The following is a 57,671-nucleotide window of genomic DNA, read 5'->3' on the forward strand; positions in this document are numbered from 1 at the left end:
TGGGGAATATTTGACGCAATATCGAATGGATATGGCTAAAAAGTGGTTAAAAGAGACCGACATGAAGATTTCGGAAATTGCAGAACGATTGCAGTACAACAACTCCGCCAACTTCATCCGTTCTTTTCGGAAAATTGTAGGGATGACACCTGGAAAGTTCAGGGGAGAGAGCTAGTGTGATCATCGTTGCCAGTAGAGTAGAAGAAAAAGCCCCATGGAATCGGCAATCTCCGATTGATGGGGCAGTTGCGTTTGTCTGGGATCTCGGTTTCCAATGATCTATTTGGTGGATTTGGCGTACTCCGCATTGATTTCTTCAATAATTTTGCTGCCACCGCCTTGCAGCCACTGATCGACTGCTTTTGACCAATCGGCCTCGCTGGCCGTGCCCATGATGAATTTGACGGTCGCGTCCTGAATGATTTTATTCAGTTCATTGCCGAGTTCGATGGCCGTATTCGAGATGAACGGTGCAGCAGGATTGGGTATGGCAAACGTCGCATTGTCCTTGAACAATTCCACGCTGCGCTTATCCAGCTCGGTGCCGTAGTTTTCAACCTCGTTCTGCAAAATCATGAACTGGCTGCTGTCCGTCATTTCGGCCCGCAATTTCGGGTCGGGGTTCTGTACGTATTCCCCGTTTTCAATCGTAAACTGTTTGCCTTCGATCCCATATTTCAACAGGTTCTGAATGTCTTTTTCAGACACGCTGTCAAAGTAGGCAAGAATTTGTTTGAGTTCTTCCTCCGTTTTCACGCTTGTTTTCGGAATCATGTACATGCCCAAATAACCTGTTCCCGCTCGTGTAGCATCCCCATTTGGTCCGGCGATCCGGTTGATCAGCTGTATTTTAGCCTCGGGAGTCACTTTCTTGATATTGTCTTCAATGTTTTTGCCGTCAACCATGTTGTCGATCCATAGCCCGGCTTTGCCTTTATACATCACGGATCGCCCGTCTTGAACAAGCGCGAAATCCTGATTGATGAGTTTTTCATCATACAGTTTCTTATAGAACTTCAATGTTTCCAAATAGGCTTCGGTCATATGAGCGGGAATCAATTGGCCGTCTTTCAACTCCCATTCGTTGGGACCTCCGAGAAATACAAGCACATCCTTGAAGCCTGCGATATTGTTTCCCTGCATACCGACGGCAAGCCCGACCGTATCCTGGCGGCCGTTTTGATCGGGGTCCTCCGTGGCAAACGCTTTCAATACGTCGTAAAGTTCATCTACGTTTGTCGGAGCATCCAATCCTAGGTGCTCCAGCCAATCTTGGCGAATCATTAACCCGAAGCGGGCGATATCCCGCTCACGGTAGAGGCCGTAAATTTTGTTGTCGATGGATGAATTGCTCAGTACGGTTTCGGACATCTTGCTCAAATTCGGGTAATCTTTCAAATAAGGTCCAAGCTCCCAGAACATGCCCGACCTGGCGGCGTTCACGATAAAGGAGGCTTTGGGCTCCAAAGCTACGAAAGTTTTCGGAAGCTCGCCCGATGCCACGGTAGCGCTCAGTTTGTCCGTGTAGGACGAAGAGGGCACCCAAGATACGGTTAAATCGGTATTCGTTTTTTCCTCCAGTGTGGTGAGAATGGAACTGTTTGTGCTCATTTGCTCTGCGCTATACGTAGGCAGCATCATCGTTAAGGCAAGTGGACCTGGGCTGCTTGAGCCCTGTTCTCCTTGGGTAGAAGCGGGTTCGTTTCCGCCGCAAGCGGTCACGGTCATAAGGATTGTTGCGATCAGAGCAGACGTAGCGAGCCGTGATTTCCGATATCGTTTGTTCATCTTATTTCCCCCTACAACATAGTGGTTGAATGAGCTGAATTCATTCGGGTGCGGTTAGCCTTTCACGGAGCCCAGCAAGACCCCTTTGGCAAAATGCTTTTGCAAAAACGGATACACCAGCAAAATCGGCAGCGTGGATACGACAATGACCGCCATCTTGATGGATTGTTCCGGCGGCGATACGTAATCCGACTCCATGGCCGCGGAATCCCCGATTCCGCCCGAAGCCAAAATGACGAACTGCCGCAACAAAACCTGTATGGGCCATTTGGCATTATCGTTGATATAGAGTACGGCGCTGAAATACGTGTTCCAGTGACCTACGGCGTAGAACAACGAGAAGGTCGCAATGGCAGGCATGGAGAGCGGGATCACGATCCGAAAGAACACGCCGAGATCGTTACATCCATCGATTTTGGCCGATTCCTCCAGGCTTTCGGGGAGCTGCTGGAAAAAGTTGCGGATAATGATCAGGTTAAATGCACTGATTGCTCCCGGAATGAGCAAAGACCAATACGTATCGATCATGCCCAGTTGTTTAACTACGAGGAACGTGGGAATCATGCCGCCGCTGAACAGCATCGTGAATACGACCAGCATCAGAATCGGTTTGCGAAAATCCATGTCTTTGCGCGCCAACGGATAGGCCATCAAGCAGGTAAAGAAGATGTTAATCAACGTGCCGAATGCCGTAATGTAAATGGTCACGAACAGGCTTTTGACAAGGGTAGGGGTAGAGAAGATGTACCTGTATGCATCCAGTGTAAACTCTGTTGGGAACAAAATGAAGCCGCGAAGCAGCAATTCCTTCTGTGTGGCGAAAGAACCGGCAACCACGTAAATGAAAGGAAGCACGGTTAACAAAGCAAATGCGGCCAATAACGCGATATTCAAACTGTCAAAAATGCGGCTTCCCAAGCTGGGTTTGATCATCATTCTTTCCATGCTCCTTTCCTTAGTAAATGCCTTCTTCACCGAATTTTTTGGCCATATGGTTGGCGGTCACGACCAAAATCAGTCCAATCAGCGACTTGAATAGCCCAACGGCTGTGCTGAAGCTATACTGTCCCTGGCTAATTCCGACGGAATAAACATAGGTATCAAACACTTCGCCAACCTCGCGGTTCATGGCATTGAGCATGAGGAAAATTTGCTCGAACCCCGTATCCAGGAAATTACCCAAACGAAGAATAAGCAAAATGATGATGGTGCTGCGGATGGCCGGCAGCGTAATATGCCACAGCTGACGGAGCCGGTTAGCGCCATCCATGCGCGCGGCCTCATACAATTGGGGATCAACGCCCGATAATGCAGCCAGAAAAATAATCGTCCCCCATCCGGTCTCTTTCCATATCACTTCTGCGGTAACGATCGTGCGAAACCACTCATTGCTTGCAAGAAAATTGATTTTCTCCTGACCGAAATAGGCGAGAATATCATTCACGATTCCGCCTTCCGTCGTCAGAAAAATATAAGCGATGCCGACAACGACCACCCAGGACATGAAATGGGGGATATATACCAAGGTTTGAACCGTTCGTTTGAATAGTTGGTGCCGCAGTTCGTTCAACATCAGCGCAATGATAATCGGCAGCGGAAAGAAAAATAGAATATTCAAAGCAGCAAGCACCAACGTGTTCCGAAACAGGACGATGAAGTTCGGATCGTTAAAAAAACGTTCGAAATGTTTGAAACCGACAAACGGGCTATCCCAAAATCCGAGGAACGGCTGATAGTCTTTAAATGCGATGAGCACGCCATACATCGGCCAGTATTTGAACAGCAGGAAATACAAGAGGCCGGGAAAAAGCATGAAATACAGCCATCGGTTCTTCACGATTCTGCCTAACCGGGTCGGTGCTCTGGATACCGGGACCATGAGCGTCGATTTTTTTGCGTGATGGATCATGTCATTTTCATTCCTTTCTGAGGCGGTGTCTTTGGGAGGAGCATAGCTGCATCATAGCGGGAGAGAACAATTGCCGTCGATAGTCCCTGATTGTCTAGTTGGCCGGGGAAGTGCGATGCAAAGGGATATTTCATGCTGTAGTCATTCGTTGCGCCAGCAGTCAATTGTTGCGCTATGGGGTCATAACCTCCATTTTTTCTGGGGAATGCATGTGGGCAGCGAACGATGCTTCCAATACCCTGTCTTTGCCAAAGACGCGGAATAATTTCTGCCCATACTGTTTAAAATAAAGACGTTTTTCCAGATTCCAACAGAGAGGAGAAGGATGATGAAAGACAAGTTCCTGCCGGAAGAAAGGCGGCCGTATACAGATGTCTCAACGGTGGAGTCCCAGCGAAACGACCTGACGTTTGAGGAATTCCCGGAAGGGCCGTACGGGTCTTCGCTCTTGTCCGAATCTTTGGGGAAAAGCTCGCCTTGGCGCGCCGATCAGCGTACGGCCCACCGGTTCGATTACGAGTATCACGAGCTGCATGAAGGTGAGGACCGGGATTATCCCGGACAGGATGTGTTTGACGAATCTGTTCCGGACGATATGCATAAACCGCAATATCCTGTGGAATAGCCCGGGGATATGGAAACATCGCCAGCATGCATGGACCATGCAAAGAGGCATATTTTATAAGCGCAAAAACCCATTGCCATGGATCTTCTGCTGGCGATGGGTTTTGTGTTGTTGGTGTACCATGTCTTATAATTTAAAAATGATGGACGTACCTTATCTTCCAAAGAAACCCAAAGATACATATGAAGGAGAGAATGAATGAAATATTTGACCAAGGAATGGTATGAGCTTTGTCAAAAGACCGGATTACACTTCGGTAAAAGAGTACACCGTGGGGCTGAGAAACGGGACGAAGCATTATATAAACGGCTTTACAAAAGAAAAGAGAATGAATTCATAAAAATGCAGCGTGAAATCTATGATGTGGATCCCCGCTTCATGCTCGAACAGGAAGGAACATTGATGATCCCCCTTGAAAAGTTCGTTACAGGTGAGGAGGTTTCTTCTGAGGAAACGAAGATTTACGAGATGACTCCCGAAGAAAGACAAAGAATACAGACATATATTGATGAGTATGATGCACGACCACCCTTTGATGAGGTGAACTCCAAACAGCAATTCAGTGACAATCATGAGTGGAGCTGCCGAGAAGAAATACGAAGGCTGCCCCCTGCGCTTTCCAGTCAAATCGCAGATGAACGGGTATTCGCATTGGGCTACTGCACAAAGGAAGTTATGCGGCAGCTAAAGTTATTGAGCAAAGAGAACGAAAAGAAAATGATGCATACCCTGGATGAATATCGGAAAGTAAGGCAAAATGAACAAATTCCTGAAGATATCCAACGTAAATTCAGTTTTCACGATTGCAGAGTGATCCGCGTAGATTCTGGCGAAGCCGTGGTTATTCGACTTGATACAGAGGGAGGATTTACAAACCTCAATCACATTACGTTTGTTGGGGCTGAAATTATAAAGCAGGATGAAATTGTAGGAAGCTGCTGGCTCTATGAGGAGCTTTATCGTATAGACCATGGGTATGAAGCGCACATGCTTTTTGAGGATGGAAGTGAACTCATTATTCGTTGTAATGACATCATCATTGTACAGGACCCCGTCGGAACGGACTAACTTTTTACCCCATTTTAAAATTAAAATACGTTGTTGCTGAAGCCTGCCCAAAAGGACAGGCTTTTTCGTTTGGATCTACCTCATCAGCGGCAGCAGTATCTTGAACGCAGTCCCCGATCCCGGTTTACTGGTTACCATGATGCTGCCGCCGTGCATCTCGACGATCGAACCCGTGATGGCAAGCCCTAGCCCGGCACCGCCCTGTTTACGGGAGCGCGAAGAGCTGGTGCGGTAGAATCGTTCGAAAATATGGGGAAGATGCTCCTGATCAATCCCGATTCCGTTATCTGCGATGCTCAGCTCCGCATACCCTTCTACGGCATACAGGTTCAGGGCAATTCGACCGGACGTCGGGTCCGTATGCTGAACAGCATTCTGGAACAGGTTGAGCACCACTTGCTTCAGCTTGTGGGGATCGGCGGACACATGCAGGCCGGCGGTCAGATCAAAATGCACGGTGCGTTCGCCGGCCATGATCAGAAGCTGCGGCTCCATGTCCCGGAGCAGACCGTCAAGCCGGACATCGGCATGTTCAAGCCGGGGAGCCTGATCCAGTTTGGTGAGCATCAGCAGGTCTTCCACAAGTTTGTTAATGCGCACCGATTCGCCGTGCATGCTGTTCAGCGCGAGATGCAGCTGTTCTTCATTATTGGCTGCACCCCGCTGCAGCACTTCGATGAAACCGTGGATGGACGTGAGCGGCGTGCGCAGTTCGTGGGAAGCATCCGACAAAAAACGCTGCATGCGTTCTTTGGAAGCACGTTCGGCTTCAAATGAGCGTTCCAGCCGTTCCAGCATGCCATTGAACGACTGGGCAAGCTGATCAATTTCCCGCTGTCCCTGCACGGCAGGCACACGCTCGGCCAGACTGCCCGCATCAATGCGCTGCACCGTATCGACCATGTTGGACAGCGGAACCAGCGTTCTGCGCATCGCTTTGGCGTATAAAGCAAGACCGGCAACCAAAGCCAGCAGCGAAAGCGCGATGAAAATCATCAGCTGTTTCAGGATCAAATCCTTGAACGGCTTCGTTTCGGTCCCCATTTGCACGAGCGGAAAGCCGTGGTTGCGTGGTCCCGGCGTGGAAAAGACGATCAGCTGTTCCTTGCCGGATGCATCTGTAACGATGCGGTAGGTGACGTGCTGTTGGTCGTTCAATTGATCCAGAATGGCGGAATAGTCCGATTCCTGCAGCCGTGGAGCGGCCAGCCCGTCCGAACCGAATACGTCCTGAAATTGGCCTGATCCTTCAATGATCGCGAGCGAGCGATCGGGAATGAACAGGAAACGGCCTCCATTGCCCCTGTCATCGGGACTGCCCTGGCCGGAAGGGAATGCTCGGAACGTCTCGTTCCGGGAAGATATGCCCAGCCAGACGGGGGGCATGGATCGCAGCTGCTGCTCCATCGTTTTGGCCTGGCTGCGGTAGAGGAAACTTTCCATGATCCAAAACTGAACAATGCCGATCAGGAGCAGCAGCACGGCCAGAATGATCAGGGAGCGGGCCAGAAGTTGGGAGCGAAGGGAGCGAAGACCGGACCATTGCCGCAGCCGATCCATCCACTTCAATTTATGGGTAAGCATACGCTTCATCATGTTATAAGTCCACCCGGTATCCGACGCCGCGCAGCGTGCGAATTAACCGATGTTCCTTATCGCCAAGCTTGTCCCGCAGCGAACGAATGTACACTTCGACGATATTTTCTTCCCCGCCAAAATCATATCCCCATACCCTGCTTAGTATGGTGGCTTTACTTAGTACAATGCCGTGGTTGTGCACGATGAATTTGAGCAGTTCGTATTCGGTTGGCGATAGCTCCAGGACTTGTCCCTGATAGGTAAACTCCTTCCGCAGATCATCGATGCGGAACGGGCCGTACGTGACGGCTCCCATTAAGAGCGGAAACTGGTTGCGAAGTCTGGCCTGAATTCGTGCGAGCAGTTCGTCAAAAGCAAACGGTTTGATCATGTAGTCATCGGCACCGAGCCATAACCCTCTGACCCGGTGTTCCACTTCATCCTTGGCAGTAAGCATAATGACCCCGACCGGATGCCCTGCGCTGCGCAATCGTTCCACGACCTCAAAACCGTCCATTTCAGGCATCATTACATCAAGAATGACCATATGCGGCTGGAATTCGGATGCGACTTCAAGCGCCGTGGCGCCATCGGGAGCGGTGCGTACGTCGAAGCCTTCATTGCTCAAACCCAGCTCCAGAAATTGCAGGATATGCGGCTCATCGTCAGCCAGCAATATTTTCACAGCAGTATTCAGCTTCATTCGTGGATAGTCCTCCTGTGTTATGCATGCCCAATAGGCAGAATTATGATCTATTATTGCGCTCCAACCTGAAAATTAGCTGAAAGATCAACCATTGATCCTCAGTTAACATTCAGCGGGCGCTCATCCTGATTTTATTTTGGCGTGCAACAATATGAGCATGAAGAACTTGGAGGAGTGATGCTTTTTGAATCAAGCGAAACGAAGGATCGATCCGGTTCTGGTGCCGATCCTGCTGCTGGCGGCCATATTGAACGGATACGGCATCTGGAACGATCAATACGCCAATTCCTATTACACTACGGCCGTAGGAAGCATGCTGCGAAATTTCCACAATTTTTTCTTTGCTTCGCTGGATTCCGCCGGATCGGTTACCGTTGACAAACCTCCGGTGGTCTTCTGGATTCAGACGGCATTTGCTTATGTATTCGGATTGCACGGTTGGAGCGTCATTTTGCCGCAGGCGTTGGCGGGCATCGGCTCGGTGCTTCTGATTTATTTCATGGTCAAACCGTCATTCGGACTTGCAGCTGCGCGCATCTCGGCGATGGCGATGGCAACGGTGCCTGTGGTGGCGGCTGTCAGCCGGACCAACAATATCGACAGCATGCTGGTATTTACTTTGCTGCTCGGATCATGGTTCCTGTTCAAAGGTGCGGGTAAGGGCAGCATTTGGCGGCTTCTCGCTGCGTTTGGGCTGATCGGACTGGCCTTCAACATGAAAATGCTGCAAGCATACATGATTTTGCCTGCATTTTATCTGTTTTACCTATTGGCATTCCGCGCCCCGTGGAGAAAAAAGCTGTTGGCCTTGGTGGGCGGCACGGCCGTGCTGGCAGCCGTTTCGCTATCTTGGGCGGTGACCGTGGATTCGATTCCGGCAGACGAACGTCCATATATCGGCAGCAGCGAAACGAACTCCGTGCTGGAACTGGCCTTTGGTTATAACGGCCTTTCGCGGCTTACAGGCCAGCAAAACACGGGCAATCGCGGAATGTCCAATGCAATGGGAGCCGGAAATGAGCGCGGCGACAGATCGGGGGAGACTGCGGCGCAGGAAACTAACGGTGGCGCTGGCAGAGCAGACCGTTCCGGCATGGAAATATCGCCGGGCACACCCGATGATGCTTCGAATGCGGGCGGGGATGGCGACGGCCGGAGCAATGGCATGAACGGCACGGGGTTCCCGCAAGGACAGATGCCGAATGGATTCGAAATGCCGACAGGCATGGATTTCGCCGGTTTTAACGGCGGCGGAGGCATGGCCGGCATGTTTGGCACAGGTCAGAAAGGGCCGCTGCGGCTCTTCCAGACCGAATTGTCCGGACAGGCCAGCTGGCTGCTCCCTACAGCCTTACTTGGAGCGGTTGTGCTTCTGGCCGGAATTCGGGGCAGGAATGTCACAGAGCAGCATAAACAGACGCTGTTCTGGTTAGCTTGGTTGTTCCCGGTCGCTGCATTTTTCAGCGTCGCCGGCTTCTTCCACCAATATTACCTGATTATGCTGGCGCCGCCCGTTGCGGCTCTTACAGGTGCCGGATTCGTAGCCATGTGGAAGGCGTATCGGGAACGCCAAGGATGGATGGCGTGGATGCTGCCGTTGTCCGTGCTGCTGACGACGGTATTCGGCTGGTACATCATGCAGGCATACAATGACACCATTGGCGCAGGCTGGTCCATCGGCGAGCTGGCGGCTGGCGTCCTGATCTCGCTAGTTCTGGTCGTGATGCTGCAGCGTGCGCATTCGCTGAAGCAGCCGCTGGCGATTGCCGGGTTCATGGTGATGCTGATCGGTCCTGTCTACTGGGCGTTCACGCCGATTACGTATGGCGGCAACAGCATGATTCCGGCTGCAGGACCGACAGGTTCGAACGGCATGTTCGGCGGCGGAGGTATGGGCGGCCGAAACACTGGCATGGCACCTCCAAACGGAGGAGGCAACATGAACGGATGGCAGCCTTCCATGGGCGGCAATAATGAGGATGCTTCCGTTCCGACAGGCGATTCCTCTGCGGATGCTTCAGGCATGAGCAACGGTGCTGAAGATCGGAACAGGTCTTCCATGAGAGGCAGCGGAGGGCCGGGTAACCGGAACGAACAGGTGGACGAAACGACGTTGAACTATCTCAGGGAACATAACACCGGAGAAACTTATTTGTTTGCAACGACCGACTACAATCAGGCTGCACCGTACATCATTGACGAGAATGAAGCGGTCATTACGTTGGGCGGTTTCTCCGGTTCGGATCCGGTATATACCACGGAGAAGCTGGAACAACTCGTGGAGAGCGGACAGGTGAAATATTTCATGGTCGGCGGCATGGGCGGCCGCGGCGGCAATTCGGAAATCACGAACTGGATCAAGGAACATGGAACCGAGGTTCCGGCTTCGGAGTGGACTTCGAACGCGGAAGGCGGAGATTCGGGTTTTGGCGGACAGACGACCCTATATGAGGTGAAATGACAGAACCATTACAAAGGAGGGAGCGGACATGGCTCAAACTTGCCGTTACAGCATTATTATCCCGATGTATAACGAAGAAGCAGTCATAGGCGAGACCTATCGGCGCCTGAAAAAAGTGATGGGCGACACGGGAGAAAGCTATGAATTGTTATTTGTCAACGATGGCAGCGTCGATCAATGCGCGCAAATGATTCGTGATTATGCGCGCTGGGACGACAGCGTCAAGCTGATTGATTTTGCCCGCAATTTCGGGCATCAGATTGCGATCACGGCGGGCATGGATTATGCCGCAGGCGATGCGGTGGTCATCATCGATGCCGACCTGCAGGATCCGCCGGAGCTCATTTTGGACATGATTTCCAAATGGAGAGAAGGCTACGAGGTCGTATATGCCAAACGGACGAGCCGAAGTGGGGAAACCCGCTTCAAAAAGTGGTCCGCCAGCCTGTTCTATCGCGTGCTTCGCGCTTCTACCGATACGGATATTCCCGTCGATACCGGAGATTTCCGTCTTATGGATCGCAAAGTGGTCGACGAGATGAAACGCTTGCCCGAGAAAAACCGCTTCGTGCGCGGTTTGGTCAGCTGGGTCGGTTTTCGCCAGACGGCCATTGAATACGAGCGCGACGAGCGGTTGGCCGGTGAAACGAAGTACCCGTTAAAACGCATGCTGAAGCTCAGTCTGGACGGAATCACCTCTTTTTCGCACAAACCGCTCAAGCTGGCCGGTTATGTTGGTGCAATTTTGTCTGCGGCAGGATTCATCTACATGCTGTCGGTGTTCGTTTCGGCCATTTTCACGGATTCAACGATCAAAGGCTGGCCGTCCATTGTGAGCATTATGCTGATGTTTAACGGGTTTACGCTGCTTATGCTGGGTATTCTCGGGGAATATGTCGGGCGGATCTATGATGAAACGAAAGCACGCCCGCTCTATATCGTGAGAGACGTCTATCCGGTGGAGAGCCAGTCCGGGCCTGTTCGTTTGACGAGCAGAGCTGTGCGACATGATTAAGCGCCTGGCTACGATCCTGAAGTTTGGCGTGGTGGGATTGATGAATACGGTCGTGGATGCGGCGGTATTCCTGATATTGACGGCGGCTGGCGTGCCGGCACTGGCCGCTCAAGCCGTATCTTATGGATGCGGAGTGTTGAACAGTTATTGGTGGAACGGCCGCTGGACTTTTCGGGATGCCGATCGGCGCGGAGGCGGATCGGAGCTGGTTCGTTTTATCATCATCAATGTGCTGGTGCTTGCGGGCTCGACGTTCCTGCTGTACTTGCTGAACAGCGTTCTTGACTGGAACCTGTGGACCAGCAAAGCGGCAACGACGGTTGCGGGCATGCTTTTCAATTACATGGCGAGTCGGTATTGGGTGTTTGGTACAGGGGCCGAAAAGAACGCTCGCAGAACACCCGATACCCATGAAAGGAGGGCCTGACATATGCACATTAAAAAAGCAGTTATTCCGGCAGCGGGTCTGGGCACCCGCTTCCTTCCGGCAACGAAGGCGCAGCCCAAGGAGATGCTGCCCATCGTGGATAAACCCGCGATTCAGTATATTGTAGAAGAAGCGGTGCAGGCAGGCATCGAAAGCATCATCATTGTAACCGGACGCAACAAAAAATCGATCGAGGATCATTTCGACAAGTCGGTCGAGCTGGAATATTCCTTGTTTGCGAAGGGGAAAAAGGCCCTGCTCGAAGAGGTGAAGGCGATCAGCGAGTTGGCTGACATTCACTTTATCCGTCAAAAGGAACCGCTCGGGCTGGGACACGCCATCGGGTGTGCACGGCAGTTTGTAGGCGATGAACCTTTCGCCGTCCTGCTTGGGGACGATATAATGGTATCCGACCCGCCGGCGCTCGCCCAAATGATTCATCTGTACGAGCGGACTGGCAAGCAGATTGTCGGCGTTGGTGAAGTGAGAGCGGAAGACGTGAGCAAATACGGCATCATCGCATCGGACGGTGCCGCGGATCGCGTGCATCAAGTGAACGATCTGGTCGAAAAACCTTCCATTGCCGAAGCGCCTTCGCGCACGGCGGTTATGGGCAGGTACATTTTGAAACCTTCGATCTTTCCGATCCTGGATCAGCTTGAACGGGGTGCAGGCGGCGAATATCAATTAACCGATGCGTTAAAAAAAGTCAGCTACAATGGAGACTTGCTCGCGCTGGAGCTCGAAGGGCGTCGTTATGATATTGGAGACCAATTCGGCTACATCCAGGCCATTCTGGAGATTGGCTTGATGCGCCGAGATTTGCAGCCGATGCTGAAGCCGTATTTGCAGCAGCTCGCCATGCAGGCGGTGACCTGTTCTTGACAGCTGCCAATAACTTTATTCGGCAAAATTTTAAAAATGTATTTACTTCACGCCCCAAGGTTTGATATTATAGTCGCAATATCAAATGCGATGAAGAGACGAGTAAATAAAAGCGTTCTTTCACAGAGAGCTCCGGCAGGCTGAAAAGGGGCAAAGAATTTTTATTGAACAAAGACTCAGAGCAGCGCATCGGAACTGGCGGCAAGCAAGGGATGGTGCGACAGGAGCTCCTGTTACAGAGCTGGAGTAAGGAAGAGGATGAGGCTTTAATGCAAGCTGCACGTATCCCCTTACTCGACGAGGCAGATATGGCGACATATCGGCGAATCCGGGTGGTACCACGAGTATATATCTCGTCCCTGAGACTTCTGTCTTGGGGGACGGGATTTTTTGGTTTTTCCATATGGTGCATACACGATTTGGAATGGCCTGAATAGTGTTTAATAAGGGAAGAAAACGCGATTTCCCGGCACTGATTACACAAACCAAATATATTAGTCGCAATGAACGGATACCTGGGTACTGCAATTGAGCGGTGTCGTGCGTATTACCAATTCGGCTTATATAAGACCAAGCATTCAACCTACATCGAAAGGAAATGATGATTCATGTCAGCAAGATTGAAAGTGGGTATTGTCGGAGGAACGGGCATGGTGGGTCAACGCTTCGTGGAGCTGCTGGACGGACATCCATGGTTCCAGGTGACTGCGATTTCCGCAAGCGCCAAATCCGCAGGCAAAACGTATGAGGAATCCGTGCAAGGACGCTGGAAACTCGCGACTCCGATTCCTGAAGAGGTGAAAGGCATCCTTGTACAGGATGCTTCGCAGGTTGAGGCATTTGCAAGCCAGGTAGACTTCATTTTCTGTGCCGTGGATATGAAAAAGGACGAAATCCAAGCGCTGGAAGAAGCGTATGCGAAAACCGGAACGCCGGTGGTGTCGAACAACTCCGCGCATCGCTGGACGGCAGACGTGCCGATGGTCATCCCTGAAATTAATCCGGGGCACCTTGAGGTGATCGAAGCTCAGCGCAAACGTCTCGGTACCAAAACAGGCTTCATCGCGGTGAAACCGAACTGCTCCATTCAAAGTTATGTGCCGCCGCTGCATGCGCTCCGCGATTTCAAGCCGACGCAAGTCGTGGCATCGACATATCAAGCCATTTCGGGCGCAGGCAAAAACTTCACCGACTGGCCGGAAATGCTGGACAATGTCATTCCGTACATCGGCGGGGAAGAAGAGAAAAGCGAGCAGGAGCCTCTTCGCATCTGGGGAAGCGTCGACAACGGCCAAATCGTCAAAGCGGCATCGCCTCTCATCACGACGCAGTGCATTCGCGTTCCTGTAACGGATGGCCATCTGGCAACCGTGTTCGTCAACTTTGAGAACAAACCGTCCAAAGACGAAATTTTGGAACGTTGGCTGCAATTCCAAGGCCGTCCGCAGCAATTGGAGTTGCCGAGCGCGCCGAAGCAGTTCATTACGTATTTCGAAGAAGAGAACAGACCGCAAACGAAACTGGATCGGGACATCGAGCGCGGTATGGGCATCTCGGTAGGCCGTTTGCGCGAAGATTCGTTGTACGATTACAAATTCGTGGGTCTTTCCCACAATACGCTGCGCGGTGCGGCGGGCGGCGCGGTTCTGATCGCAGAACTGCTCAAGGCGGAAGGATACATCCAGCCGAAGTAATGATCTCGTTTGCACGAAGCGAAATCTGTTTGCAGAATAAAAGCGAACGTTTATATGTATTGTGCCAAAAACGCCGACAATTCATGTTGTCGGCTTTTTATATTGTTTTTTCATAAAAGCATATCTATGCTGCGGTCGTTTTATCCGTTTTTTGCAAAATTTGAAAGCGCCGGTTCAGCAAATATCCCGTGAGGGAGGCAAGCATCTGCTGGAAAACCATGCCCAGCACCACCGGAACGGCAACGGGCGGCGGAAAATACGATACGGCAAGCACGGCTCCGGCACTGATGTTCCGCATGCCGCCGTTAAATACAAGCGCCACCTGGTCCGCTTCGTTCCAGCCAAGCAGCCGGGCAATCAAATAGCTTAACGCATAACCGAGTCCCGCGAGCGTAATGATCACTACGGCGAGGCCAACCAGCCTCCAGTTCAAGTTAGCCAGATAAGGGGCAACGACCGAACCGTTGATGGCAACGACGGCGGCCATAAACAATTTGGTGAACGGATTGAGCCGCGGCCCCCAAGTTTTCACGACTTTACCCTTGGTCCACTCATTCAGCAGCATGCCAAGCAATGACGGAACGACGATCATCCAGAAGAGGCTGCTCATCATGGCCCATATATCCAACTGAACGCTTGCGCCGACGAGCAAAGACAGAACGCCTGGTACGATAAATGGTGCAAGCACCGTATCCACCAAAATGATGGACAGTGTCAACGCGATGTTACCTTTGTAAATGCTGACCCAGATAAAACTGCTCACGCCGGTCGGAATGACTGCAGCAAGCACCAGGCCCGTGATGGTGTATGCATCGGTTGGGAAGGTCATATAACCCATGCCGAGCGCGATCAAAGGCATGAGGAGGTGCAGAATGAACAAACAAATGAATAACGGAAACGGCTTCTTGAGCACATTCAGAAAATCACGAAATCCGAGGCTGATGCTTCCTGCAAACGTCATAAACGCGAACAGCCAGGGGGAAAGAAACGTATAGGACGAGAGTACGCTTCCGCATAACACGCCGATTATGATGCTAGTCGGAGTAATCAGAGGCATGAAACGATTCAAACGGGCATTTAGAGTATGAAGCATATGAATGACATCCCTTTACCATGTGATTCCTATATTATACATCAAATATGGAAGCATGCAGGCACATTTGCAATATGGGGGCCCGAGCGGCTATCATAAATTTGAAATATACCAATTTCAACGATGTGAGGAGAGGGTGACATGTACAAAACAAAACGCAGGCATACCGTGATGTTGGCAAGTTTGGCTTTGTCGGGTGCATTAATCTTGTCGGCATGTTCGCTGGTGGACCAAGCCAATGAAAGTTTGAATTACGTCAGCGGAGCGAGCGAATATATAAACGGAATCACAAGCGCAGGTGCAGAACTGCAGGAGCTTGCATCAGGCGCGATGAACAATCCGGAGACGACTGCGCAAATTCAGGAGAAAATCGATCAAATTCAGGCACATGCGAGCGAGTTCTCCCAGCTTTCGGTGCCGGCCATCGGGGAAAGCATTCACGAAAACCTGGTGAGTTACAATGACCAGCTGACGGCGGTCGTGAACGAGTGGGAGAACAACATTGCGGAGCAAGGATTTACGGTCGAACAATGGGAGCAGAGCGGGATTCCTGAATTGATCTCCAACATCAACCAATTGCAAGGCGCCATAGAGGGATTGAGCGGGAGTTAGATTGGGAAATACGGGCAGAGCCGGAATAGCAAGCAGGATTGAATAAGGTCAGGACAATATCCGCTGTCACTGTTCAGTCGGGCATATTGTCCTTTTTTTGTTGTTTTGTCCGAAACGGCACATATACATAGAAAGACAAATTCGTAACCAAATGCAACGAGTGCCGTATAACATGTTTAACATTATGAGAAGTTGAGGTCATGCATCCGATGAATAACGAACTGGCAGCAGTACAATTGAGTTTCAGACATGAAGATCGCGCGAATCAAGCCTATGTTCAAGCCGAACAGAAGGCAGCCGGATATTTTGCTTCACTGCAAGAGCAGCTGGCTGCCGGCTCGCATGTCCCTTTACTTGCCCAGGATTTTCAAATTTGGCAAAAGCATCACGTTCAACCTTTTTCATGGCTCTCCTTGCTGGTTCGCAACCAAAGAAAACCGGATTCCAAGGATGTTCATAGATATCTTCAATGGTTAGACGCAGCTGGCAAACTGGATTCTTATCTGGATCGCAGCATCTCCTATATTTTCATGCGTGATTTGGGAAAAGCCCTTCATTCTCCCGATACAAGGCAGCGTATCGACCGTGTCATACAGGATACAAAGAAATACTTCCTGAGCACCAATGACACCCGGCGGAAGCCCGGTTTGGTTAGTCCGGCGCTATTCTACCGCTGGGGAAAAAAAGAAAAGGTGGAACCGGCGGTCATCTGGGTCATGAACAAGCTGAAACGCGTCGCCGCCAATCTCCCCAAGGAGCTCGATGCGGAGCAAGCGCAGCGGAAGCTGCTCAAAATCATTCTCGGCGTGATTCTTCACGTCGATGACGAAATGAACGAAATGACGCCTGCGGATGAGCGGGCGAAACGGTTTGATGCAGCGATCAGGCTCGGCTACTCCTACGGTTTGACCTATCCGTTCATCGACGATCTTTTGGATTCCCAAGCGTTGAATGCGCAAGAGAAGCGCCAGTATTCCGAGTTGATCCGTGAAGCGTTGTTAACCGGCCAAGTGCCCGAGATCGGGCAGTGGAAAGGGACGAACGTTTCCATGATCCGGTATGTTCATGCAGAGCTTCGCGAAGCGTTTGAGTATATAAGTCATTACCAAAAAAACGAAATGCAGCAGACGTTTTTTGATCAGGCTTATGTTTTCTTTCAATCCCAGGAGACGGACCGGGCCAAAACCTTATCCAATGCGCATTATACGAATGAAGAATTGTATATTCCGATCATTATCAAGTCTTCATCCTCCAGGTTGATCGTTCGTTCGGTGTTAAGCTCGCCGCTTGATGAAGGCTTCGATCTGCGAACGTTCTATTACGGGATTTATAACCAGTTGGCAGACGATTTTGCCGATATGAACGAGGACATGCAGGCAGGAGCGGTCACGCCTTATACGTATTATTTGAAATACCGCGACCTGCGGCCGGACCTTATTAATCCCTATGAATTATATTGGGCGGTGATCGCCTATTTGATCCATGAAGTGTACCAGTCCGATCCCAAAACGCGCGAGGTCATTCTCGCCAGGGCCGTGAACGGTCTGAAACGTTGCAAAGAACGCTTGGGGCAAGAAGAATACGACAAGCTGATGCACACCTTTGCTTCTGGACAGCCGGAGCTGAATCGTCTGGTGCAGAATATGGTGCGCAAAGCGAATGATGTCGATTTTCTGGACAAATTGCTCCGGGACGAGGTCGTCGCTCATTTACGAGCCGACAAACAGGAAAAAGCGGAGTTCCAGCAAACCATTCGCGAAGTTCGCGAGCAAATCAATGTGGAGCTGCAAATCACGAAACCTGCGGGTACACCAGGGATGAAAGCGACGTTAATCGATGCCGCCAACTACAGCCTTCAGGGGGACGGCAAACGCCTCAGGCCGATCCTGACGTGGGTGATGGGTGTGCGGGAATACGGAATGAACCCGTCCGCGATTGTCCCGCTGCTGAGATCGCTCGAATACATGCACACTGCTTCCCTGATCTTTGATGATCTGCCCAGTCAGGACAATGCGGATGTGCGCCGGGGACGCTCGACGCTGCACCAGGTACACAACAGCGCTATGGCGGAATTGACCGGGCTTTACCTCATTCAGCGCGCTATCGGAGAGCAGTCGTCGCTGGAACGATTTGATCCGGAAGCCGTGCTCTCGCTGATTCGCTACTCTGCCGAGAAGGCGGAAGACATGTGCATGGGGCAGGCGATGGATTTGAACTCCCGAGGGAAGATGCTGACCCTTGAAGAGCTGAACATGATTTCGTTTTACAAGACAGGCCTTGCCTTCGAAGCTGCGCTTGTGATGCCTGCCATTTTGGCCAAGGTAGATGAGCGGGAGATGGCTTGCTTGAAAAAATTTGCCTATCATGCAGGCATCGCTTTTCAAATCAAGGATGACCTGCTCGACCATGAAGGGGAATCATCCGTGCTGGGCAAGCCGTCCGGGCAGGATGCCAAAAACAACAACTCCACCTTCGTATCCATCCTGGGTTCGGACGGTGCGCAGAAACAGATGTGGGAACATTTTTGCAGCGCCTCGGATGCACTGGACGAAATGTCGAAACCCGTTCCTTTCCTTAAGCATTTACTGGATTATATTGTCGGACGCGAGCGTTGATGGAATGCAGGTTTTGAAACAATTAACATTCGAGGAAATATGTTCTTGACGGATTGCGTGATAGCGCATAAAATTAAAAAACAAATAAGTGCGAAGGGTGGTTAATGAACATGTTGGTGCCTCCAGTGAATTCCATAACGATAACTGAATAGGCATGGACATGATGACTTAACTGAGAATGCACCCGTCAAGTTGGGCGTTTGGACAGTCTGTTTATGCCAACCTGTTCTTTGAACGCTCATCCATATTGCATGCAGGAATTAAGACTTCATTCGCCGAGTCAAGGTCTTCTTGTGGTCTGAAGCTGTAGATGAACATTCATCTACAGCTTTTTCGCGTGCATATCCCCAGCCCGCACTTATTTAAAATGAATGAAAGGTCGGTAATGAAACCATGACAAAATTCAAAAGCAACGCTGCTCGTTTAATGCTGTTCAAACCCATCGCGTCAGACACGTCATAGCTTTCAAACGTGATCCAAAGGGAACCCTTTTTCACAGAAAAAGCTAAAGCATTGGGGGAAACGACGTGTCCAAACAAGAAAAAAGCTCCATGTTCTGGCTGCTGAAATATTTGAGGCCGGTCAAAGGAAAGCTCGCGCTGCTGCTCGTACTGCTCCTGACGTCAACGGGCCTTCAACTGCTGAATCCCCAGATCATTCAGCGATTCATTGATACTGCTGCCGAGGCAGGCCTGGTCGGGCAGTTGTTACAGCTAGCAGGGTTGTTTCTGGTCGTCGCGGTGGCGAACCAGTTAATAACGGTAGCGGTAAGTTATATGGGGAATGACGTCTCGTGGCGGGCGACCAACAAGCTGCGGGGAGACCTGCTCAAACACTGTCTGCGCCTGGATATGAGATTTCACAATGTCAAAACACCCGGTGAGATGATTGAACGGGTGGATGGGGATGTCACGCATATCTCGAATTTCTTCGCGATGTTTATCGTGCAGGTCATCGGCAGCTTTGTGCTGCTGGGCGGCATTCTTGGATTCATGTTTTCGGTCAATGTGCCGATTGCGCTTGTTATGACCGCATTTACGCTGTTATCCGTGCTGTTTATGGTGCTGATCCGCAATCTTGGCGTCAATCCTTCCAAAAACGAACGGGAAGCGAGCGCGTCTCTGTTCGGTCTGATTGAGGAACGGATTGCAGGCATTGAGGACGTGCAGGCGAATGGTCATGTTCCGTACGTCATGAACCGTTTTTATCGGTTGATGCGAATGGTTTTTCTGAAAGGGCGCCGGGCCTGGATGATGCGGGTTGTGCCTTGGAATACCACGGTTGTATTGTTTGCCGTTGCGGTAACGGTCGTGCTGCTGCTGGGAATTCGGGATTTTATGGAAGGCACCATCAGCCTGGGGACCTTGTTCCTCATTTATCAGTATACGCAGATGCTGAACGATCCCATTGAACTGTTGGGAGATCAGGTGCAGGAATTCCAGAAGGCCAAATCCGGCATGCTTCGTTCCAGCGAGCTGTTGTCGCTTCGCAGTGAAATTACGGACGGAAGCGAACAAGACTTGCCTGAAGGCGCGCTGGGATTGGAATTCGACCAAGTCTGCTTCAGCTACAATGAAGATAAACCCGTATTGCGCGATATCAGTTTCAAGCTGAAACCAGGCGAACGGCTTGGGATCATCGGACGAACGGGAAGCGGGAAGTCCAGCCTCAGCCGTGTTCTGCTGCGATTGTATAACATCAATAGCGGAACGATTCGTGTGGGGGGCAAAGACATCACGCAGTTAACGCTTCCCGCATTATACAGAAGGGTAGGGATGGTTACACAGGACGTGCAGCTGTTTGACGGCACCTTGCGTGACAATCTGACGTTGTTTAATCGCGAAGTGTCGGACGAACGCATTCTGCAAACGACGGCCAGGCTGGGCCTTCGTCGCTGGATCGACGAACAGCCGAACGGCCTGGATACCCACTTGTCTGCGGGAGGTGCGTCCCTGTCTGCCGGGGAGGCGCAATTGTTTGCGCTGACTCGCGTTTTCCTGACCGAGCCCAGTCTCGTTATTTTGGATGAACCTTCTTCCCGCTTGGATGCGGCAACGGAGAGCATGCTGCAAACGGCCGTCGACGAACTGATGAAACGGTGCACCGGAGTCATTATTGCCCATCGTTTGGCGACGCTGGAACAGGTGGATCAAATCATGGTGCTGGGGGACGGAAAAATGCTGGAATTCGGCCCGCGGGAAGAGCTTGCGGGCAGCCCGTCATCCCATTACGCCCGCTTGCTTGCGACGGGAAGAGAGGAGGAACTTGCATGACCATTACCGGATTTATTTCCCGATTATTTCGATTTAGGCCGTTTCTGTTCATCATCAATGGCTTGTTGTGGACGGTTTTTCACTCGCTTCCGCTGGCGATCGGATTGGGCATGCAGTGGTTTTTCGACCGCACAACGGCGGGATCGAACGATTATCTGTGGCTTGCCGTTCCGCTTATTTTCATTGCGCTTACCCGGATCGTCAGAGTAGGATCTTTTTTCGTGGCCTTCTATGCCTGGATCACCTATGTGTATCACATTCAGGCGATTCTGCGCACCAACATGCTGGCAGGCATCATGCGCTGGCCTGGCCGCAATCTTCCGGCTTCGCCCGGCGAGGCCATGAGCCGTTTCCGCGAAGACGTGGACGAATCGGTCGAATACGTGGAGTCCTGGGTCGATTTCTGGGGCAGGCTTGTGTTCGCGGTCGTGTCCATTGCGATCATGTGGAGCATTAACTGGAAAATTACGCTGGTTGCCGTACTTCCGCTGCTGGTCGTCACATTGCTTAACAATTTGTCTGGTAATCGTGCCCGCCGTTATGCACAAAGCAATCGGGAAGCGACCGGTCGGATCACCAGTTACATTGCGGAAAGCTTTGGCGCAGTCCAGGCGCTGAAGCTTGGGCAGGCCGAAGATCATGTGGCGGCGAGATTTGACCAATTGAACGAGGAGCGCCGCCAAGCTGCATTGCGTGACAATTTGTTCAAGCAGTGGATGAGATCGCTGAACCAGCATGTGCTCAGCATCTCTACGGGATTGATTCTGTTGATGTGTGCGGCGGAGATGAGAGCCGGAAACTTCACGGTCGGCGACTTTGCCCTGTTTACGTCCTATCTTGGCAATATCGGATTCAGCATATCTCTGTTTGGATACATGGTTTACCAGCATAAACGGCTGAAAGTATCCTTTGACCGCATGCGCACCTTGTTTCGTCCCGGGGAAGAAGACCGCATTATGGAATTCAGGGAGACTTACTTGCAGACAGACCCGCCTGAACTGGAAGAGGTTTCAAGTGAAACAGGAGACCGGTTGAAAGAGCTTGAAGTGCAAAAGTTGACGTACCGCTATCCGAATTCGCCAAATGGCATCGAAAACGTCTCCTTCCGCTTAAAACAAGGACAGTTTCTCGTCGTGACGGGACGAATCGGCTCGGGAAAGTCGACCCTTGTGCGAGCGCTGCTGGGACTTCTGCCTATGCAGCATGGGGAGATCACCTGGAATGGAGCGAAGATTGATCCCGCTACATTTTTGATGCCGCCAAGAGCGGCCTATACGCCTCAAGTTCCTCGCTTGTTCAGCGATACGCTGAAAGAAAACATCGTCCAAGGCAAGCGCGGAAACACGGATGAAGCGTTGGCTGATTCGATTCGGCTTGCCGTCATGGACCAGGACATTCAGCAGCTGGATCAGGGGTTGGAAACGTCCGTGGGTCCAAGAGGCGTCATGTTGTCCGGAGGACAGATCCAGCGTGCGGCAACGGCGCGCATGTTGATGACAGGCGCAGACCTGCTGGTGGTGGACGACTTGTCCAGCGCACTGGACGTGGAGACGGAACAGCAAGTATGGGAGGGGCTGTTCAAGGAAACGGACATGACATGCATTGCCGTTTCTCATCGGCGCGCCGCGTTGTCCAAGGCCGATCATATCATCGTCATGAAGGATGGGCAGATCGAAGCCGAGGGTACATTGGAGCATTTGCTGGCGACCAGCACGGAAATGCAATTGTTGTGGCAGGGCGAGGAACTGCCTGTCAAAGCAGGCTGATTTTTGGAGTTATGAATAACGGATTCGATGGATAAGCGTTAAAATGCAAAAAAGCCGTACAGGCGACTCGTTGCGGAGTTGATCTGTACGGCTTATATATGTTATGAACCTGGATTATTTGATAAGCAGGGCAATCAGCGAGTACGCAATGATCACCAGGAACACGAGCGTAATATGGTTGATGGAGAAAATGAACATGTTTTTGGACCATTTTTGCGTCTCATTGCGATCAAACGTGGCCACGCTGAGAATGAGCCAAACCAGGCTGACCAAAAAGGCAAAGATGGCGATGAACGGGCTCATTGGCCAGAACAAAAAGCTGGACAGCACGAGCAGGACCAAGTAAACGTTGGTTTGAATATACGTGCGGCGAATCCCTTTGACTACCGGAAGCATGGGAACGTTCGCAGCTTTGTACTCATCGAATCTGCGAATGGCGATCCCGTAGAAGTGAGGCATTTGCCATAACAGCATCGTAACGACCAGTGCCCAAATTTCAAAATGACCCAGGTCTGAAGAAATCGCAGCCCAACCGATCAAAGGAGGGACGGAACCCGAAAGACTGCCGACCTCAGTATTGTAAACCGTAGTACGTTTTGTCCACATCGTATAAGGGAAAACATAAAGTAAAAGTCCCAAAATCCCGAAAACGGCCGCAAGCGGGGAAGCGACGTATAACAGGATGCCGCCGATAATGGTAATGCTTATCCCCAAAATCAGGCCGGATTTCGTGTCCACTTGGCCGGTAACGGTTGGCCGTGTTCTGGTCCGCTCCATGATGGCATCGATATCGCGGTCGTACAGGTTGTTGAATACCCCGGCTGCGCCAATGATCAAGGAAGAACCGATAACCGACAAAATGATCGGTACGATATTGTCCAGGAAAGAGGCATTAAACACATACAGTGCAAGGCTCAAACCGGCAAGCATGGCGATGAGGTTCGATTTGATGATGCCGACTTTGATCGTATCGAAAAAGACTTTTGGAACCGAGCTATACTCTAATCTGATTTTGGGTTGTGACCCGTTATTTAGTGTTTTCAAATACTCACTTCCTATATCCATACTTATATATCTCGGTACTTATTATAACATCATGTTTAATATGTGAAAGAAATTGCGTTTTAGTATTAAAAATAATGTCATTTGATTGTGAACAATTTAAAAACAACACTTTTTTTAATTGTTAAAAACGAAATTCTGTGTTAAGTGATTTTTATCTCCATCAGTTGAACGAAGTTTTTTACACGGAGCCACTACGAGGTCAGAAATATCTTCCGATCGCTGTTATCCCCGGATTTTTTGAATCCCTTTAGTTAAGGAGGAAATCTGGTGATAAGCCTATGCTTACGATGCAGCTTTCTTTCAGAAAGCTTTTAGAACGCTCCGCTTCTCCAGATTCTTTCTGCCCTTTCCGTTACCGTGTAAAATGTATAGTTCAACTTATATCGATAAAAGGGTATAGATAATGATGGCTAAAAAAAGCTTGCGAGTCATGCCTTTTATGTTTATTATAGACTTAAAATATCTTTAATAGACATTATAGTCGTTTGAAAAAAGAACAAAAACGACTTATTTTTTGTTCTAAATTAGAGATATTAAATATCTGTAAAGGGTGATATGTGTGAGCAAAGTTATAGATGTAGCTATCATCGGCGGAGGGCCTGCCGGGTTAAATGCAGCGCTTGTGCTGGGCCGTGCAAGAAGAAATGTTGCGGTGATTGACGACGGGAAGGCCAGAAACCGGATTACTCACGCGACGCACGGTTTTTTGACGCGCGACGGGGTAACGCCTGCAGAGTTCCGTATCGTGGCCAAGGAGCAAATCGCCGCGTATCCATCGGTGCAATTCATTGAGGACACTGCATCCTCCATTACGGGTGCGGATGGCATGTTTGAAGTAGTGACCGCCGCAGGCACGGTCATTCACAGCAAAAAAATACTGTTTGCCGTGGGCAAAAAGGATAAACCGCTCGGCATAAAGGGATTGCAAGAGGTTTATGGGAAGAGTGCTTTCGTTTGCCCTTTCTGCGACGGATGGGAGCTCCGGGATCAGACGCTTGTCCTGATATCAGACGGAGCCAAGGCGATGCACATGGCCAAACTGCTTTTGGGATGGACAAGCCGGGTTACGCTTTGCACCAATGGTCCCGATGGTCTGACGGATGAAGAACGTCATGATTTGGAGCGCCACGGCATTCCTGTGCTGGATTCTCCGATTGAAGCGATTGAATCCAACGAAGGAATCGTTGACCATGTTCTTCTCAAAGACGGTCGACTCATTCCGTGCAGAGGCATTTTCTTTGCCCCGACCTTGGTTGCCGGATCGGAATTGCCGGGAACGCTGGGCTGCGAGATGACCGAAACCGAGTCGGTGGTGGTTAATGAACAAGCGAGAACGACGGTGCCGGGCGTATTCAGCGCTGGAGATGCCGCATCAGATATGTATCAGGCCATTGCAGCCGCGGCGCAGGGATCTATGGCGGGTGCAATGATCCATAGTGAGCTGTGCGGTGAAGAATGGAACGGCGTCAGCAGCCAATAAACGATGCTCTGTATTATTCGAAGTGATCCCACTGTTGATTACGATGTGTAGAGATCATGAACGGATTGCATTCTTATAGTAGAAACACGTTCCGAAGGGCTTTCCCGGAATTTTTTTCGGCGGAAGCCCTTTCATTTTAAATTTTGAATATTCTTTTTTTAAAGGATTGACATCGCTGGGCGAAGCGGTTTTAATTATATAGACCGATCGTTATAATTTTTAAAATTGCTTTAAGGATGTGGCCGTTTTTGAGTGAAAAGTCCAATGCCAGAGAAGCCATCGTTAACACAGCCGCCCGACTGTTTTTTTCACAAGGGTATCATGCGACAGGCCTGAGCCAGATCATTAAGGATAGCGGAACGCCGAAAGGTTCGTTGTACCATTATTTCCCCCATGGCAAAGAAGAGCTTGCTCATGAATGCATCCAGAAAACGAATGAGCACATTTTGCAAAAGTTTGAAGAAACGTTTGCAGCTCATGACAATACGGGGGAGGCGATTCTGCAATTCGTTCAGGACATGGCCGAGGATACCGAAGCTGCCGGGTTTACGGGCTTTTTGCCTTTCAGCCTGTGGGCTGCGGTTGAGACCTCCTGCATTAGCCATGACCTGCGTCAGGCTTGTCAAGGCGTGTTTGCGGACTGGCAGAACGCGATCACCAAACATCTGGTGCTTGACGGAATTAACGAGTCCAAAGCAAAAGAGCTGGCCCTGCTCATGATTTCCTTGATGGAAGGAGCACTGATTATCAGTTTGACCAATCAGGACAAACAGCCTTTGGTCACGGCTGCCGAATATTTGTCCGCGGTTGCAAAAAATGCGAGACAAGCCAAAGCATAAATTTGGTTTGTACAAAAGAGAGAGTTATATTGGTTGAGGAGGATGGGATTTTGGAGGCTTCCATGAAAGCTGGTTCAGCAATGAACCAACAAGAAACACAGCAGTACAAAGTGCTGCCGATTTTGTTCGCGATGCTGCTGAGCGGTTTTATCGGGCTATTCGGAGAAACCGCGCTGAACGTGGCATTGACGCCATTGATGGAATTGCTTGAGGTAGGACCGACAACGATTCAATGGTTGACGACAGGTTACCTGCTCGTTCTGGGTATTCTCGTTCCGGTGTCGGGGCTGCTGCTGCAATGGTTTACGACAAGACAGCTGTTTACGACATCGTTGATTTTCTCCATTGCAGGCACGCTGGTGGCCGCGATGGCTCCAAGCTTTGAAATGCTGCTGGTGGCCCGCGTTCTGCAAGCTGTGGGTACGGCCCTGTTGTTGCCGTTGATGTTTAATACGATTTTGGTTATTTTCCCTGTAGAACGACGCGGTTCCGCGATGGGGCTGATCGGTCTTGTCATCATGTTTGCTCCGGCCAGCGGCCCGAGCATTTCCGGTTTGATTTTGGCTAATTTGAGCTGGCACTGGATCTTCTGGATTTCGCTGCCGTTCTTCATTATCTCCTTGGTATGCGGGTTGATGTTCCTGCCGAACATTTCGAAGTTGACCAAGCCCAAAATCGATGTGTTGTCGATCATTTTGTCCACGCTCGGTTTTGGCGGTATCGTATATGGCTTCAGCAGCGCAGGCGGTCATGGAGACGGTGGCGGAGGCTGGTCCAGCCCGGTCGTTATCGCCACACTGGCTGTAGGTGCGCTGTCCTTGCTTGTGTTCAGCATCAGACAGCTCAGAATGAGAGAGCCGATGATGGATTTGCGCGCGTTTAAATTCCCGATGTTCACCATCGGTCTGATCCTGATCTTTATCTGTATGATGATGATGCTGTCGTCGATGCTGATCCTGCCGATGTATCTGCAGCAAGGAATGGCAGTGACGGCGCTGACGGCAGGTCTGGTGCTGCTGCCAGGCAGCTTGCTGAACGGATTTTTGTCGCCGGTCATGGGACGCCTGTTCGATAAATTCGGACCAAAATGGCTGGTGACGATCGGCCTCGCGGTCGTTGCCGTTGTTCTGTTCATGTACACACGCATCGAACCGACAACATCCCTGGGCGTGATCATTACGATGCATATCTTCATGATGATCGGCATTTCGATGATTATGATGCCTGCCCAAACGAATGGTCTGAATCAATTGCCGCCGGCGTATTATCCGCACGGTACGGCAATCATGAACACGCTGCAGCAGGTTTCGGGTGCCATCGGCACGGCCGTCGCTGTCAGCATTTTGGCTGCAGGCCAGCTGAGCTACCTTAAAGGCGTAAGCAATCCGGAAAGCCCGGAAAGTCAGCTTGCTGGTTTCACGTCCGGCGTGCAGCATGCGTTTATCTTTGCGCTTGTGCTTTGCTTGCTCGGCTTCGTGATCTCGTTCTTCGTAAAACGGGTGAAAGTGGGCGCGCAGCAAGGACAGCAAGGGCCGATGCATTAATACTCATCAGCTACCATAAGCAAAACGATGCTTTCCTTTAAAAGGAGAGCATCGTTTTTTGTGTTTTGAGAATTTAACGGAGGACCGTTCTTCACACCTTGGTATCGGTTTGGGCAATCGTGCGACATAACTAGCTATCTGTCAAGAATACATCTTGGGGATGCTTCCAGGTCAAGGCTTGGCAGCAGCCTGCGCCTTGATTTCTTTCTCCGTTAACGCTTTGTTATACACTTTGACCTGATCCAGAGATCCTTTGAAGTACGGATCTGCCTGATAACGGCTTTTGCCCAGGTAAGCTTCCGTCACGCGCAGCTGTTTCGGATTAAATGTAATCTCGGAGCTGCTGGCGACGAGTTGGCCATCCACGTACAGCTTGCCCGTATCTCCTTGCAGCGTTACCGTCACATGAACCCATTGGTTTGCCGGAAGCGCTTGATCCGCAATCAGGCTTTGGTCCCGGCCTTCGTCATGAATGGTGAATTGCAGCTTGCCATTATGCTGGGAAGGGGTGAGGAACATGTGCTGCGTCAACCCGCTGCCAAAGTCGAAAATGCGCTGCCAGGCGCCGCCGCTTTCCCAGTTCACCCAGGCGCTGAACGTAAAGTCTTCGGTATCGGTGATGATTCCCGGCAGATCGATGTAGCTGTCGGTGCCGTTGAATGCGGCAGCCTGGTTTTTGCGGCTCGCCGCCGAGCTTGTAACGTTATGAGCCTGACCGTGGTACCCGTTTTTGCTGATATCCTGAGCGATTTTATCCAGTTTCTTGTGATCGAATGCATATTCTGCGAGCAGAGGCCCTTTGACTTGCGCTGGCACGGTGATGTTAAAAACTTTGCTTGCCGACGCATCCCCGTTCTGAATCAGTGCGGTCAGTTTGACCTTGGCATCACCTTTGCCTGCTGCCGGACGTTTCACGGTACCCGTAGCAGACACGACGGAAGCGTTTGATGTTTTCCAAGTGATCGTCGTAGTGTGTGTGCCTTTTACCGGAAGGTTCAGGTCAAAAAATACGTTTTTGGTATCGCCGAGATCGAGATCCGATTTGACCGCATTAACGATCTCCTCATTGTTCATGTCAGGGACTTTGCTGCCCCAGACCGCAACGCCGGTAGAAGAGAGGGCGCTGAACGTAAGGACCGTCTTCTCCGAACCTGCGTCCCATTCTTGCGTGAATACGCCTTCATAAGTTTGTCCGTTGGTTGTGAGGGTTACCTTGTTGTCTGCGCCAAGAGACCATGTGCCTGTGACAGCACCGGTTATTTTTCCGTCAGTCGTCAATTGCACGTTCTGGGAAGTTTTGATCGCAGCCGTGATCTCTTTCCCGTGATCCACCCATTTGTATTGTCCGGCAATCTTGTCGTTGCTCAATGACAGGGTTGCTTCCTGCGTCCCGGCATAACGATACGGGGAAACCACAGGCCATCCTTGGGAATTCATGTGCATCTCGTGCACCCGGACTTCATGCTCTTCGCCGCGACCCGGGAAGCGGGAGTGGAAGATCAGGAAGTGCTTGCCGGTTTCTTCGTCGTAATATGCGGAGTTATGTCCCGGCGAAACGTAGCCGATCCCTTGACCGGTGCCCGGGTCGCCAAGCTCTCTTTCGAACAGATAGTTGCCGACCAGTTTGACCGCATATGGCTCAATGGATCGATCGTCGAATAATGGTTTCTCTTTATCAGCTTTTACTTTGATCATATCGTTGCCTTCCGCATCGTAAAATGGCCCATCCGGTGTTTTGGAGCGTGCGATCCGGATGTTGTATCCGCCGTCCGCGCTTAGGCCGCCATAGGAAAGGAACAGATAATAATAATCGGTTTCCGGGCTATATAACATATACGGAGCTTCAATCCGGCTGTGGTTGCCTCCCGTTAACTTTTTGCCGTATCCTTGCCCTGGGAGAGGTTTTCCGGTAGCTTCGTCCATTTCCAAAATAAAAATGCCGCCGGAATACGAGCCGTATACCATCCACAGCTTGCCGTCTTTGTCGTAAAAGACATCGGGGTCTACCACGTTCGGATGGATTGTGGCATCATATATGGTACCATCTTCGCTCGCTTCGCCCCACATGCCGGATTTCAGGATCAGTCCCTGATCCTTATAAGGGCCTTCGATGTTGTCGGCGACGGCTACACCCATGGCCGAACGTGGGGAATCTCCTTTACATGCGTTGTAATACATATAAAATTTACCGTCCGACAGCTGGATGACATCGGCCGCCCAGAGCGTATCGGACTGGGCCCACTCCAGCGCTTCGGCGAACTCCTTCGTAACGTTCGGGACGACGGGATTGCTGTCCGTAACCCCGGATGCAACCTCATCCCATTGGATCAAGTCTTTGGACTTGGCCACTTGCAGGTGAGAACCGAACACATAGTACGTATCGTCAACTTTGATCACGGAAGGATCGTGGACAGAGACATTACGGAATGCGGGTACCTGAGTTTCGCTGGTTTTGCTGGCAGCCTGCGAGGTTTGCTGGCTGGAAACCGGTGCCCCTTCTCCCAGTGCGGCAGCGGTGGACAAGGCAGGTGTGGCAAGTAATGCAGTGCTGAGTGCGACAGCCATATAACGTTTCATACGTTTCCCCTTTCTTGATGTGCAGTGGATAAAACCATTCGGCCGAACATGGCCAGAAATAAAATTTACGTGACTCCTCCTCCCAAAACTTGTTACTCAAGCGCTTTCATTCGTAGTGTACCAATTGATTTATATATTTGTAAATGATGAATTTTTTATAGCCTCAATCGAACCGGACGAAGGGTGATTTTCGAAATTCAAACGATTTCAGGGCGAAAACGACAAATTAAAGGCAATATTTGTGTTGAAAAACGATCCTGAAATGAGTAGTATAACTTGTGTGAAGGATATTTATATTTTTATTAATGATTTATGTTTATGTAAATTAAAAAAGAAAAAGGATTCATTCATCCTTTCATTTGAGATCTGTACAGGAGGGCAATCATGAGCAATTACAAAGATCAGATCATTGCGCATTACAAGTTTGAGGACACGACGGGCATCGGCCAGGACAGCACATCCCGCGGGAATCACGCGGTACCTTCAGGCACCCACGAGCCGGCGCTTTCCGTAATCCAAGGGCGGACGGCGCTGTCCTTTGCGGGCGGCTCCAACGGTACGTCGTATTTGCAGCTGCCGCCCGATTTGCTTCGCGGTGTAAGCGATCACACCGGTTTGACCGTATCGGCATGGGTATACCTGGGCAGAGGCAGCAGCGTGTGGGAACGCCTGATCGATTTCGGCGGAGGAGATCAGCAGCCTTACCTGTTCCTCACCAGACAGATGCGCAGCGTGCTCAAGGCCGGCGACGAAATGATGATTCATCCGACCAAAGGGTTCGCCAACGGGGAATGGATGCATGTCGCCGTGTCGGTCACGGGTACGGAGGGCGGAACGCGAAGCCATGCCGGGGCGATCGTATACGTCAACGGGGAAATCGTGGCTAATGGCTCATTCAACCAAACCTCCAGCGGAAACTATGCCAAGTTAAGAAGCTGGTTTGAGACATTCTCGAATCCGGAATTCTACACGCAAAACTATATTGGCCGCTCCCAATTTGTCGATGATCCGGATTTGGAAGCAGCGATTTCCGATGTAAGGATTTACGAAGCAGGTTTGACCATGGATGAAGTCATCGAAGTGATGTGCGAATCGCTGACCGATGCGGAGATCGTGAAGCTGGCGGCAGAGAAATATTTGGTTTCACCCGCCAAAATCATCACCAATGACATTGCGCTCCCCGACTCGCTTCTGGGCGGGAAAGTACAGGTCGAATGGTCTTCGAGCAGACCTGAAGCCATAACCGGCCAAGGGAAGGTTCTTCCGATCGAGTCGGCTCACAGCGTCACGTTAAGCGCAGCATTGCGCACGGGCGAGCAGACATTGGAACGAAGCTTCGGCGTCTCGATCGTTCCGAAACATGTGCCGCCATACACGATTACGGTCCATGGGGATCAGAAGGTCGCCGATATTAGCGAAGTGATGTACGGTTTGTTTTACGAGGATATTAACAATGCCGCCGATGGCGGAATCTATGCGGAGCTTGTGCAAAACCGTTCATTCGAGTCGTTTGCATTCGATACCTATTCCTCCGCTTCCGGAGCATGTGGATGCTCAACCGGCCGCAATCGTGAGCCGTTGTTTGCATGGTCCGGAGATACCGACAAAATGATCATACAGAACAAAGGTGGATTAAACGAGCATTTTGGCGTCAAAGATCCCGAGGTCAACGCTTATTATGTGACGGTGCAGGACGGTGCGGTCATTCGAAATCGCGGATTCGCGGATTCCAACCAGCATTGCGCCATGTCCATTCAAGCTGGGAAACAGTATGATTTCACCGTATGGGCCAAAGCTGAGGCTGCGGGACGGATCACCATCCAGCTGCAGGACGAAGCGGGGAATGCGGTGAGCGACGAGGTGTCCGTGCAGATCGAAGGTGGGAACAAGTGGAAGAAATATGGCGCCTCTTCCGATGCCGAACTGGTACTCACGGGCACGCAGAACGTATTGGGGCAGCTGGTTCTCACCTTCAGCGGCGATATTTCCGTCGACATGGTGTCCCTGATTCCGCGGGACGTGTGGGGGGCGGATCCCGATGAGCCAGGACTCTCCGCTTCGGCGCATGCCAATTACAAAGGGAACCCGAACTATAGACTGCGCAAAGATTTGGTGCAGGCACTCGTCGACATGCATCCCGCATTCCTGCGTTTCCCGGGCGGATGTATCTCCGAAGGTTCGTTTATTTGGGACAACGTGTACGACTGGAAAGATTCCGTCGGTCCGGTGGAGCTGCGGAAGGAAAATTACAATGTTTGGGGTTACATGATGACGATGGGCCTTGGCTATATGGAATATTTCCAATTGGCCGAAGACCTGAATGCCCTTCCGGTTCCGGTCATGGCATGCGGCGTTTTATGCCAGGCCCGTTCCGATTATGCCCATCCGGCAGGCGGCAAGCTGAGGGAATATTATATCAAAAACTTTACGGATTTGATCGATTTTGCGATCAGCACGGATATCGAGAACAACGAGTGGGCTGCAATTCGCAGCGAGATGGGGCACCCCGAGCCGTTTGATTTGCGTTATTTGGGCGTCGGGAACGAAAACTGGGGCACCGAGTTTTTTGCCAACTTCGAAGCATTCAAGGCAGCGATCGACGACTACATGAAGCAGAACTACCCGGATCACGAACTGCACATCATTTCCACCGTCGGAGCTCAAGCCGATGACGATGCTTATCAGGAAGGATGGAAGTTCCTGAGCGGCAATCTGCAAGGCTCGGCGCAAATCGCTTTTGCGGACGGCAAGGAGATCATCGAAGAGAACGTCACGTGGTATAGCCGGCAAAGCAACTACATGGATACGATCGCCGACGAGCATTATTACCGTTCCAACGAATATTTGCTGAACAATGCCGACCGTTACAACTACTACAAGCGCGCCTATCATGAAGACGGCAGCATCAACTGGAAAGAAACGTCCAAGGTATTTGTGGGCGAGTATGCCTCCACGGACAAAAACACGCTGGCAGGTGCCGTGGCCGAGGCGGCCATCATCACCGGTTTCGAAAACAATGCCGACGTCGTGCGCATGGCCGCATACGCGCCGCTCTTCAACAAGGTGCTGACGGATGGAACATACCGCTGGACGCCGGACTGCATCTGGTTTGACGACGAGACGGTCTGGTTTACGCCGAATTACTACGTGCAGCAGCTGTTCGCCAAACATGTCGGGGAGCAAGTATTGGAAACGTCGTTCTCAACGTATAACAAAGGCAAAGAAGTGCAGCTCCAGCCGCGCGGCGGCATCGAGATCGCTGCCGGGAATGCAGACATCCTGGTGAAACGTGTCAAAGTGACGTCCAACGAGGATGGCCGCGTATTGTTCGAAGAACATTTCGCGGAATGCTCTGAACCAAGCCGGGCCTGGGAAGCGATTGCCGGATCGGCAGGATACAGCCTGCAGGCCGGAAAAGGACTGCTGCTCAAAGCGCAGGACAGCGGACTTAACGGTCTCGCGATCCTGAACGAGGAATGGACCAACTATACGCTTGAAGTGGAAGCCAGCAGACTTGCGGGCGAAGACGGCTTCTATGTAGGCGTCGGTCTGACGGACGCTTCTCCGGAACAGAAGGATGTCATCGAATACGCCATCGGATACGGCGGCAGCGCGACAGGTGTCAAAGTGTACAAACAAGGGATCGAAGGGTACACGCTGGGCGACTATTCTTCCAGTACGGCAGCCGGCAACCTCAGAGCGGCGAATTACGAACCGCTGGAAGACAACACAAACTATGTCATTACGGTCAATTATGGCGGAGAAACAGGCAAAAACCTGATCTGCTCGTATACGGATGGCCGTACAACAAGCAAAGTGCTCGACTACAAGCTTGAAGCCTATAACCGCGATGTGTTCCATTCCGTAACGCGTGATGCAAACCATGTCTACGTGAAACTGGTCAATGCCGACGGAATGGAGAAGGCGACCAAAGTGGTGCTTGAACATCTGGATGTCCAGGCATCGGCACGGTTAATCACCTTGAGCGGGGACGAAGAACTGGTGCATGTTCCGAATGTCAACCAAAAGAATGCGGAAAAAGTAGTTCCTCAAGAGAGCACCATCGAGCTTGACGGCGACTCCGTCGTTCTGCAATTGCCGGCCCAATCGGTCAGCGTATTGGTGCTTGATCGCAAGCTGTAATCGTTTCAATCGTTTCATAAGTTTGATGCAAAGGAACCGCGAATATCGCGGTTTCTTTGCGTTTTCACGACTCGAAGCGTGGTCAACAGAAGATACCCAAAGTCAACAGCCTCCACTACCTGCGGTTCCGGGTCTGCTCCTATAATTAGTGAGAAGGAGGAGACAGCATATGCGTTTGAATCACAAACAATGGGTACGTAACATCCCGCTTCATCTCATGATTCTGCCCGGATTGCTCATCATCATTGTATTCGGTTACATTCCGATGGCAGGACTCTCCATTGCCTTTCAAAACTTTTCTCCGATTGCCGGTTTCAAGAACATCAACTGGGTCGGAATGGACAATTTCAAGTACCTGCTCGATTTGCCCGGGTTTTGGCAGGTGGTTTGGAACACCGTGTTTATTTCCCTGATGAAAATCATTTCCGGCCTTGTCGTGCCGGTGCTCGTAGCTCTGCTCTTGAACGAAGTGCGCCGCAGCGGATTCAAGCGGACGATTCAGACCGTCATTTACATGCCTCACTTTTTCTCCTGGGTCATTTTGGCCGGCATCATTGTGGATGTGCTGTCCCCGAGCAGCGGGATCGTGAACATGTTGTTGAAGGCCATCGGCATGGAGCCGATACAGTTTCTGGCAAGCAATGACTGGTTCCCGTACATACTCGTCATCACGGATCAATGGAAAGAGTTCGGATTCGGAACGATCATCTACCTTGCGGCACTGACAAGCATCGACAAATCGTTATACGAAGCAGCCGTCATGGACGGGGCGGGCAGATGGAAGCAAACGTGGCACATTACGCTGCCCGGCATACGCCCAATCATCATTTTGATGGTTACGCTCAGTCTGGGGAACGTGCTTAATGGGGGATTCGACCAAGTATTCAACTTGTACAATCCGCTCGTTTATGAATCCGGAGACATTCTGGACACGATGATCTATCGCATCGGTTTGCAGGATGCGCAGTATTCGGTGTCCACCGCACTCGGACTAATCAAATCGGTGGTATCCTTCGTATTTATCGGACTTGGCTATTACCTTGCATACAGGTTCGCCAATTACCGGATCTTTTAGAAAGGGGGCAGAGCACCATGCACCATACGTCGAGAGCTTATCGTTGGTTTCTGGGATTCAACTATGTCATTCTGACCCTGCTTGCGCTGTTGTGCCTGTTTCCCATCGTAAACATATTGGCCATTTCCTTCAGTTCAAGTGATGCGGTCAAAGCAGGGGGCGTGACGTTTTGGCCGGTCGATTTCACCTTTTCATCGTATCAATACATTTTGGAGAACAAGCAGTTTCTGAATTCGTTCGGAACAAGTTTGCTTCGCGTCGTGCTCGGCGTGGCCATCAATCTGATTTTTACGGTGCTCGTGGCCTATCCGCTCTCCAAGGAGGCTGCCCGTTTTCGTTCGAGAACGGCGTATGCCTGGATCTTTGTATTTACGATGCTGTTCAGCGGCGGCTTGATTCCAGGGTATTTGGTCGTTAAGGAAACAGGGCTGCTGGACTCCATCTGGGCACTTATTCTGCCGGGAGCGGTTCCGATCTTCAACGTGCTGCTCATGCTCAATTTTTTCCGGGGATTGCCGAAGGAATTGGAGGAAGCCTCGTGGATGGATGGCGCAGGCCACTTCCGAACGCTGTGGAGCATATACTTGCCCATCTCGCTTCCAAGCATCGCGACCATTACGCTGTTTGCCATGGTAGGGCATTGGAACGCCTGGTTTGACGGCATGATCTACATGAAAAATCCTGAGCATTATCCGCTCGCCACCTATTTGCAATCCATGCTGCAGCAGGTGACGATGATTCAAACCGATTCGATGACGCTGGAGGATGCCACGCTGCTGAGCCAGGTATCGGACAGGACTACGCAGGCGTCCCAGATTTTCTTATCCGTTATTCCGATTTTGCTCGTGTATCCGTTCTTGCAAAGGTATTTCGTGCATGGACTTGTTGTCGGCAGCGTGAAGGGATAAGATCGGGAAGAGGAGAAGCACAGGAAGGAGCCGATACCCGGCTCCTTTTTGGTCCTTGGAGGGGGGCTCATGAACATATGAGGCATTTTTGGGGGAACTGGCGGAGCCGATCCATCGTGGTAAAGCTGATGATTGCTTTTGTGCTTGTCATGCTGCCGCTGTATGTGATTAGCATGGTGATTACGTACAGCAGCTCCAAACAGATGCAGTCCGAGGTGGAAACGGCACATGAATCCAAACTTCATTTCTACCACAATCATCTGCAATTCGAATTGGAGCGGATGAGCGACCTGATCAACGAATTTTCATTTGACGAACAAATGTCCACATTAAGCACGAGAGCGGCCATTATGAGCGGATACGAAGTAACGGCGAGCTTAAACAACATTCATCAAAAACTGAAACAGATTATGGTCACGAGTCCTTACATCAACGATGTGGTGTATTATGTGCCAGGCCTCCACAAACGAGTCAGCGCGGTTGACGGAATCCGCAGCGTGGAGGATGAAGAATGGAAGGAGCTTTTGGCAACGATGGGCAACTTGAACGGCGAGCTCTCTTCCTGGAATGACGATCTTTACTTTCTCAAAAGCAACCCCTATAACATGAATCATGAGGAAGCGCCCAACTTTATTTTAGGAATACGTTTGTCTGCCGATGAATTCAAGCATAGACTGCAGCAGCTGTCCGATAGTGGCGGAAGCGAGCTTACGTTAAGCTTTGGCCAAGGACGGGACATGTTTATTTCTTCTGCGGATGATGCGATCGACGCTTTGGGAGTCCATTGGCCGGACGAGCTGCCGGTTCAGGATTCACCGCTGGTGACGAGGTCTGCGGCAGGTGACATGCTGCATTATACGCTGTATGATGCGGAGCATTATTTTGCATTAACCTCAAGCATTGCCGAATCGGTGCTCGAAGCCCCGCTTGAACAATACAAACTCTGGTTGTGGGTGACAACCTTGATTTCCATTGTCATTATTATCGCGTTCTCGCTGTCCATCTACAAATCGATTCATAAACCGTTGTCTGCGCTGGTCAAAGGGTTCAGGATGGCGGAGCAGGGACAAACCGACGTGCGCATTCCGCACTCCCGCAGAGATGAATTCGGTTATTTATACTCCCGCTTCAACCATATGATAGAGCGCTTACATGCTTTGATTGAAGAAAATTATGTAGCGCGAATCCGGACAAGCGAGGCCGAGCTGAAGCACCTTCAGTCCCAGATCCAGCCTCATTTTCTGTACAACAGCTTGTTTAGCATCAAACAGATGGCCGAGGTGGAAAACGTGGAGCTCATTCAGGAGTTCACGGATTATTTAGGGCAATACTTCCGTTATATGTCGCGGGATTCGCAAACCGAGGTTTCGTTAAAAGAGGAAATTCAACATGCGCAGATTTACGCAGCGATTCAGAAGATCCGGTTTGGTCCGCGAGTGCAATTGCAAATGGAAGAAATGAATCTCGAATATGGGAAAATCGCGGTCCCCAGGGTTACGATCCAACCTATTGTCGAAAACGTCTTTGAACATGCATTGTCGAAACGCAGCCGTGGCGGCATCTTGAAAATGTCTTACCAAACCTCGCCGGACAAGCTGTCCATCCTCATTGAAGACGACGGGGACGATTTGAGCGAAGTGGCCATGGATCGGCTGCGGCTGTCGCTGCAGCACATCGCGGCGAGGCATGATGAAGGAGAAATAACGGGGTTGCTCAATGTCAATCAACGACTGCGAATCAGGTTTGGACCGGAATACGGGCTGGCAGCCGAGCGCAGTGACCTTGGCGGATTACGCATCATTATAAGCGTTCCATGGAAAGGAGAGGATCATGATGCAGCGAATGCTGATCGTTGATGATGAACCGGTCATATTGGATGGACTTTATGCTTATTTTCAGAAAGCCGAGCTTCAAGATATGGAAATTATTAAAGCGTACTCAGCCCTGGAAGCGATTGAATGGTTAAATACGGTGAAGATCGACCTGGTACTGAGTGACATATGTATGCCAGGCATGGACGGAATGGAGCTGATCGAACAAATCATGGACCGCTGGCCGAGATGCAAAATACTGCTGCTGACCGGCCATAACGAGTTCGACTACGCCCATCAAGCTATTCGCAATCCTTGTGTTGTCGATTATTTGCTCAAGACAGAGGGCATGGCGCAGATCCGTGCCGCCGTGGAGCACGCCCTGCAATTGATCGCTGAAGAGAACGATTTCCGTTACCAGAATGCCTGGTTCCGCAGCAAGCTGCCCCGGGCACTGCCTCAGCTGCAGCGTCAGCTGCTGGTCGACGTCATCAAAAGAACCGGGCGGCAAGACGCTGCGCTGCAGGAGGAGTTCGATGCCGTTCAGCTTCCGTTCAGGTCGGATGAACCAGTCGTCCCCGTGATCATCCGCGTGGAACAGTGGAATACGTATCAAACCCAGACAGACCGCGGTCTAATTCGATATGCGGTAGCCAATGTCGCCGAGGAGCTGCTGATGGATAAATCGGTGGTCAAAGCCGTTGAGCTTGATTACCAATGCATCGTTTGCCTTGTGCAGCCACCGGCGCAGCAGCCCGCTGTGCCAAATGGGCAGATGCTGCGCGAGCGAACCCTGCGTTTCGTCAACGGCACGTTGGAATCGGTGCAGCAATCCTGCGCGGATTGCCTGAAATTGTCCGTTTCCATTATGGTGAGCGAGCAGGAAGTGGAGTGGTCCGAACTTCATCAGGCGATTCTTCAATTAAGGCTTTCCATCCATGAAAGCCCAGGCTTCGGTATGGAGAAGCTGCTTCGTGTCGATGTAGCGCAGCAGTTGAGCCAAACGCAAAACCTGTTGAACCAGCAAGCCGTGACGGCATTGCAGTTGGAACAGACGAGCCAACGGATTGCGAGCGGAGACAGAGAGTGGGCGGCATCGTTTCACAAATGGGTGGATTCGGCCAAAGACGGTATCCAGGATCCGTTCTACCGTTTGAAGGTTTACACGGAAGCGGCGCATCGGCTGCTTGATCTGCTGCATGATTTGGGACTGCATGACTCTGCCTTGCAGGAGATCTCGCTGTCCCGTATGCTGGATTTCAATATAGATACGCCATGGCCGGAGCTGGTGGCCTTCTATGAGTCTGCCTTCGAATGGATCATTTCCAAACGAGTCGATACACGCGTGAATGATCAATCGCAAATTTTGAATACGATTCATCATTATATCCGGCTTCATTTGGAGCACGATCTTTCTTTAACCCGGATTGCCCAAGAGGTTTCGCTTAACCCGTCATATCTTTCCCGTTGGTACAAACGCGTGACAGGAAAGGGGATTTCCGATTACATTCATGAACGGAGAATCGAACGAAGCAAAGAGCTGCTGCTCGGTTCGGCCTGCAAAATGCATGAAATCTCCGCCAAGGTCGGCTTTAGCGACCAGCATTATTTTTACCGTTTTTTCAAAAAAGCCGTCGGCTGCACCCCGCAGGAGTATCGGGACCAAAAAGCATAACGAGAGATAGCAGGCTCAGTCTGAAATGGTCAATCAAAGATACCAGATGTCAACGCTGCCCACTCGAACTGACAGCGCTTTCTTAATACAATGAACACATACCTCGGGAGAGGACACACAAAGGGGGATATGCATGAACAAGTCTTTGAAGAAACTATCGCTATTGACGTTATCCATGCTTCTGGCCACTACGCTTGCTGCCTGTTCATCGGGTGCGGGGTCGGCGGAAAATGAAACGGGACAAAGCGCACCGCAGGATGCCGGCGGACCGCTGACCAAATACGATCCACCCATCAAGCTAACCTCAACGATGAACGAAACGGGAAAAGAATCGCTGGCCGAAGGAGATACGCATACCGACAACATTTGGATCAGGGGCTACAAGGATGAGCTTGGCATCGAGGTGTCCTACGACTGGATCGTGCCGGATGCCAACTATAATGACAAAATGAACGTGACGCTGGCCAGCGGCGATCTGCCTGACGTATTGAAAGTCAGCGCGGTTCAGTTCGAGCAGCTGTACGAAGCGGGCATGCTGGAAGATTTGACGGAAGTGTACGACAAGTATGCATCCGACTTGGTGAAAGAGTTTATGTCTGCGGAGGATGGAGCTGGACTCAAGCCTGTAACCAAAGACGGCAAAATTTACGCCATGGTCAGCTTCCCGGGTTCCCTGGACTCGTCGGACATGATCTGGATTCGCCAGGATTGGCTCAAAAAGGTCGGGCTTGAAGCACCGAAATCGATGCAGGATGTCATCAAAATCGCCGAAGCCTTCACTTTTGAAGATCCGGACGAAAATGGAAAAAACGACACTTACGGCATTGCGCTGAACAAGGATTTGCCGATCAACGGTTTCCTGCTCGGTTACCACGGTTATCTGGAAACCTGGATCAAGGATTCGTCCGGACAGGTCGTTAACGGAACGATTCAGCCGGAAGTCAAGGCAGGTCTGGCCGAGCTGCAAAACCTCTACAAAAAAGGCGTGATCGATCCGGAGTTCGGGGTGAAAGATTTCGCCAAAATGATGGAAGACGTCAACGCGGGCAAAGCCGGCATGTTTTTCCTGCCGCAGTGGGCTCCATTCCAAGTAAGCAGCATGATCAAAAAGGATCAAAACGTCGATTGGATGCCGTATCCGGTACAATCGATCGACGATCAACCGGCAAAAACGCAAAACCATCTAAGCTTGGGCGGCATCTTTGCCGTGCGTAAAGGGTACGAACATCCTGAAGCACTGGTGAAGCTGCTCAACTTCCAGGCTGAAAAAATGTTCGGCGAGTCGGCCGAGAAGGAACGGGCAGCGTACTTGAACGGGCTAACGGGTCTGGGCTTCCATAATGCGACCGTATCCAATCTGCCTGCCAACAAAAACGTCGTAGCCCAGGATGAAGTCGAAAAAGCGATTGAAACGGGCGACACGTCCGGTCTTGGACTGGAAGCGAAGTTGTTCTATGACGACATTATGGATTACCGGAACGGCAATCTCGATAAATGGCATATGGAACGCATTTTTGGACCGGAAAGCTCTCAGGGCGTCATCAAATATTATCGGGATAACGACCTGATCGTCATGAACGAATTCATCTACGCGCCAACAAAAACGATGAATACCAAATCCGCGACGCTGGATAAACTGCGGGCCGAGACGTTCCTGAAAATCATTTACGGCAACTTGTCCATCGATGAGTTCGACAATTTCGTGGCGAACTGGAAAAAGCTCGGCGGGGATCAAATCACGCAGGAAGTGAACGAAGTCATCAATGCGAGCAAATAACAAATGGATCGGGAAAAAGGGGCGCCGCGACTTGCGGAGCCTCCTTTTTTGAAGCTAAGAAAAGAAAGGCCTACTTGTTCGTGGCATGCTGCTTGGAGGGAAGCTTGTCCCCTGGCGTACCTTTGCCGTTATTTTTGTTGCGGCGGGCTTTTTCCTGGTTTTCATTTACTTTTTGCACGAATTCCCGGGTGCTTTCCATGTGCAGGTTCAGCTCCTTTGGCATATTGTATGGCGTAGGTGTAACAGGATTTTAATATAACCTGATCATGTTCATTCTATGAGAAGATCGAACGTTTTCATGTGGAAGAGGGGCAAGCATAGACCCTGGGAAATGGATGGAAACTGGACTTTCATGGACAGGCCGTCTACACTGGATGTACCGAGTTATATAAAAGGGAGTGCCCATAAATACGATGCTGCAAAAATTCGGTTTTACCCAGTACGAAAGCCAGGTCTATGAAGCGATCATGGCTCGCGAAGAACCGCTCGATGCAACAACGATCGTCAACTATTCAAACGTGCCCAAGGCCAAAATTTACGAAGTGCTGAATCGGCTGATCGACAAAGGCGCGGTTCTGACCACGATGCATGGCAAGAAAAAATTGTATATGGCCGTTGATCTGCAATCCATCATCCTTAAACTCAAGACCGATTTCGAGAAGGACCTGGAGGAATTGAAAAGCTATCACGTCAAACGCAGTTTTGACGACGAGCACATTTGGACATTGAAAGACGAAAGCGCCATTGCTTCCCAAATCGAACAGCTCATGATCGAAGCGGAATCATCGATTATTTTTCTCGCTTGGAACGAGCATATGGAAAAGTACAAATCAATGCTGGAACAGAAAGAAGCTCAGGGGCTTCATGTTGAAGTGCTGGCCGTTGGCGGGTTGCAAACGACGCTGGCGAACCGCTATTCCCTGATTCATACCTTGGAAGGGAACAGGCTTGAGCCATTGCAGCTGCTGATCGTGGACGAAACGTATTTACTCTTTGCGGGCATGGAGCATGATGCGTGGAAAGCGATCAAAACGATGTCCAAGCCGATTGTCAAAGCGCTGACCGATTATTTCTATCATGACGTTGCGCTGGCGCAAATCACCAAAAAATACGGGGAACAATTGCTTCAGGATGAAGAAATATCCAAGCTGCTTGCACGTCTCATTTATTGAAAAGTTATTCCGCACAGGAATAGCTTTTTTTAGTTGTTGAAATCCTCCGGATGTTGGGTTACTATCGTAGTTGTAACTTTATAGGGGGAATCGTTTTGAATAAAAAAGTATACGTTCTGGCCATTGCGGCGTTTGTGGTGGGAACCGTTGAACTCATTTTGGGCGGAATTTTGGATTTGATCGCTGAGGATCTTCATATTACGCTGACGCAAGCAGGATACTTCATCTCGATGTTTTCGCTGGTGTATGCAATCTCGGCTCCGATCTTGCTTAACGTAACAGCAAAATACGAGCGTAAAAAGGTCTACATGTGGAGTTTGTTCATGTTTATGATCAGCAATGTGATCTCGGGGCTCAGCCACAGCTTTGGGATGCTCATGTTGGGCAGGGCGCTTGGCGCAGCTACGGGATCGCTTATTTTTGTATTGTCGCTGACAATGGCGGCACGCATCGTCAAACCTGAATACAAAGGGCGTGCAGTAGGGACGATTACGATGGGGGGAAGTGCTTCTCTGATTGTAGGCGTGCCTTTGGGCATATTTATCGGCAATGCGGCGGGGTGGCGCGAAGTGTTTCTGCTTATTGCGGTGCTGACAGGAATAGTTATGGTTGCGGTGGGATTCACGATGGGGAGAATGCAGCCGGTTCCGGCCGTGCCGCTTCGAAAACAGTTCACTGCACTGATGAATCCCAAAATGGCCGCGATCCATCTGACCACCTTGCTGGTGCTCGCCGGGCACTTGACGATGTATGCGTACTTTACGCCGTTTCTACAGGAAACGATCGGTGCGAGTTCAACGATGGTGACGTGGGTTTACGTCATGTTCGGCATTGCAGCCGTTGCCGGCGGCGGCATGGGCGGTGCGCTAAGCGACCGTATTCATCCTGCTAAAGCCATTGTTGGCGTGCTTATTCCTTTTATGGCAAGCATGGCGATTGTGCCGTTTAGCGGAGAGATGCCGCTGATTCTTTGTATGCTGCTCCTCGGCGTATGGGGGGCGTTAAGCTGGACGGTTACGCCTGTGCAGAACAGCTTGATCATCAAATCCGCACCGGCAGAAGCCGAAACACTGATCAGCACCAACTCGGGCATTGCGCATGCAGGCATTGCGCTCGGAACCTTTATCGGCGGCCAGGTGATTGAGCGTTCATCTGTCGTTTATACAGGATGGGTCGGAGCGGTGCTTGTACTGCTTGGCCTGGGAGCTGCATTGTTTGCCATTAGCAGGAAGGAGCATGCTGCCCAGACGGTAGCATGAGTTTAGTAAGGTTAGTACACAAGTTTATCCCATTGTTGGTTCAACCATATGTCTCTGGCTGCTTCGGGCTCCTGATGGTAATTAATGTTTTTAGCTGTGTTTAGAAGCCAAAAGTTGAATCAATGGCGTAATCGAAAAATAATAAAGCGCAGTTCCAACCTATATGGCGGAACTGCGCTTTGCTTTTGTAGTTCAATGCTGAAACCCTACGGATCATTAAGCTTTCAGGCTTTTGCCGTTTGTTGCAATGACTTCTTTGTACCAGTTGAACGATTTCTTCTTGTAACGTTCCAGTGTGCCGGAGCCATCGTCATGACGGTCTACGTAGATGAAGCCGTAGCGTTTTTTCAGCTGCGCCGTCGATGCGCTGACGAGGTCGATGCAGCCCCATGTCGTATAGCCCATGACTTCGACGCCGTCTTCGATCGCTTCGCCGACCTGCACGAGGTGATCGTTCAGGTAGTTGATGCGGTAGTCGTCTTCGACGGTTTTTTCGCCCTTGTCGTTCACGATCAGCTCGTCCACCGCGCCAAGGCCGTTTTCTACGATGAACAGCGGTTTCTGGTATCTGTCCCAGAACGAGTTCAGCACGTAGCGCAGGCCTTGCGGATCAATTTGCCAGCCCCATTCGCTTGCCTGCAGGTGAGGGTTCGGCACGCCGCCAAGCAGGTTGCCTTCGCCTTTGATTTTTTTCGCAGGATCGGCCGTCTCGCAGATGCTCATGTAATAGCTGAAGGAAATGAAATCAACCGTATGTTTCAGCGCTTCCTCGTCCCCTGGCTCGAAATGGATCTGGATGCCGTTTTCACGCAGGTAACGCTTCATGTACCCCGGATATTGGCCGCGAACGTGGATGTCGGCGAAAGCCATGTTTTTGTGGTCAGACTCCATCGCTTGAATGACATCGTCCGGGCTTGGAGTCAGCGGGTAGATCGGCATGCTGAGCACCATGCAGCCGATCTTGAATTCAGGATTGATCTCATGACCGATTTTGACCGTTTTCGCGCTGGCTACCAGCTCGTGGTGGATTGCTTGGTAAAGGTCCTGTTTGCTCAGCTGCTTCTTCGGCGTAGAGATGCCTCCGCTCATGAACGGCGCTTCGAGAATCGAGTTGATCTCGTTGAACGTCAGCCAGTATTTGACCTTGTCCTTGTAACGCTTGAATACCGTCGTTGCATAGTTCACGTAGAAGTCGACCATTTTGCGGTTGACCCAGCCGTCGTACTCGCGGGACAGGTGCAGCGGCGTCTCGTAGTGGGAGATCGTGACCAGCGGCTCGATGCCGTATTTATGGCACTCGTCGAACAGGTCGTCGTAGAATTTCAGGCCTGCTTCGTTCGGCTCGGTCTCGTCGCCTTTAGGGAAAATGCGGGACCAGGCGATGGAAGTACGGAACACTTTGAAGCCCATCTCGGCGAACAGCTTCACGTCTTCTTTATAACGGTTATAGAAATCGATGCCGATCAGCTTCATATTGTCTTCAGTCGGCGTCTCCGTGATCACCGGGTCGCCATCGTGCGCCCCGATGCCGCCTTTTGGCGTGACGTCCTGGATGGACCAGCCTTTACCGTCTTGTTCGTAAGCGCCTTCGAGCTGGTTCGCCGCTACCGCGCCGCCCCACAAAAAGTTTTCGGGAAAGTTGTATGTTTTGTTTTGCGAGTTGCTCATCAATATCTCTCCATTTCGTCATGAAGTCATCTTGGTGCAAATCACTGCACAAAAAAAGCTTAAACGTTGTAACGGGTTCCACGTCAAGTTTTACTTTTACTTTTTTTTTGAGGCATACTTAAGGTATGCTAAGATACGACAAAGTAAGGTGGCAAGAAAGGAGCCGGGATGTCGAAGTTTAACGAAATTATGAAGCGGTCGGGATATTCCAAGGCGACCGTATCCAGAGTCATCAACCATTCGCCTCATGTAAGCGATGAAGCCAGACAGAAGATTACGGAAATCATGAATCAACTCAATTATATTCCTAACCGAAATGCCGTCTCGTTATCCACGGGGCGTACCAAACAGATCGGGATTGTGACTTCCGCCACGGGAGATGTCATTCTTTCATTCATGAATCAATTTGTGGATACGGCTATGGATTACGGTTATCAAACTATTATCTATACTTCCCGCGGGGATAAAGAAATCGAGCTGCAGGCGTTTGAAGATCTGCGCAGCAAAAGGGTGGACGGTATCGTCATCATCGCCTGCGTCAATGATCCGAGAATGCTCAAGAAGTATTGCCAATATGGTCCCATCGTATCCTGGCAGCGCATGGGCAATGACGAGATCACTTCCGTTGCGATGGATCAAGCCGAAGGGTACCGGTTGGCGCTGGAACATCTCGTATCCAGGGGGTACACGCAGATTGCCAATATGTTCGGCAGAGTGGAGAGTCTTAACATTCAGAGCAGACGCAGGGCGTATGAAACATTTATGGAAAGCCGGGGTCTGCCCGTGCGCAAGGACTGGTACCAATATTCCGTATATTCGGCATCGGACGGCGAGCAAGCGCTGCGCCGGCTTCACGAAAGTCGGGAAATGCCCCAGGCGATTCTGTGTTCCAATGATTATGCGGCGATCGGCATTTTGAGCGAGGCTCGCAGAAGGAACATCAAGGTGCCCGAACAACTGGCCATCGTGGGATTCGACGACATCGAGCTGTCCCGGGTGCTTGGCATCACGACGATTCGCAACCCGATCGCAGCTCAAGCAACGAACGCTTTCTACCATTTGTGGGCCGTGCTTGGCGGGCAAAAGCTGACACATGAAAGCCTGAAATACGAACTGATCGAACGCGAAACGAGCTGACATTCAACAATTATTCAAATTTGAAGCATTTCCGGGCGGTTGTGATGCGGTATACTGAACTGGAGTTTCACGATGCTGACTTTTATGGAAGGCCGGCAAGTGAAACTTAAGCATCATGTTACAAGTTACATATTTCACAAACCCCGACCCGGAAAGGTGAGATTGAACGTGTTGAAGACCGTGACAGGCCGTTTCAGAATTGCAGCGTTATTGGAAGGAATCTCTTTTTTACTCTTAGTCGTTGTGGCGATGCCGCTTAAGTATCTGGCCGACGTATCTTCCCCGGTCGCCATTGTGGGCGCGATCCACGGCATTTTGTTCCCATTATACTTGATTGCCCTTGCACATCTGGCTGTCGTTCATCGTTGGAAGGCTTCATACTGGATCATGGGACTGCTTGCGGGCGTGCTTCCGTTTGGCACGTTTGTGTTCGATTCCTATCTCAAAAAAAGAGACTGGAAATAAGGACAGACGGAATTAGTCTCGTTCATATGAAACTAAAAAAACGGAATAAAGGTGACTATATACCCTGATTTGAACGGTGTTAGTCGCCTTTTTTGCGTATAAGGCATCTATATAGGTTGAACTAGATATATACACGATAACGGAGAGGGCAGAAAGAATCTGGAGAAGCGGAGCGTTCTAAAAGCTTTCTGAAAGAAAGCTGCATCGTAAGCATAGGCTGTTCACCAGATTTTCCCCTTAACTAAAGGGATTCAAAAAATCCGGGGATAACAGCGATCGGAAAATGGTTCTGACCACGTAGTGACTCCGTGTAAAAATGATGGGTTCGATTTATTATGTCGAAAATAAAGAAATTGACTTTCCCGGACGTTTGTGCAGGTGCTTGACAGGGGTGTGTTATATTAAGGGAAACGTCGATTGGCGTGCCTATTATGATAATCAATCAAGATCGTTTGTGGGAGGATTCATCGTGTATCAGTACAAGGATCGGGAATACGAAGACGTCCGTTTTGACGGGCAGGATTTGAGATATGGAGAATTGACAGGCTGTGTTTTCATCAAATGCACCTTCATGAATACCTCGCTCGAAGAGATCGAGACGAACGGATGCCGTTTCATCGAGTGCGATTTCAGAGGGGCCGCGCTGAATGGATCGTTCCATACGGAGACTGCTTTTGAGAACTGCTCGTTTGGCGGTGCGAACCTGTTCGTTTCCAAGTTTACCGACTGCAAAATGACCGGCTCCGACTTTTCGGGCGCTCAGTTGGATGGTATTACGTTGGCGGGAGGCGACTGGTCATATACCAATTTCAGACATGCCCGGCTGGGAAAACAAGATTTGCGGGGCATCCGCTTCTATGAAGCCGATTTATCGGATGTTGACCTGGGCAAAGCGGATTTGCGGGATTGCGATTTGACGCGGGTTACGCTAAGCAGGGCCAAACTGACAGGTGCCGACCTTCGCGGCGCGAATCTGGAGGGCATCGACCTGAAATCGCTCGATATCAAAGGCACGCGGATGGATCGGGAACAGGCGGTACTGTTCATGCGTTCCTTTGGCGCGAAGGTCGATTAACGATACTTATCCGAATCCGATGAATGGACATCAACGAAGAAGATGGGAGGCAGCAAATCATGGAACAGGCACGGCAGCTACTTTTTTATCCCTTATACGGAGCGTGCATATTGGAGAGCGTAGAACAGCAAACGGACAAGGTGGGAGAAGGAAATGGAGATCAGGTATTTCATCTCTATTTCCCCAAGCAGGAACTGCGCATGATGATTCCGAAACAGCGGGCACAAGAAAGAGGGATTCGTCCATTGTCCGATGTAGACACCTTGCTGCAGGCGAGAGCCGAATTTTTCGGAAACCATGTCGAGCTGCCTCTTGATGCTTCGAAACGCCGAGAGCATTTGCAAGCGAGAATCGATACAGGGCTCCTGCGAGAATATTTCGGTGTCATTCGCGACCTGTTATGTGCCAAAGTTTACGCGTTGAAACTGAACACCCATGATCGATCAACGATGAATACGGCGCGCGATATGCTGATCAGCGAACTGACTTTGGTATTGAATTTCTCCGCCGAGGATGCCAGTGCTTACCTGAAGCAGGATATCGAGAAGCGGCAGCAGGAAGCAGACTCTTCCGATTATTTTACAGGCTGAATGTTCAGTATATTTAAAGTTTTCGGGTCGTCCCAAAGAAAAAAAGTTTCCCGGTGCAACCCGAAAGGAAGGGATGGGCTTGAAAAGTGGGAGACAAGCCGCCATAGCGGGGAAAGTCGTAGATGGATCGTTACGGATTTCTGCATCAGTCTCCCCCGGGTTACGATCTCATTCAATCTTGTTGGATAATAATTACATTGACATTCGCATGCTTTTCCAAAATAATAAAACGTAATTGAATACTGGTACCTTTAATTCAGTCCAGAGAGGCTGGCAAGGGCAGCGGATTTTTATAATCACGCGTGAAGCGGGCGATTCCAACCAGGGATGCTCTGTGTCTTCGCGCGGGTTATGATGCAAAAAAGAGGCTACTTGTCAGGTGCGCGATCTGATGAGTAGCCTCTTTTTTCTGCTTTTTGGTATCAGGAGACTTTAAGTGGAGGTATTCTGATGAGTAAACAAGATCAAGAGTTTTCATGGCAAGAGGTGCCAAAAACGCAGAGAAACCATTTCTGGAAGACGTTATCCGTCATGCTCGGCTTCACCTTTTTCTCGGCGAGCATGCTGGCTGGAGGGACGCTGGGCGTAAGCTTGACGTTCATGGAATTTATCGGCATCGTGCTTGCGGGCAACCTGGTGCTGGGCATCTATACGGGAGCGCTGGCGCATATCGCCGCCAAAACGGGCTTGTCTACACATTTGCTGGCCAAATATGCGTTTGGGGAAAAAGGATCGTACCTGCCATCGTTCTTGCTCGGCTTTACCCAGGTCGGATGGTTCGGCGTCGGCGTAGCCATGTTTGCGGTCCCGGTCGCCAAAGCGATGGATTGGAACGTTTACCTGCTTATTTTCATTTTTGGTCTTGCCATGACTGCCTCGGCCATCTTCGGCATGAAGTCGCTCGTCATTCTGGGTTATATCGCAGTGCCGGCCATCGCCATTCTTGGCGGATATTCCATGCTGAAAGGCGTGGACACGCTCGGGGGTCTGCAAGGATTGCTTGATTACTCGCCCTCACAGACGCTGACCGCGGCGGCGGCACTGACGATTTGCATCGGATCGTTCATCAGCGGCGGCACGCTGACGCCGGACTTTGCCCGGTTTTCCCGGACGTCCCGGCAAGCGGTAACGGCAACGGTCATCGCGTTCTTCCTGGGTAACTCGCTCATGTTCTTGTTTGGAGCAGTTGGCGCAATGGCGTACAATCTGGCCGACATCTCGGAAGTCATGTTCCTGCAAGGATTGCTCGTTCCGGCGATCATCGTTCTGGGACTGAACATCTGGACGACCAATGACAATGCCTTGTACGCATCGGGGCTGGGCTTTGCCAACATCACCAAAATTTCGAAGAAGTTCTTTGTTATCGTCAACGGGATTGTGGGAACGGTCCTTGCCATGTGGATGTACAACAATTTCGTTGGATTCCTGAATGTGCTCGGCGCCGCAATCCCGTCCATCGGGGCGATCATCGTTGCAGATTACTTCTTCGTGAAACGCAGAAATTACAAGCCGTTTGCCGACATGACGTTCAAAAAGGTAAACTGGATTGCGATGCTGGCTTGGGCCATCGGCGTTGCTTTTGCCCAGCTCGCTCCGGGCATCACGCCATTGAACGCCTTGCTTGGCACAGGGATTGCATACATCGTGTTGATGCTGATTGTTCCTGCGAAAGAATCCATAGAAAAGGGGAAACAAAATGATTATACAGAACGCGAAATTGCGGGGTAAAGAAGGATTGTGGCATATCGTCGTAAGAGACGGAAAATTCGAACAAATTACGCAGACGCTTGAAACTACAACGAATGACGAAGTGATGGACGTAAATGGCGCGCTGGTGCTGCCGCCTTTTATCGAACCGCATATTCACCTGGATACGACGCTGACGGCAGGGGAGCCGGAATGGAACCTTAGCGGAACGCTGTTCGAGGGCATCCAGCGCTGGTCGGAACGCAAGGCATTCCTGACGCATGAAGACGTCAAAACCCGCTCCAAAACGGCACTGAAATGGCAAATGGCACAAGGCATCCAGCATGTCCGCACTCATGTGGACGTGACCGATCCAAGCCTGACCGCCGTGAAAGCGATGCTTGAAGTGAAAGAAGAAATGGCGCCATATATCGACATTCAACTGGTCGCTTTTCCGCAGGAAGGCATTCACTCCTATCCGAACGGCGCGGAATTGCTGGAGGAATCCCTGAAAATGGGCGTCGACGTGGTCGGCGGCATTCCGCACTTCGAATTTACGCGAGAATACGGCGTCGATTCGATGAAGGTTGCGTTTGATCTGGCCGAAAAATACGACCGTCTCATCGACATCCACTGCGATGAAATCGATGACGAGCAATCCCGTTTCGTGGAAGTGGTCGCTAAGGAAGCGTATGAACGTGGGCTGGGCGCACGCACGACGGCGAGCCATACTACGGCGATGGGATCTTACAATGACGCGTATACGTACAAGCTGTTCAGACTGCTGAAGATGGCGGACCTCAACTTCGTTTCCAATCCGCTGGTGAACATTCACTTGCAAGGACGTTTCGATACGTATCCGAAAAGAAGAGGTTTGACTCGCGTCAAAGAACTGCAGGAAGCCGGTTTGAACGTGTGCTTCGGGCATGACGACATCTTCGATCCATGGTATCCGCTCGGTACCGGCAATATGCTGCAAGTGCTGCATATGGGTATCCATGCTTCGCAGCTGCTCGGTTACGATCAGATCGTGAATTCCATGGACCTCATTACGAAGAACAGCGCAAGAACGCTGCATATCGAGGATGTATACGGCATTGAAGAAGGCAAGCCAGCCAACTTTATCGTCCTTGAAGCCGAGAACGAATACGAGGCTATTCGCAAACAAGCCGGCGTGCTCTACTCGTTCAGAGAGGGCCGCAAAATCGCGGAAACGAAACCGCGCGAAACGTCGATCGTCCTGGAAGGCGGTTCCGAGAAGGTTACGTTCAATAAATAACGGGTTTCCCTTTAAAATTGCGAACGAGGTAAGACGAGCAAAACGTGTGTGAACAATAACATCCCCTCACCAAAGCGGCGTATGAGAGATCATGGAGGTCATGACATCATCGCTGCGGAGGAACGGAGGGGATGTTTTTTTCATGATGCAGGCAAAGGAAGGACTGAAAGCATTACCTTACCACTTGACGGTGCCCGTTTGGCGGTCGGACAGCACGCTGAACTCGCCTTCGGCAGGAGAAGCAGAGGCGAGAGCCGAGAAGGAGCTTAGTGCAAACAGTACCGTGAGCAGCAACAGCGTTTTTCTTTTCATAAAAACAACCTCTTTTCTTGTGGAATGATATGACCACCATAATTGTAACAAACAGCCATAAGTTCGGTAAACAATTAAAATTCGCAATCCAGATTTCATGTCAGAACGTATTACAATGGAGCGTGCACGGCATGCTGCCTGCGGTATTCGGTCGGCGTCAGCCCCGTATGTTTCTTGAATTGCCTGGAGAAATAAAACAAATCCCCAAAGCCTAGTTGATCGGCGATCATCGTGATCGTGCTGGAGGAGCCGATGAGCTGCTCTTTGGCTTTATCCATTTTTTTGCGCGTGATGTACTGGATGGGCGGCACGCCAAGCTGCTGTTTGAAAAAGCGAATAAAATAGTTGGGATGCATGCAGGCGATGCCGGCCAAATCCTGAATCGTCATGTTTTCTTCGATGTGGGCATCGATATAAGCCAGAATGGCTGTCATTTTTTCCATGGCAGGCATGTTCAGAACGGAAACGTCGTTCAGGTCAATGTGCTCGATGAAATGCGCCAGAAGTTCGGTCAATTTGCTTTTGGCCATCATGTGGGCGTAAACCTTGCCAGACCGTGAATGGTGCAGGAGGTCGTCGAAGAGTGCGTCTAATCGTTCGGGATCCCGGACGGTGACGACATGCGGGAAGCGAAGCAGCTGGAACAGGTTGATCCCGCCCGCCTTCAGGCTGAAGTGGCACCAGTATTTCAGATAAGGACGGTCGCTAATGGCAGAATACGATTGGGTGATGCCTTCAGGCATAAGAACCAATTGACCAGGAATGGGAGCGTATTCATCATTGCCGATTTTGAGCCAACCCTCGCCTTCACGTATCCAATAAAACTTGCTGTAATCCGGGGTATAATCCAAATCCCGCCATTCGGTACCGCAGCAGTTATAGTCCGCTACGATCAGCTCGGTTTGCAGGTTCGACAACATGTTTGCGAGCAGTGGTTCACGATTCATCGTCCCGCTCCTTTCAGGTTATTATTGTGCATTCAAAAGTTAATCTTCTGCATGTTGATTTTTCGGTCATGCCTCTAAAATACGTTATGAAGAGGATCAGAACATAACAGGAGGCATACAGCAGATGGTAAATCCAAGCGAGTATCTGCAGCAGATCGATTCCGTGATTGCCGCAGGCAAATTCAAGGACAACTGGGCGTCGTTGAGCAAGTTCGAGGTGCCTGAATGGTACAGACGCGCCAAATTCGGCATTTTTATTCACTGGGGCGTGTATTCCGTGCCGGCTTACGACAGCGAATGGTATTCACGCAATATGTATATCGAAGGTTCGAAGGCGCATGAGCACCACTTGGCCACCTATGGTCATCCGCGTGATTTCGGGTACAAGGATTTCATTCCGATGTTCCGGGCGGAAAAGTTCGATGCCCAAGCGTGGGCAAGCCTGTTCAAGCAGGCAGGGGCGCGTTATGTCATGCCCGTAGCCGAGCATCATGACGGATTCCAGATGTATCGCAGCTCCATCTCCCACTATAACACAGTTGAAATGGGGCCCGAACGGGATCTTTTGGGCGAAATGAAGACCGCGTTTGAAGAACAGGGGCTGACTCTCACTGTTTCTTCGCATCGCGCCGAACATTGGTTTTTCATGTCCCATGGCAAAGCATTCGATTCGGACATCAAAGAACCGCTTGCGCGGGGGGACTTCTACTGGCCGGCCATGCCTGAGCCGGATCACCATGACCTGTACGCTTCGCCTCCGGATCAGGAATTTCTTGAGGATTGGCTGATCCGCTGCTGCGAGTTGGTCGACGAGTATCGGCCGAGCGTGTTTTATTTTGATTGGTGGATCCAGCATTCCGCTTTCAAGCCGTATCTGAAAAAATTCGCGGCGTATTACTATAATCGCGGGGAAGAATGGGGCATCCCGGTAGCTGTGAACTACAAGCATGATGCCTTCATGTTCGGCTGCGCGGTACCGGATGTGGAACGGGGGCAGTTTGCCGATCTGAAACCGTATTTCTGGCAGACGGACACAGCGGTAGCCAAAAATTCCTGGTGTCATACCGAGAACAATGACTACAAAACGGCGGGTGAGTTGATTCGCGACCTGGTGGATATCGTCAGCAAAAACGGCAGCTTGCTTCTCAATATCGGGCCAAAGGCTGATGGAAGCATCCCTGACGAGGACCGGGAAATCCTGCTTGCCATTGGCGAATGGCTGCGGGTGAACGGCGAGGCCATCTACGATACGACGTATTGGCGGACGTACGGCGAAGGACCGACCGAGGTCAAGGAGGGACAATTCACCGACGGGGTAACGAAGTCTTTTACAAGCGAAGATATCCGGTTTACGGTCAAAGAAAACGCATTGTATGCCACGGTGCTGTCGTATCCGGAAGACGGCATCGTCACGATCAGATCGCTGGCGGAGAAGGGCCGACATTTTCAGGGGATCATTACCTCGGTACGCGTGCTTGGCCATGACGAACAGCCGGTGTGGGAGCGGGCAGAGGAGGGGCTTCGCGTCGTCGCCAAAAACGTCAAGAGCGATTTGCCTGTCGTCATTAAAATCACGCTGGATTAGGAGTCCGAAGAGGTTGTCCCATAAGTACTTCTATGGCGCTTCATAAGACAGTTCACTTCATGAAAAAATGAGCAAAATGAAAGAAAAGGCGTTGTAGGGAGGTCATCCCTGCACCGCCTCTTCGCGCTTGTGGTTTATTATCGCTGGTCTATTACGCCTTCTTGAGCAGATTGTGGGCGAGCGATAGCCACCCGACCTCAAGGCTCACTTTTTGGAGGTCTCGAGGCAGAAAAAACGTCTGAATCCCCGATTGTATATCAGGTCCTAGCTTTTGAGCACCCGCTTGCGCAGAAATAATACACCAATCACGACTGCTCCCAGTGCCAGAAGGGCATATACGGCATTGGAATACAGGTCCATGTAACCCACGATCTTCTCCCAGGAAGCTCCGACTGCCGAACCCAAATATACGAGAGCCGTATTCCAGATCAGTGAACCAATCGTTGTCAGGACAAGGAAGGGCAGAAAACTCATCCCGGTGCTTCCGGCAGGAACGGAAATGAGGCTGCGAATCAACGGTACGAGACGACCCAGAAAAACGGCCCATGATCCATGCCGATCGAACCAGTCATATGATTTCCGGATATCTTCGGATTTCAGACGTAAAAATTTTCCATATCTCAAGATGAGTGTTTCCAGCCTGTTTACAGATAACATTTTCCCGACTCCATAGAGGCAGATTGCTCCTGCGACCGACCCGGCGGTTGCGGCAGCGATGACTCCGAATACGCTCAGACCCGATTTGGTGGTCATAAACCCGCCCAAGGCAAGAATGACTTCCGAAGGAATGGGGGGAAACAGATTTTCCAATGCGATGAGCAGAAAAACGCCCAGGTAACCATACGCTTCCATGATTTCGGTTATCCACTGTTCCATATCGGCACGCCCCTTAGCTTTTTTAAGAAAAATACTGCTTCACTTTCTGATAAAGGAATTTATCGAACGTTTTATATAGAACAAACAGCGCGATGAAGCATACGCCGTAAACGGCCAACACAACCTGCATAATATACAGGAACAAAATATGTTGGGTAGTCGTCTGATCAATGATGGCTAACAAGAATGCCGCGGCGAACGCAAGCAAAGCGTAACCCATCAAATAATGATGCCCGTGGGTTTCGAAAGGCCGCGTATGTTTGGACATCGACAGAAATTCTTTGACTTTAAACTGGTTAATGGCCTCCTTGGCGGCCTCCTCTTTCGACCTTCCTTGACGCTCCAGATCCGCTGCGAAATCCTCCAGATAATTCTGGAGCTCCAGTTTATCCTCTTTATTTAAAGCAAGCTGGGCAACGTAAGTATGAATATCATTTTGCCTGCGGTATAGACTATTCATCCGAATATGTCTCACATAGTTCGCCAAACTCCACACCAACGCCAACGTGAAAGAGACATAATAGGATAACGTCAGCCAAATTTGGTCCTCAGGATTAAAATGCTCGTCGTAAAAGAACGTAATGCTGCAGATCGCGATCGAGAGCAGCAATATCCACCCGAACCTTATTTCTCCCAAACTGAATGCTTTCCGTAAAAAATTCGCCATTATATTCACCTCCCGGTTTAAATGAACCGATTCACGATCTCGGTCGTAGTTTTCCAGTCCGCAATGAACTTGGCAAGCAATTGCTTGCCATCTTCGGTGACCGAATAATATTTGCGTCGGCCTCCATGGCTTTGATCCCCCCAATATGCTGAAATCGCCCCCTGCTTTTCCAGACGCTTCAAAGAAAGATACAGCGTGGCTTCCTGGATTTCGAATGCTCCCTCCGTTTGTTCTTTGATGGCCTTTGAGATTTCGTAACCGTAATTGTCCTGCCTGACCAAGACAGACAAAATGAGGAGATCGATCGTTCCTTTGAGCATTTCCGCATTCATGGCATTCCCTCCAGATTAATTACTCAATATTATTGAGTACATAATGATCTTAAGATATATTACTTAATAATGCAAGGTACTTAAAGACACTTTTCTTTATGATTTTCCAAAAAAACAATCCATGGGCCGATGTGATTCTTCTGCTAACTTGACAGGTTCTATACAAGGGCAATTTTATTTTTCGGATACCTATTGGACGGCATTGGTTTGACCGATAATGAAAGAGCACATATTTTTTTCACATCAGGAGGAGTCGTCAATGAAAAAAACAGTCATCATGTTAACCGCTGTGGCACTGCTGCTTGCAACCGCCGCGGGCACAGCCTCAGCCAAACCGGGAAACGCTTCTGCTGGAAACGGAAAATCGAATAACGCAGCATCGTCAAAACCAATCAAAGACAATGAAACGCAAGCGAAAGAAACTCAGGGCGGGGAAGTCGAGTCTGCTGTAACGGCCGACAAGGAAGAAGAGAAAGTCGAGGATTCTTCATCCGCGGAGACGGAGAGCACGGATCACGACACAACCGATCAAACCGAGTCCAAGAACAAAGGTCACAAAGGATACAAAGGTTTGCTTAATGCCATTCAGCATACTGAAGACAAACCGGCTGGCGCAGTTCTGGCCAATCTTTTGCTTACCAAATATGAAACTGAGCTGACGGACGAACAAAAAAAGCAATTGGAAGCCATCCTTGAAGAGGGCAAGGCGCTCGAAACGGCAGCGAAAATGCTTGAAGAAAACGGCAGCGTAACTGACGCCGTGTATCTGCAGGAGGAAGCCATTAAAGCCGATTTCAAAAACCTGGATCTGTACAAAACCATGGACAAGCTCACCAAAAAGGCGGGTAAAGCCAGCGGGGTGAAGCTGTATGTGAACGGGGAAGCTTCCAACTCGGAACCTTTTGTCAAAAAAGGCAATACGTATGTTCCATTTCGCGCTATAGCCGAGGCCTTGGATGCCGAAGTGGCATGGAACCCTGAACAACGCTCCATCATCGTTACGAAGGATGGCGTGAGCATTAAACTTGTGGTTGACAGCAAAACGGCAACCGTCAATGGCAAGCAGGTCTCTTTGGATGCTCCAGCCACCGTTACCCAAGGCAGCACTTATGTACCGATACGTTTTATAAGCGAGGCATTGGACGCGACCGTCAAATGGGAAGAGGAAAGCAAAACCGTTGTTGTCTATGAAGAGGTAAAGTAACCAAGAAC

At 50.6% G+C, this 57,671-nt stretch carries 46 protein-coding genes, 1 pseudogene and 1 other annotated feature (1 of these 48 running past the window's edge); of the genes and pseudogenes, 31 read left to right on the forward strand and 16 right to left on the reverse strand.

Features of this window, described 5'->3' with window-relative positions; translation table 11 throughout:
- Positions 1–175 carry the 3' portion of a helix-turn-helix domain-containing protein gene (locus SNR34_RS13065; protein ID WP_486182069.1) on the forward strand. Its footprint begins 2,096 nt before the window's first position, so only the last 175 of its 2,271 coding nucleotides appear in the window; the start codon falls outside the window, past its left edge; the stop codon is at positions 173–175.
- Positions 176–279: 104 nt separating this feature from the next.
- On the opposite strand, the gene SNR34_RS13070 is transcribed toward SNR34_RS13065, so the two are convergent.
- Genes SNR34_RS13070 through SNR34_RS13080 form a run of 3 tightly spaced genes read right to left on the reverse strand, consistent with a single transcriptional unit; the run spans position 280 to position 3,667 of the window.
- The gene (locus SNR34_RS13070) at positions 280–1,788 is read right to left on the reverse strand and encodes an extracellular solute-binding protein (protein ID WP_486182070.1); all 1,509 of its coding nucleotides are present in this window, start codon (positions 1,786–1,788) and stop codon (positions 280–282) included.
- A 54-nt stretch (positions 1,789–1,842) separates the two neighbouring features.
- The gene (locus SNR34_RS13075; protein WP_343260874.1) at positions 1,843–2,724 is read right to left on the reverse strand and encodes a carbohydrate ABC transporter permease; all 882 of its coding nucleotides are present in this window, start codon (positions 2,722–2,724) and stop codon (positions 1,843–1,845) included.
- A gap of 19 nt (positions 2,725–2,743) precedes the next feature.
- On the reverse strand, positions 2,744–3,667 hold the full coding sequence (locus tag SNR34_RS13080; RefSeq protein ID WP_236417040.1) for an ABC transporter permease: 924 nt from the start codon (positions 3,665–3,667) through the stop codon (positions 2,744–2,746).
- Between the two features lie 358 nt (positions 3,668–4,025).
- Here SNR34_RS13080 and SNR34_RS13085 point away from each other — a divergent pair, with 358 nt between their 5' ends.
- Both SNR34_RS13085 and SNR34_RS13090 read left to right on the forward strand, forming a co-directional pair.
- Positions 4,026–4,322 carry a hypothetical protein gene (locus SNR34_RS13085; protein ID WP_339277894.1) on the forward strand — a complete coding sequence of 99 codons (297 nt, stop codon included), beginning with the start codon at positions 4,026–4,028 and terminating at the stop codon, positions 4,320–4,322.
- 198 nt (positions 4,323–4,520) lie between these two features.
- Positions 4,521–5,390, forward strand: coding sequence for a DUF4085 family protein (locus SNR34_RS13090; RefSeq protein ID WP_486182071.1), 870 nt, complete (start codon positions 4,521–4,523; stop codon positions 5,388–5,390).
- Between the two features lie 75 nt (positions 5,391–5,465).
- Here the strand turns inward: SNR34_RS13090 and SNR34_RS13095 are convergent, their stop codons facing one another.
- Complete coding sequence (locus SNR34_RS13095) at positions 5,466–6,983, reverse strand: sensor histidine kinase (protein ID WP_343260898.1); 1,518 nt, start codon at positions 6,981–6,983, stop codon at positions 5,466–5,468.
- Positions 6,984–6,987: 4 nt separating this feature from the next.
- Positions 6,988–7,671 (reverse strand): response regulator transcription factor, encoded by a 684-nt coding sequence (locus SNR34_RS13100; RefSeq protein ID WP_236416770.1) that lies wholly within the window; start codon positions 7,669–7,671, stop codon positions 6,988–6,990.
- Between the two features lie 187 nt (positions 7,672–7,858).
- Between SNR34_RS13100 and SNR34_RS13105 the strand changes: the two genes are divergently transcribed.
- The 5 genes from SNR34_RS13105 (at position 7,859) to asd (ending at position 14,156) form a co-directional block, all read left to right on the forward strand.
- Positions 7,859–10,135: a glycosyltransferase family 39 protein gene (locus tag SNR34_RS13105; protein WP_486182072.1), complete on the forward strand. Its 2,277-nt coding sequence runs from the start codon at positions 7,859–7,861 to the stop codon at positions 10,133–10,135.
- A gap of 28 nt (positions 10,136–10,163) precedes the next feature.
- Entirely contained in the window at positions 10,164–11,150 is a 987-nt protein-coding gene (locus SNR34_RS13110) for a glycosyltransferase family 2 protein (RefSeq protein WP_236416773.1), read from the forward strand.
- Positions 11,143–11,577 (forward strand): GtrA family protein, encoded by a 435-nt coding sequence (locus tag SNR34_RS13115; protein WP_236416774.1) that lies wholly within the window; start codon positions 11,143–11,145, stop codon positions 11,575–11,577. Before SNR34_RS13110 ends, SNR34_RS13115 begins: the two co-directional genes overlap by 8 nt.
- 3 nt (positions 11,578–11,580) lie before the next feature.
- Entirely contained in the window at positions 11,581–12,462 is an 882-nt protein-coding gene (gene galU, locus SNR34_RS13120) for a UTP--glucose-1-phosphate uridylyltransferase GalU (RefSeq protein ID WP_486182073.1), read from the forward strand.
- Between the two features lie 81 nt (positions 12,463–12,543).
- Positions 12,544–12,826: a binding site (T-box leader), on the forward strand.
- Positions 12,827–13,070: 244 nt separating this feature from the next.
- Complete coding sequence (gene asd, locus SNR34_RS13125) at positions 13,071–14,156, forward strand: aspartate-semialdehyde dehydrogenase (RefSeq protein WP_236416776.1); 1,086 nt, start codon at positions 13,071–13,073, stop codon at positions 14,154–14,156.
- A gap of 124 nt (positions 14,157–14,280) precedes the next feature.
- Here asd and SNR34_RS13130 read toward each other — a convergent pair whose 3' ends face one another.
- Entirely contained in the window at positions 14,281–15,249 is a 969-nt protein-coding gene (locus SNR34_RS13130; RefSeq protein ID WP_486182074.1) for a bile acid:sodium symporter family protein, read from the reverse strand.
- Positions 15,250–15,390: 141 nt separating this feature from the next.
- Here SNR34_RS13130 and SNR34_RS13135 point away from each other — a divergent pair, with 141 nt between their 5' ends.
- The 4 genes from SNR34_RS13135 to SNR34_RS13150 all read left to right on the forward strand — a co-directional run bounded on the left by SNR34_RS13135 (position 15,391) and on the right by SNR34_RS13150 (position 22,515).
- Positions 15,391–15,861 carry a DUF6376 family protein gene (locus SNR34_RS13135; RefSeq protein ID WP_343260869.1) on the forward strand — a complete coding sequence of 157 codons (471 nt, stop codon included), beginning with the start codon at positions 15,391–15,393 and terminating at the stop codon, positions 15,859–15,861.
- Between the two features lie 200 nt (positions 15,862–16,061).
- Complete coding sequence (locus tag SNR34_RS13140; RefSeq protein WP_486182075.1) at positions 16,062–18,476, forward strand: polyprenyl synthetase family protein; 2,415 nt, start codon at positions 16,062–16,064, stop codon at positions 18,474–18,476.
- 527 nt (positions 18,477–19,003) lie between these two features.
- Positions 19,004–20,749: an ABC transporter ATP-binding protein gene (locus SNR34_RS13145; protein ID WP_486182076.1), complete on the forward strand. Its 1,746-nt coding sequence runs from the start codon at positions 19,004–19,006 to the stop codon at positions 20,747–20,749.
- Positions 20,746–22,515: an ABC transporter ATP-binding protein gene (locus tag SNR34_RS13150; protein ID WP_486182077.1), complete on the forward strand. Its 1,770-nt coding sequence runs from the start codon at positions 20,746–20,748 to the stop codon at positions 22,513–22,515. The genes SNR34_RS13145 and SNR34_RS13150 overlap by 4 nt, the downstream gene beginning before the upstream one ends.
- A gap of 114 nt (positions 22,516–22,629) precedes the next feature.
- Here SNR34_RS13150 and cyoE read toward each other — a convergent pair whose 3' ends face one another.
- A complete protein-coding gene (gene cyoE / locus SNR34_RS13155; RefSeq protein ID WP_486182078.1) occupies positions 22,630–23,580 on the reverse strand; it encodes a heme o synthase in 951 nt (316 codons plus the stop codon).
- Between the two features lie 559 nt (positions 23,581–24,139).
- On the opposite strand from cyoE, the gene SNR34_RS13160 reads away from it, so the two are divergent.
- The 3 genes from SNR34_RS13160 (at position 24,140) to SNR34_RS13170 (ending at position 27,443) form a co-directional block, all read left to right on the forward strand.
- A complete protein-coding gene (locus tag SNR34_RS13160) occupies positions 24,140–25,060 on the forward strand; it encodes an NAD(P)/FAD-dependent oxidoreductase (RefSeq protein ID WP_236416783.1) in 921 nt (306 codons plus the stop codon).
- 248 nt (positions 25,061–25,308) lie between these two features.
- Entirely contained in the window at positions 25,309–25,899 is a 591-nt protein-coding gene (locus SNR34_RS13165) for a TetR/AcrR family transcriptional regulator (RefSeq protein WP_236416784.1), read from the forward strand.
- Positions 25,900–25,961: 62 nt separating this feature from the next.
- Positions 25,962–27,443 (forward strand): DHA2 family efflux MFS transporter permease subunit, encoded by a 1,482-nt coding sequence (locus SNR34_RS13170; protein WP_486182079.1) that lies wholly within the window; start codon positions 25,962–25,964, stop codon positions 27,441–27,443.
- Between the two features lie 171 nt (positions 27,444–27,614).
- Here the strand turns inward: SNR34_RS13170 and abnB are convergent, their stop codons facing one another.
- Positions 27,615–30,020, reverse strand: coding sequence for an arabinan endo-1,5-alpha-L-arabinosidase AbnB (gene abnB, locus SNR34_RS13175; RefSeq protein WP_486182080.1), 2,406 nt, complete (start codon positions 30,018–30,020; stop codon positions 27,615–27,617).
- A 384-nt stretch (positions 30,021–30,404) separates the two neighbouring features.
- On the opposite strand from abnB, the gene SNR34_RS13180 reads away from it, so the two are divergent.
- The 6 genes from SNR34_RS13180 to SNR34_RS13205 all read left to right on the forward strand — a co-directional run bounded on the left by SNR34_RS13180 (position 30,405) and on the right by SNR34_RS13205 (position 41,409).
- Positions 30,405–34,163: an alpha-L-arabinofuranosidase C-terminal domain-containing protein gene (locus tag SNR34_RS13180; RefSeq protein ID WP_486182081.1), complete on the forward strand. Its 3,759-nt coding sequence runs from the start codon at positions 30,405–30,407 to the stop codon at positions 34,161–34,163.
- 169 nt (positions 34,164–34,332) lie between these two features.
- Positions 34,333–35,238: an ABC transporter permease gene (locus SNR34_RS13185; RefSeq protein ID WP_236416787.1), complete on the forward strand. Its 906-nt coding sequence runs from the start codon at positions 34,333–34,335 to the stop codon at positions 35,236–35,238.
- Between the two features lie 17 nt (positions 35,239–35,255).
- Positions 35,256–36,146, forward strand: coding sequence for a carbohydrate ABC transporter permease (locus SNR34_RS13190; protein ID WP_339277904.1), 891 nt, complete (start codon positions 35,256–35,258; stop codon positions 36,144–36,146).
- A gap of 77 nt (positions 36,147–36,223) precedes the next feature.
- A complete protein-coding gene (locus SNR34_RS13195; RefSeq protein ID WP_486182082.1) occupies positions 36,224–38,002 on the forward strand; it encodes a sensor histidine kinase in 1,779 nt (592 codons plus the stop codon).
- A complete protein-coding gene (locus SNR34_RS13200; RefSeq protein ID WP_486182083.1) occupies positions 37,977–39,632 on the forward strand; it encodes a response regulator transcription factor in 1,656 nt (551 codons plus the stop codon). Before SNR34_RS13195 ends, SNR34_RS13200 begins: the two co-directional genes overlap by 26 nt.
- A 133-nt stretch (positions 39,633–39,765) precedes the next feature.
- Positions 39,766–41,409, forward strand: a complete 1,644-nt coding sequence (locus SNR34_RS13205; RefSeq protein WP_486182084.1) for an extracellular solute-binding protein — start codon at positions 39,766–39,768, stop codon at positions 41,407–41,409.
- Positions 41,410–41,479: 70 nt separating this feature from the next.
- On the opposite strand, the gene SNR34_RS13210 is transcribed toward SNR34_RS13205, so the two are convergent.
- A complete protein-coding gene (locus SNR34_RS13210) occupies positions 41,480–41,608 on the reverse strand; it encodes a DUF4023 family protein (RefSeq protein ID WP_236416793.1) in 129 nt (42 codons plus the stop codon).
- Positions 41,609–41,822: 214 nt separating this feature from the next.
- Here SNR34_RS13210 and SNR34_RS13215 point away from each other — a divergent pair, with 214 nt between their 5' ends.
- Both SNR34_RS13215 and SNR34_RS13220 read left to right on the forward strand, forming a co-directional pair.
- Positions 41,823–42,581: a TrmB family transcriptional regulator gene (locus tag SNR34_RS13215; RefSeq protein ID WP_486182085.1), complete on the forward strand. Its 759-nt coding sequence runs from the start codon at positions 41,823–41,825 to the stop codon at positions 42,579–42,581.
- Positions 42,582–42,676: 95 nt separating this feature from the next.
- Entirely contained in the window at positions 42,677–43,840 is a 1,164-nt protein-coding gene (locus SNR34_RS13220; protein ID WP_343260860.1) for an MFS transporter, read from the forward strand.
- Positions 43,841–44,056: 216 nt separating this feature from the next.
- On the opposite strand, the gene SNR34_RS13225 is transcribed toward SNR34_RS13220, so the two are convergent.
- A complete protein-coding gene (locus SNR34_RS13225; protein WP_236416801.1) occupies positions 44,057–45,508 on the reverse strand; it encodes a glycoside hydrolase family 1 protein in 1,452 nt (483 codons plus the stop codon).
- Between the two features lie 168 nt (positions 45,509–45,676).
- Between SNR34_RS13225 and SNR34_RS13230 the strand changes: the two genes are divergently transcribed.
- The 6 genes from SNR34_RS13230 (at position 45,677) to SNR34_RS13255 (ending at position 51,740) form a co-directional block, all read left to right on the forward strand.
- The gene (locus SNR34_RS13230) at positions 45,677–46,645 is read left to right on the forward strand and encodes a LacI family DNA-binding transcriptional regulator (RefSeq protein WP_339277910.1); all 969 of its coding nucleotides are present in this window, start codon (positions 45,677–45,679) and stop codon (positions 46,643–46,645) included.
- A 168-nt stretch (positions 46,646–46,813) separates the two neighbouring features.
- Positions 46,814–47,110, forward strand: a complete 297-nt coding sequence (locus SNR34_RS13235) for a DUF3817 domain-containing protein (protein WP_486182086.1) — start codon at positions 46,814–46,816, stop codon at positions 47,108–47,110.
- A 469-nt stretch (positions 47,111–47,579) separates the two neighbouring features.
- A complete protein-coding gene (locus SNR34_RS13240; RefSeq protein ID WP_236416804.1) occupies positions 47,580–48,185 on the forward strand; it encodes a pentapeptide repeat-containing protein in 606 nt (201 codons plus the stop codon).
- A 59-nt stretch (positions 48,186–48,244) separates the two neighbouring features.
- Positions 48,245–48,775 (forward strand): hypothetical protein, encoded by a 531-nt coding sequence (locus tag SNR34_RS13245; protein WP_236416805.1) that lies wholly within the window; start codon positions 48,245–48,247, stop codon positions 48,773–48,775.
- Between the two features lie 450 nt (positions 48,776–49,225).
- A complete protein-coding gene (gene codB / locus SNR34_RS13250) occupies positions 49,226–50,503 on the forward strand; it encodes a cytosine permease (RefSeq protein ID WP_486182087.1) in 1,278 nt (425 codons plus the stop codon).
- Positions 50,472–51,740 (forward strand): cytosine deaminase, encoded by a 1,269-nt coding sequence (locus tag SNR34_RS13255; protein ID WP_236416807.1) that lies wholly within the window; start codon positions 50,472–50,474, stop codon positions 51,738–51,740. The genes codB and SNR34_RS13255 overlap by 32 nt, the downstream gene beginning before the upstream one ends.
- Before the next feature lie 177 nt (positions 51,741–51,917).
- On the opposite strand, the gene SNR34_RS13260 is transcribed toward SNR34_RS13255, so the two are convergent.
- Entirely contained in the window at positions 51,918–52,052 is a 135-nt protein-coding gene (locus SNR34_RS13260; protein ID WP_290371458.1) for a hypothetical protein, read from the reverse strand.
- Positions 52,053–52,162: 110 nt separating this feature from the next.
- Positions 52,163–52,999 carry a helix-turn-helix domain-containing protein gene (locus tag SNR34_RS13265; RefSeq protein WP_486182088.1) on the reverse strand — a complete coding sequence of 279 codons (837 nt, stop codon included), beginning with the start codon at positions 52,997–52,999 and terminating at the stop codon, positions 52,163–52,165.
- 124 nt (positions 53,000–53,123) lie between these two features.
- On the opposite strand from SNR34_RS13265, the gene SNR34_RS13270 reads away from it, so the two are divergent.
- Complete coding sequence (locus SNR34_RS13270; protein WP_486182089.1) at positions 53,124–54,584, forward strand: alpha-L-fucosidase; 1,461 nt, start codon at positions 53,124–53,126, stop codon at positions 54,582–54,584.
- A 151-nt stretch (positions 54,585–54,735) separates the two neighbouring features.
- Here the strand turns inward: SNR34_RS13270 and SNR34_RS13275 are convergent.
- The 4 genes and pseudogenes from SNR34_RS13275 to SNR34_RS13290 form a co-directional block, all read right to left on the reverse strand.
- A pseudogene (locus SNR34_RS13275) lies at positions 54,736–54,836 on the reverse strand (transposase); the annotation flags it as partial.
- A 12-nt stretch (positions 54,837–54,848) separates the two neighbouring features.
- On the reverse strand, positions 54,849–55,460 hold the full coding sequence (locus SNR34_RS13280) for a DedA family protein (protein ID WP_486182090.1): 612 nt from the start codon (positions 55,458–55,460) through the stop codon (positions 54,849–54,851).
- Between the two features lie 22 nt (positions 55,461–55,482).
- Positions 55,483–56,127 (reverse strand): hypothetical protein, encoded by a 645-nt coding sequence (locus SNR34_RS13285; protein WP_486182091.1) that lies wholly within the window; start codon positions 56,125–56,127, stop codon positions 55,483–55,485.
- 17 nt (positions 56,128–56,144) lie between these two features.
- The gene (locus SNR34_RS13290; RefSeq protein ID WP_236416816.1) at positions 56,145–56,459 is read right to left on the reverse strand and encodes a PadR family transcriptional regulator; all 315 of its coding nucleotides are present in this window, start codon (positions 56,457–56,459) and stop codon (positions 56,145–56,147) included.
- 259 nt (positions 56,460–56,718) lie between these two features.
- Here SNR34_RS13290 and SNR34_RS13295 point away from each other — a divergent pair, with 259 nt between their 5' ends.
- Complete coding sequence (locus SNR34_RS13295; RefSeq protein WP_486182092.1) at positions 56,719–57,663, forward strand: copper amine oxidase N-terminal domain-containing protein; 945 nt, start codon at positions 56,719–56,721, stop codon at positions 57,661–57,663.
- Positions 57,664–57,671 lie beyond the last annotated feature (8 nt).

Source organism: Paenibacillus sp. XP01 (assembly GCF_057364885.1).

Coding starts and splice junctions, on each gene's coding strand:
- SNR34_RS13070 (WP_486182070.1), bottom strand. CDS start 1,788: ATGAACAAACGATATCGGAAATCACGGCTCGCTACGTCTGCTCTGATC.
- SNR34_RS13075 (WP_343260874.1), bottom strand. CDS start 2,724: ATGATGATCAAACCCAGCTTGGGAAGCCGCATTTTTGACAGTTTGAAT.
- SNR34_RS13080 (WP_236417040.1), bottom strand. CDS start 3,667: ATGGTCCCGGTATCCAGAGCACCGACCCGGTTAGGCAGAATCGTGAAG.
- SNR34_RS13085 (WP_339277894.1), top strand. CDS start 4,026: ATGAAAGACAAGTTCCTGCCGGAAGAAAGGCGGCCGTATACAGATGTC.
- SNR34_RS13090 (WP_486182071.1), top strand. CDS start 4,521: ATGAAATATTTGACCAAGGAATGGTATGAGCTTTGTCAAAAGACCGGA.
- SNR34_RS13095 (WP_343260898.1), bottom strand. CDS start 6,983: ATGAAGCGTATGCTTACCCATAAATTGAAGTGGATGGATCGGCTGCGG.
- SNR34_RS13100 (WP_236416770.1), bottom strand. CDS start 7,671: ATGAAGCTGAATACTGCTGTGAAAATATTGCTGGCTGACGATGAGCCG.
- SNR34_RS13110 (WP_236416773.1), top strand. CDS start 10,164: ATGGCTCAAACTTGCCGTTACAGCATTATTATCCCGATGTATAACGAA.
- SNR34_RS13115 (WP_236416774.1), top strand. CDS start 11,143: ATGATTAAGCGCCTGGCTACGATCCTGAAGTTTGGCGTGGTGGGATTG.
- galU (WP_486182073.1), top strand. CDS start 11,581: ATGCACATTAAAAAAGCAGTTATTCCGGCAGCGGGTCTGGGCACCCGC.
- asd (WP_236416776.1), top strand. CDS start 13,071: ATGTCAGCAAGATTGAAAGTGGGTATTGTCGGAGGAACGGGCATGGTG.
- SNR34_RS13130 (WP_486182074.1), bottom strand. CDS start 15,249: ATGCTTCATACTCTAAATGCCCGTTTGAATCGTTTCATGCCTCTGATT.
- SNR34_RS13135 (WP_343260869.1), top strand. CDS start 15,391: ATGTACAAAACAAAACGCAGGCATACCGTGATGTTGGCAAGTTTGGCT.
- SNR34_RS13140 (WP_486182075.1), top strand. CDS start 16,062: ATGCATCCGATGAATAACGAACTGGCAGCAGTACAATTGAGTTTCAGA.
- SNR34_RS13150 (WP_486182077.1), top strand. CDS start 20,746: ATGACCATTACCGGATTTATTTCCCGATTATTTCGATTTAGGCCGTTT.
- cyoE (WP_486182078.1), bottom strand. CDS start 23,580: ATGGATATAGGAAGTGAGTATTTGAAAACACTAAATAACGGGTCACAA.
- SNR34_RS13170 (WP_486182079.1), top strand. CDS start 25,962: ATGAAAGCTGGTTCAGCAATGAACCAACAAGAAACACAGCAGTACAAA.
- abnB (WP_486182080.1), bottom strand. CDS start 30,020: ATGAAACGTTATATGGCTGTCGCACTCAGCACTGCATTACTTGCCACA.
- SNR34_RS13180 (WP_486182081.1), top strand. CDS start 30,405: ATGAGCAATTACAAAGATCAGATCATTGCGCATTACAAGTTTGAGGAC.
- SNR34_RS13185 (WP_236416787.1), top strand. CDS start 34,333: ATGCGTTTGAATCACAAACAATGGGTACGTAACATCCCGCTTCATCTC.
- SNR34_RS13190 (WP_339277904.1), top strand. CDS start 35,256: ATGCACCATACGTCGAGAGCTTATCGTTGGTTTCTGGGATTCAACTAT.
- SNR34_RS13195 (WP_486182082.1), top strand. CDS start 36,224: ATGAGGCATTTTTGGGGGAACTGGCGGAGCCGATCCATCGTGGTAAAG.
- SNR34_RS13200 (WP_486182083.1), top strand. CDS start 37,977: ATGATGCAGCGAATGCTGATCGTTGATGATGAACCGGTCATATTGGAT.
- SNR34_RS13205 (WP_486182084.1), top strand. CDS start 39,766: ATGAACAAGTCTTTGAAGAAACTATCGCTATTGACGTTATCCATGCTT.
- SNR34_RS13210 (WP_236416793.1), bottom strand. CDS start 41,608: ATGGAAAGCACCCGGGAATTCGTGCAAAAAGTAAATGAAAACCAGGAA.
- SNR34_RS13215 (WP_486182085.1), top strand. CDS start 41,823: ATGCTGCAAAAATTCGGTTTTACCCAGTACGAAAGCCAGGTCTATGAA.
- SNR34_RS13225 (WP_236416801.1), bottom strand. CDS start 45,508: ATGAGCAACTCGCAAAACAAAACATACAACTTTCCCGAAAACTTTTTG.
- SNR34_RS13230 (WP_339277910.1), top strand. CDS start 45,677: ATGTCGAAGTTTAACGAAATTATGAAGCGGTCGGGATATTCCAAGGCG.
- SNR34_RS13245 (WP_236416805.1), top strand. CDS start 48,245: ATGGAACAGGCACGGCAGCTACTTTTTTATCCCTTATACGGAGCGTGC.
- codB (WP_486182087.1), top strand. CDS start 49,226: ATGAGTAAACAAGATCAAGAGTTTTCATGGCAAGAGGTGCCAAAAACG.
- SNR34_RS13255 (WP_236416807.1), top strand. CDS start 50,472: ATGATTATACAGAACGCGAAATTGCGGGGTAAAGAAGGATTGTGGCAT.
- SNR34_RS13260 (WP_290371458.1), bottom strand. CDS start 52,052: ATGAAAAGAAAAACGCTGTTGCTGCTCACGGTACTGTTTGCACTAAGC.
- SNR34_RS13265 (WP_486182088.1), bottom strand. CDS start 52,999: ATGAATCGTGAACCACTGCTCGCAAACATGTTGTCGAACCTGCAAACC.
- SNR34_RS13270 (WP_486182089.1), top strand. CDS start 53,124: ATGGTAAATCCAAGCGAGTATCTGCAGCAGATCGATTCCGTGATTGCC.
- SNR34_RS13280 (WP_486182090.1), bottom strand. CDS start 55,460: ATGGAACAGTGGATAACCGAAATCATGGAAGCGTATGGTTACCTGGGC.
- SNR34_RS13285 (WP_486182091.1), bottom strand. CDS start 56,127: ATGGCGAATTTTTTACGGAAAGCATTCAGTTTGGGAGAAATAAGGTTC.
- SNR34_RS13290 (WP_236416816.1), bottom strand. CDS start 56,459: ATGAATGCGGAAATGCTCAAAGGAACGATCGATCTCCTCATTTTGTCT.
- SNR34_RS13295 (WP_486182092.1), top strand. CDS start 56,719: ATGAAAAAAACAGTCATCATGTTAACCGCTGTGGCACTGCTGCTTGCA.